This is a genomic window from Mycobacterium sp. 3519A (assembly GCF_900240945.1).
GTDB lineage: Bacteria > Actinomycetota > Actinomycetes > Mycobacteriales > Mycobacteriaceae > Mycobacterium.
The window spans coordinates 1199783-1256357 of sequence record NZ_OESG01000013.1; the positions used below are offsets into that span (position 1 = coordinate 1199783).

57 protein-coding genes and 1 pseudogene (2 of these 58 cut by a window edge) are annotated in these 56575 nt (G+C 66.6%); 16 read left to right on the plus strand and 42 right to left on the minus strand.

From position 1 onward, the window contains the following. The 3 genes in view from C1A30_RS13620 to C1A30_RS13630 are tightly spaced (at most 23 nt apart) and all read right to left on the minus strand, a layout consistent with a single transcriptional unit that may run on beyond the window. On the minus strand, positions 1-504 hold the beginning of the coding sequence (locus C1A30_RS13620; protein ID WP_101950184.1) for an APC family permease. The gene continues 912 nt to the left of window position 1, outside the view; 504 of the gene's 1416 nt are visible here — the first part of the coding sequence; its start codon is at positions 502-504; its stop codon lies beyond the left edge, outside the window. 23 nt (positions 505-527) lie between these two features. Then, entirely contained in the window at positions 528-1325 is a 798-nt protein-coding gene (locus C1A30_RS13625) for an SDR family NAD(P)-dependent oxidoreductase (RefSeq protein ID WP_235009882.1), read from the minus strand. Continuing rightward, positions 1322-2242, minus strand: a complete 921-nt coding sequence (locus tag C1A30_RS13630) for an NAD(P)-dependent oxidoreductase (protein ID WP_101948802.1) — start codon at positions 2240-2242, stop codon at positions 1322-1324. Before C1A30_RS13630 ends, C1A30_RS13625 begins: the two co-directional genes overlap by 4 nt. 90 nt (positions 2243-2332) lie before the next feature. On the opposite strand from C1A30_RS13630, the gene C1A30_RS13635 reads away from it, so the two are divergent. Beyond that, the gene (locus C1A30_RS13635; protein ID WP_101948803.1) at positions 2333-3829 is read left to right on the plus strand and encodes a PucR family transcriptional regulator; all 1497 of its coding nucleotides are present in this window, start codon (positions 2333-2335) and stop codon (positions 3827-3829) included. On the opposite strand, the gene C1A30_RS13640 is transcribed toward C1A30_RS13635, so the two are convergent. Continuing rightward, complete coding sequence (locus tag C1A30_RS13640) at positions 3826-5178, minus strand: flavin monoamine oxidase family protein (RefSeq protein WP_101948804.1); 1353 nt, start codon at positions 5176-5178, stop codon at positions 3826-3828. The two genes, C1A30_RS13635 and C1A30_RS13640, sit on opposite strands and share 4 nt — an antisense overlap. Positions 5179-5206: 28 nt before the next feature. Between C1A30_RS13640 and C1A30_RS13645 the strand changes: the two genes are divergently transcribed. Genes C1A30_RS13645 through C1A30_RS13655 form a run of 3 tightly spaced genes read left to right on the plus strand, consistent with a single transcriptional unit; the run spans position 5207 to position 9225 of the window. After that, entirely contained in the window at positions 5207-6178 is a 972-nt protein-coding gene (locus C1A30_RS13645) for a TIGR03617 family F420-dependent LLM class oxidoreductase (protein WP_200828353.1), read from the plus strand. 40 nt (positions 6179-6218) lie between these two features. After that, positions 6219-7703 carry an NAD(P)/FAD-dependent oxidoreductase gene (locus tag C1A30_RS13650; RefSeq protein WP_101948806.1) on the plus strand — a complete coding sequence of 495 codons (1485 nt, stop codon included), beginning with the start codon at positions 6219-6221 and terminating at the stop codon, positions 7701-7703. A gap of 22 nt (positions 7704-7725) precedes the next feature. After that, positions 7726-9225, plus strand: coding sequence for an NAD(P)/FAD-dependent oxidoreductase (locus C1A30_RS13655; RefSeq protein WP_101948807.1), 1500 nt, complete (start codon positions 7726-7728; stop codon positions 9223-9225). On the opposite strand, the gene C1A30_RS13660 is transcribed toward C1A30_RS13655, so the two are convergent. Then, the gene (locus C1A30_RS13660; RefSeq protein ID WP_101948808.1) at positions 9182-9943 is read right to left on the minus strand and encodes a helix-turn-helix transcriptional regulator; all 762 of its coding nucleotides are present in this window, start codon (positions 9941-9943) and stop codon (positions 9182-9184) included. The genes C1A30_RS13655 and C1A30_RS13660 overlap by 44 nt on opposite strands. Positions 9944-9978: 35 nt before the next feature. Here C1A30_RS13660 and C1A30_RS13665 point away from each other — a divergent pair, with 35 nt between their 5' ends. Beyond that, a complete protein-coding gene (locus C1A30_RS13665) occupies positions 9979-10344 on the plus strand; it encodes a DUF4345 family protein (protein WP_101948809.1) in 366 nt (121 codons plus the stop codon). Positions 10345-10426: 82 nt separating this feature from the next. Here the strand turns inward: C1A30_RS13665 and C1A30_RS13670 are convergent, their stop codons facing one another. Together C1A30_RS13670 and C1A30_RS13675 are read right to left on the minus strand one after the other, a co-directional pair. Further along, entirely contained in the window at positions 10427-11542 is a 1116-nt protein-coding gene (locus C1A30_RS13670; RefSeq protein ID WP_101948810.1) for a hypothetical protein, read from the minus strand. Then, positions 11542-12660: a phosphotransferase family protein gene (locus tag C1A30_RS13675; RefSeq protein WP_101948811.1), complete on the minus strand. Its 1119-nt coding sequence runs from the start codon at positions 12658-12660 to the stop codon at positions 11542-11544. The genes C1A30_RS13670 and C1A30_RS13675 overlap by 1 nt, the downstream gene beginning before the upstream one ends. A 43-nt stretch (positions 12661-12703) precedes the next feature. Here C1A30_RS13675 and C1A30_RS13680 point away from each other — a divergent pair, with 43 nt between their 5' ends. The 3 genes from C1A30_RS13680 to C1A30_RS13690 all read left to right on the plus strand — a co-directional run bounded on the left by C1A30_RS13680 (position 12704) and on the right by C1A30_RS13690 (position 15237). Then, positions 12704-13300, plus strand: a complete 597-nt coding sequence (locus C1A30_RS13680; RefSeq protein WP_101948812.1) for a TetR/AcrR family transcriptional regulator — start codon at positions 12704-12706, stop codon at positions 13298-13300. Between the two features lie 7 nt (positions 13301-13307). Further along, entirely contained in the window at positions 13308-13982 is a 675-nt protein-coding gene (locus tag C1A30_RS13685; RefSeq protein ID WP_101948813.1) for a PIG-L deacetylase family protein, read from the plus strand. 232 nt (positions 13983-14214) lie between these two features. Further along, positions 14215-15237: a GDP-mannose 4,6-dehydratase gene (locus tag C1A30_RS13690; RefSeq protein ID WP_235009884.1), complete on the plus strand. Its 1023-nt coding sequence runs from the start codon at positions 14215-14217 to the stop codon at positions 15235-15237. Here C1A30_RS13690 and C1A30_RS13695 read toward each other — a convergent pair. The 18 genes and pseudogenes from C1A30_RS13695 to C1A30_RS13780 form a co-directional block, all read right to left on the minus strand. Further along, positions 15234-16007 carry an enoyl-CoA hydratase gene (locus tag C1A30_RS13695; RefSeq protein ID WP_101948815.1) on the minus strand — a complete coding sequence of 258 codons (774 nt, stop codon included), beginning with the start codon at positions 16005-16007 and terminating at the stop codon, positions 15234-15236. The genes C1A30_RS13690 and C1A30_RS13695 overlap by 4 nt on opposite strands. A gap of 85 nt (positions 16008-16092) precedes the next feature. Further along, positions 16093-17667 carry an NADH-quinone oxidoreductase subunit NuoN gene (gene nuoN / locus C1A30_RS13700; RefSeq protein ID WP_101948816.1) on the minus strand — a complete coding sequence of 525 codons (1575 nt, stop codon included), beginning with the start codon at positions 17665-17667 and terminating at the stop codon, positions 16093-16095. Then, on the minus strand, positions 17664-19232 hold the full coding sequence (locus C1A30_RS13705; protein ID WP_101948817.1) for an NADH-quinone oxidoreductase subunit M: 1569 nt from the start codon (positions 19230-19232) through the stop codon (positions 17664-17666). The genes nuoN and C1A30_RS13705 overlap by 4 nt, the downstream gene beginning before the upstream one ends. Further along, positions 19226-21106, minus strand: coding sequence for an NADH-quinone oxidoreductase subunit L (gene nuoL / locus C1A30_RS13710; protein WP_101948818.1), 1881 nt, complete (start codon positions 21104-21106; stop codon positions 19226-19228). Before nuoL ends, C1A30_RS13705 begins: the two co-directional genes overlap by 7 nt. Positions 21107-21113: 7 nt before the next feature. Continuing rightward, entirely contained in the window at positions 21114-21413 is a 300-nt protein-coding gene (gene nuoK, locus C1A30_RS13715) for an NADH-quinone oxidoreductase subunit NuoK (RefSeq protein WP_067808262.1), read from the minus strand. Next, positions 21410-22168 (minus strand): NADH-quinone oxidoreductase subunit J, encoded by a 759-nt coding sequence (locus tag C1A30_RS13720; protein ID WP_369974156.1) that lies wholly within the window; start codon positions 22166-22168, stop codon positions 21410-21412. The genes nuoK and C1A30_RS13720 overlap by 4 nt, the downstream gene beginning before the upstream one ends. 8 nt (positions 22169-22176) lie before the next feature. Further along, positions 22177-22710: pseudogene (gene nuoI, locus C1A30_RS13725) on the minus strand (NADH-quinone oxidoreductase subunit NuoI); the annotation flags it as partial. Then, the gene (gene nuoH / locus C1A30_RS13730; RefSeq protein ID WP_101948821.1) at positions 22694-23923 is read right to left on the minus strand and encodes an NADH-quinone oxidoreductase subunit NuoH; all 1230 of its coding nucleotides are present in this window, start codon (positions 23921-23923) and stop codon (positions 22694-22696) included. The gene nuoH and the pseudogene nuoI, both read right to left, overlap by 17 nt. After that, positions 23920-26307: an NADH-quinone oxidoreductase subunit G gene (locus C1A30_RS13735; protein ID WP_101948822.1), complete on the minus strand. Its 2388-nt coding sequence runs from the start codon at positions 26305-26307 to the stop codon at positions 23920-23922. The genes nuoH and C1A30_RS13735 overlap by 4 nt, the downstream gene beginning before the upstream one ends. A 101-nt stretch (positions 26308-26408) precedes the next feature. After that, positions 26409-27725: an NADH-quinone oxidoreductase subunit NuoF gene (nuoF, locus tag C1A30_RS13740; protein ID WP_101948823.1), complete on the minus strand. Its 1317-nt coding sequence runs from the start codon at positions 27723-27725 to the stop codon at positions 26409-26411. Next, complete coding sequence (gene nuoE / locus C1A30_RS13745) at positions 27722-28576, minus strand: NADH-quinone oxidoreductase subunit NuoE (RefSeq protein ID WP_101948824.1); 855 nt, start codon at positions 28574-28576, stop codon at positions 27722-27724. The genes nuoF and nuoE overlap by 4 nt, the downstream gene beginning before the upstream one ends. Beyond that, the gene (nuoD, locus tag C1A30_RS13750; RefSeq protein ID WP_101948825.1) at positions 28573-29892 is read right to left on the minus strand and encodes an NADH dehydrogenase (quinone) subunit D; all 1320 of its coding nucleotides are present in this window, start codon (positions 29890-29892) and stop codon (positions 28573-28575) included. The genes nuoE and nuoD overlap by 4 nt, the downstream gene beginning before the upstream one ends. Continuing rightward, positions 29892-30518: an NADH-quinone oxidoreductase subunit C gene (locus C1A30_RS13755; protein WP_235010064.1), complete on the minus strand. Its 627-nt coding sequence runs from the start codon at positions 30516-30518 to the stop codon at positions 29892-29894. Before C1A30_RS13755 ends, nuoD begins: the two co-directional genes overlap by 1 nt. A gap of 71 nt (positions 30519-30589) precedes the next feature. Then, positions 30590-31144 (minus strand): NADH-quinone oxidoreductase subunit B family protein, encoded by a 555-nt coding sequence (locus C1A30_RS13760; RefSeq protein ID WP_067808240.1) that lies wholly within the window; start codon positions 31142-31144, stop codon positions 30590-30592. Beyond that, positions 31135-31506 carry an NADH-quinone oxidoreductase subunit A gene (locus C1A30_RS13765; protein WP_101948827.1) on the minus strand — a complete coding sequence of 124 codons (372 nt, stop codon included), beginning with the start codon at positions 31504-31506 and terminating at the stop codon, positions 31135-31137. The genes C1A30_RS13760 and C1A30_RS13765 overlap by 10 nt, the downstream gene beginning before the upstream one ends. Before the next feature lie 163 nt (positions 31507-31669). After that, positions 31670-32065, minus strand: coding sequence for a response regulator transcription factor (locus C1A30_RS13770; protein ID WP_101948828.1), 396 nt, complete (start codon positions 32063-32065; stop codon positions 31670-31672). Between the two features lie 160 nt (positions 32066-32225). Further along, the gene (locus tag C1A30_RS13775; protein ID WP_101948829.1) at positions 32226-32759 is read right to left on the minus strand and encodes a YceI family protein; all 534 of its coding nucleotides are present in this window, start codon (positions 32757-32759) and stop codon (positions 32226-32228) included. 10 nt (positions 32760-32769) lie between these two features. Further along, positions 32770-33147 carry a nuclear transport factor 2 family protein gene (locus tag C1A30_RS13780; protein ID WP_101948830.1) on the minus strand — a complete coding sequence of 126 codons (378 nt, stop codon included), beginning with the start codon at positions 33145-33147 and terminating at the stop codon, positions 32770-32772. Positions 33148-33200: 53 nt separating this feature from the next. Here C1A30_RS13780 and C1A30_RS13785 point away from each other — a divergent pair, with 53 nt between their 5' ends. Then, positions 33201-33830 (plus strand): class I SAM-dependent methyltransferase, encoded by a 630-nt coding sequence (locus tag C1A30_RS13785; RefSeq protein ID WP_101948831.1) that lies wholly within the window; start codon positions 33201-33203, stop codon positions 33828-33830. Between the two features lie 59 nt (positions 33831-33889). On the opposite strand, the gene C1A30_RS13790 is transcribed toward C1A30_RS13785, so the two are convergent. After that, the gene (locus C1A30_RS13790; RefSeq protein ID WP_101948832.1) at positions 33890-34495 is read right to left on the minus strand and encodes a TIGR03086 family metal-binding protein; all 606 of its coding nucleotides are present in this window, start codon (positions 34493-34495) and stop codon (positions 33890-33892) included. 51 nt (positions 34496-34546) lie between these two features. On the opposite strand from C1A30_RS13790, the gene C1A30_RS13795 reads away from it, so the two are divergent. After that, the gene (locus C1A30_RS13795) at positions 34547-34978 is read left to right on the plus strand and encodes a MarR family winged helix-turn-helix transcriptional regulator (RefSeq protein WP_101948833.1); all 432 of its coding nucleotides are present in this window, start codon (positions 34547-34549) and stop codon (positions 34976-34978) included. Here C1A30_RS13795 and C1A30_RS36050 read toward each other — a convergent pair. The 11 genes from C1A30_RS36050 to C1A30_RS13850 form a co-directional block, all read right to left on the minus strand. Then, positions 34948-35301, minus strand: a complete 354-nt coding sequence (locus C1A30_RS36050; RefSeq protein WP_101948834.1) for a DUF6285 domain-containing protein — start codon at positions 35299-35301, stop codon at positions 34948-34950. The two genes, C1A30_RS13795 and C1A30_RS36050, sit on opposite strands and share 31 nt — an antisense overlap. Next, positions 35298-36245, minus strand: coding sequence for a phosphotransferase family protein (locus tag C1A30_RS13805; protein ID WP_101948835.1), 948 nt, complete (start codon positions 36243-36245; stop codon positions 35298-35300). The genes C1A30_RS36050 and C1A30_RS13805 overlap by 4 nt, the downstream gene beginning before the upstream one ends. After that, complete coding sequence (locus C1A30_RS13810; protein ID WP_101948836.1) at positions 36242-37480, minus strand: acyl-CoA dehydrogenase family protein; 1239 nt, start codon at positions 37478-37480, stop codon at positions 36242-36244. Before C1A30_RS13810 ends, C1A30_RS13805 begins: the two co-directional genes overlap by 4 nt. 18 nt (positions 37481-37498) lie before the next feature. Then, the gene (locus tag C1A30_RS13815) at positions 37499-38110 is read right to left on the minus strand and encodes a TetR/AcrR family transcriptional regulator (RefSeq protein ID WP_101948837.1); all 612 of its coding nucleotides are present in this window, start codon (positions 38108-38110) and stop codon (positions 37499-37501) included. Between the two features lies 1 nt (position 38111). After that, the gene (locus tag C1A30_RS13820; RefSeq protein WP_101948838.1) at positions 38112-39020 is read right to left on the minus strand and encodes a hydroxymethylglutaryl-CoA lyase; all 909 of its coding nucleotides are present in this window, start codon (positions 39018-39020) and stop codon (positions 38112-38114) included. Continuing rightward, positions 39017-40219 (minus strand): CaiB/BaiF CoA-transferase family protein, encoded by a 1203-nt coding sequence (locus tag C1A30_RS13825; protein ID WP_101948839.1) that lies wholly within the window; start codon positions 40217-40219, stop codon positions 39017-39019. The genes C1A30_RS13820 and C1A30_RS13825 overlap by 4 nt, the downstream gene beginning before the upstream one ends. Next, positions 40216-41400, minus strand: coding sequence for a S9 family peptidase (locus C1A30_RS13830; protein ID WP_101948840.1), 1185 nt, complete (start codon positions 41398-41400; stop codon positions 40216-40218). The genes C1A30_RS13825 and C1A30_RS13830 overlap by 4 nt, the downstream gene beginning before the upstream one ends. Next, positions 41397-42491 (minus strand): homogentisate 1,2-dioxygenase, encoded by a 1095-nt coding sequence (locus C1A30_RS13835; RefSeq protein WP_101950186.1) that lies wholly within the window; start codon positions 42489-42491, stop codon positions 41397-41399. Before C1A30_RS13835 ends, C1A30_RS13830 begins: the two co-directional genes overlap by 4 nt. Before the next feature lie 63 nt (positions 42492-42554). Next, positions 42555-42944 (minus strand): nitroreductase/quinone reductase family protein, encoded by a 390-nt coding sequence (locus C1A30_RS13840; RefSeq protein WP_101948841.1) that lies wholly within the window; start codon positions 42942-42944, stop codon positions 42555-42557. A gap of 11 nt (positions 42945-42955) precedes the next feature. Next, positions 42956-44122 carry an acyl-CoA dehydrogenase gene (locus C1A30_RS13845; RefSeq protein ID WP_101948842.1) on the minus strand — a complete coding sequence of 389 codons (1167 nt, stop codon included), beginning with the start codon at positions 44120-44122 and terminating at the stop codon, positions 42956-42958. Positions 44123-44229: 107 nt separating this feature from the next. After that, the gene (locus tag C1A30_RS13850) at positions 44230-44796 is read right to left on the minus strand and encodes a TetR/AcrR family transcriptional regulator (RefSeq protein ID WP_101948843.1); all 567 of its coding nucleotides are present in this window, start codon (positions 44794-44796) and stop codon (positions 44230-44232) included. Positions 44797-45087: 291 nt separating this feature from the next. Between C1A30_RS13850 and C1A30_RS13855 the strand changes: the two genes are divergently transcribed. Both C1A30_RS13855 and C1A30_RS13860 read left to right on the plus strand, forming a co-directional pair. After that, positions 45088-46062, plus strand: coding sequence for an esterase family protein (locus tag C1A30_RS13855; RefSeq protein ID WP_101948844.1), 975 nt, complete (start codon positions 45088-45090; stop codon positions 46060-46062). Between the two features lie 70 nt (positions 46063-46132). Continuing rightward, complete coding sequence (locus C1A30_RS13860) at positions 46133-47131, plus strand: MDR family oxidoreductase (RefSeq protein ID WP_101948845.1); 999 nt, start codon at positions 46133-46135, stop codon at positions 47129-47131. Between the two features lie 26 nt (positions 47132-47157). Here C1A30_RS13860 and C1A30_RS13865 read toward each other — a convergent pair whose 3' ends face one another. Together C1A30_RS13865 and C1A30_RS13870 are read right to left on the minus strand one after the other, a co-directional pair. Next, positions 47158-48369, minus strand: coding sequence for an acyl-CoA dehydrogenase family protein (locus C1A30_RS13865; protein WP_101948846.1), 1212 nt, complete (start codon positions 48367-48369; stop codon positions 47158-47160). A 20-nt stretch (positions 48370-48389) separates the two neighbouring features. Further along, entirely contained in the window at positions 48390-49766 is a 1377-nt protein-coding gene (locus tag C1A30_RS13870) for an acyl-CoA dehydrogenase family protein (RefSeq protein WP_101948847.1), read from the minus strand. Between the two features lie 150 nt (positions 49767-49916). On the opposite strand from C1A30_RS13870, the gene C1A30_RS13875 reads away from it, so the two are divergent. Further along, positions 49917-51803 carry a CHASE3 domain-containing protein gene (locus tag C1A30_RS13875; RefSeq protein ID WP_101948848.1) on the plus strand — a complete coding sequence of 629 codons (1887 nt, stop codon included), beginning with the start codon at positions 49917-49919 and terminating at the stop codon, positions 51801-51803. A 3-nt stretch (positions 51804-51806) separates the two neighbouring features. Here C1A30_RS13875 and C1A30_RS13880 read toward each other — a convergent pair whose 3' ends face one another. Both C1A30_RS13880 and hisN read right to left on the minus strand, forming a co-directional pair. Next, positions 51807-52088, minus strand: coding sequence for a hypothetical protein (locus tag C1A30_RS13880; protein ID WP_101950187.1), 282 nt, complete (start codon positions 52086-52088; stop codon positions 51807-51809). A 95-nt stretch (positions 52089-52183) separates the two neighbouring features. Next, a complete protein-coding gene (gene hisN / locus C1A30_RS13885) occupies positions 52184-52969 on the minus strand; it encodes a histidinol-phosphatase (RefSeq protein ID WP_101948849.1) in 786 nt (261 codons plus the stop codon). A gap of 23 nt (positions 52970-52992) precedes the next feature. On the opposite strand from hisN, the gene C1A30_RS13890 reads away from it, so the two are divergent. Beyond that, entirely contained in the window at positions 52993-53322 is a 330-nt protein-coding gene (locus C1A30_RS13890; protein WP_101948850.1) for a hypothetical protein, read from the plus strand. Positions 53323-53406: 84 nt separating this feature from the next. Here the strand turns inward: C1A30_RS13890 and C1A30_RS13895 are convergent, their stop codons facing one another. Further along, positions 53407-54771, minus strand: a complete 1365-nt coding sequence (locus C1A30_RS13895) for an FAD-dependent oxidoreductase (protein ID WP_101948851.1) — start codon at positions 54769-54771, stop codon at positions 53407-53409. Between the two features lie 114 nt (positions 54772-54885). On the opposite strand from C1A30_RS13895, the gene prfB reads away from it, so the two are divergent. Together prfB and C1A30_RS13905 are read left to right on the plus strand one after the other, a co-directional pair. Continuing rightward, complete coding sequence (gene prfB / locus C1A30_RS13900) at positions 54886-55992, plus strand: peptide chain release factor 2 (RefSeq protein ID WP_067808170.1); 1107 nt, start codon at positions 54886-54888, stop codon at positions 55990-55992. Then, positions 55982-56575: the 5' portion of a mechanosensitive ion channel family protein gene (locus C1A30_RS13905; protein WP_101948852.1), read on the plus strand. It continues 387 nt past the right edge of the window; only the first 594 of its 981 coding nucleotides appear in the window; its start codon is at positions 55982-55984; its stop codon lies off the right edge, out of view. The genes prfB and C1A30_RS13905 overlap by 11 nt, the downstream gene beginning before the upstream one ends.

Sequence of the window (56575 nt, forward strand, 5' to 3'; positions counted from 1 at the left end):
GACGACGACCATCGCGGCGGTGGCCCACGCACCCACCTCGACCTTGGTCAGGGCCAGGCCGGTGGCCAGCGCCAACAGCACGACGGCGGCGGCGGTGTCGGGAATTCCGAACGACGGGAACAGGTCTCGTAGATAGCCGGGTATTCCCAATGCGATGCTGGCCGGGATCACGATGCCCTGAATGAGGTAGTTGAACATCGTGATCCAGGACAGCGGCCCTGGCAGGACGCGCCGGACAAGCGAGTACATGCCGCCTGCGATCGGGAACATCCCGGCCAGTTCGCCGAGACACAAGGCGATCAACACGACGACGACAGACAGCAGCAGGCCTGCGCCGATGGAGAACGTGCCACCGACGACGAAGACTCCGGCGGACAAGAACAGCACTGCCATGGTGGGGGAGACGTCGGCCATGGCCAGGCCGACGACTTCGGGGATGTTCAGCCTGCGCTCGAGTTGCTGGGAATAGCCGAGCTGCTCGAGCCGAGAACGGGTTTCGGACATGCGGGTCTCCGTGATGAATGGTTTCAGGGGGTTGCGACGCCGATGGAACCGGCCGGCACGCATTCGGTGCGACCGCCGTCGGCGATCAGATGTGTGCCGGTGATGTAGCTCGCGCGCTGCGACAGCAGGAAGACCACCGCTTCGGCGATCTCCTCGGGTTCGGCGATGCGCTTCATTGCGACGCTCGCGGCGTTGTCGGCGAGTTCGGCGGCCGGGTCGACGGCGCCGTCGAACTCGGCCAGGAACATCGGCGTCTTGGTGGTGCCGGGGCAGACCGCGTTGACCCGGATCTGCCATGACGACAGTTCGGCGGCCGCGCTCCTGGTCATCGCCAGGATCGCGCCCTTGGTGGCGGTGTACGCGACATATCCGGTCTGGCCGATGATCGCCAGTTCGGATGCGGTGTTGACGATCGCGCCCACGCGGCGGCCCTGCATGACGCGGGCGGCCTCGCGCAGTACATAGAACGAGCCGGCCAGGTTGACGTCGACGAGTCGTCGAAAGACGTCGTCGGTGGTTTCGGTGAGCGGGCACGCCACCGAGATCCCGGCGTTGTTGTGCACCGCGTCGACGGGACCGAGTTCGGCTTCCACGCGTTCGAATGCGGCGCGCACCGCGGCCGGGTCTGCGACATCGGCGGCGATGGTGAGCACGCGCCCGCCGTGCTGTTTGACCCGCTCCCGCGCGCCGTCGAGGTTGTCCCCGGGACGCGACAGCAACGCGACGTCGGCGCCTTCCCTGGCCAGCGCTTCGGCGGTGGCCAATCCGATCCCGGAGGCCGCGCCGGTGACCAGCGCGATGCGGTCGGCCATCTCGTTCATGCGGCCGCTTCCTGGGCACGCAGCCAGGCGATCTGGCTGTCCAGGCCGCGCTCCAACGACCAGGCGGGGCGGTAGCCGAGGTCGCGCGTGGTTGCGGAGAGATCAAAGGGGCCAAGACGATCCCAGTCGGGTAGGAAGCCGGGACCGATCTCGTAACGGCTGCCCGGGATGCGCCCGGCGAGCAGGCGCGCCGTCTCGGCGACGGTGATGTGCCGGTCACCGGAGACGTGGTACACCGCCTGCGCGGGTGCCGCAGCGGTGGCGGCCAGACCGGCCGCGGTGGCGACGTCGGCCACGTAGACGAATTGGAAGGGGTGATCCCCACCCCGTTCGAGTTCGAAAGTCTCGCCACGGATTCCGGCGCGGATCATGTCGCCGAGCAGACTGGGCATCCACAACCCTGGGCCGTAGACCTCGGTCACCCGCAGGGAGACGATCTCCATGCCGTACAGCGAGTTGTACACGGAGCCGAACAGTTCACCGCTGACCTTGGTGACGCCGTAGGGCGTCGTCGGTTGCGGGGTGACGGTCTCATCGACGGGCACCGCCGGGTCGACAGTGCCGATGGCGCACTCCGAGGAGAAGTTCACGATGCGGCGCACACCGGTGGCGCGGGCCGCTTCGTAGACCGCCAGGGTGCCCTCCGCGTTGGCCTTGAATGTGGTCCACGGCAGCTCGATCGACACGCCGGGGTGGCTTTGGCCCGCGGTGTGGATGATGCGATCGACGCTGTGCCTGCGCAGCGTCTCGGTGAGGCGCGGGATGTCGAACAGCTCGCCCTGCACGACGGTCAGCCCGTCGCGGGGGTCGACGGCGAAATCGCGGTTGTAGCTGACGACCTTGTCGCCGTCGGCCAGAAGTTGATTGACCAGGTGACGCCCGACAAAGCCGAGGCCGCCGGTCACCAGAGTGCTCATGGATGATCAGCATGCGACCCGCTCCGGAGTGCGGCAACGGACGGATTGTCAGAACTTTCGCCGGTTTTGTGGGACATACTGTCGGTTGTGATGCTGCGCCAGGTTCTCGGCCATCCGGTGCTGCAGCCGGCCAGGCCGGTGCTGCTCAGCGGCGCCGATCAGCTGGACCACGCGGTGCGCTGGGTGCACACGGCAGACCTCTATGACATCGCCCCGCTGTTGCGCGGTGACGAAGTGCTGCTCACCAACGGGGTCGGGCTCATCGGGGTCGACGAGGTCGGCCGCCGACTGTATGTGCGACGGTTGGCCGAAAGCGGCGTCGCCGGACTGCTCTTCGAGGTCGGCAGGACGTTCGCCGAGGTGCCTGCCGACATGGTGGCCGAAGGCCGCGACGTCGGGTTGCCGATCGTCGAACTGCAACCGGTGCTGCGCTTCACCGAAGTGGCGGAAGCGGTCAACAGCGAGCTGATCGACCGTTCCGTCGCCCGCCTGCGGCACGCCGACGAGATTTCTCGGACGTTGTCGGAGCGGCTGGCCCGCGGCGCGTCGCTGCGCGAGCTGATCGAGCACATCGGCTTCGCGCTGGGAACCTGGGCGCGGCTCAGTGACTATGCCGGACGAATCGTCGTCACCGCCGATCGCTTCGAGCCGGACGACGGTCCCAGCTCGGAAGCCCCCGTCCTCGTCGAAGGCACCGCGTGGGGCCGCCTGACGGTCGGCGCACATGGCGTGCCCGAGGTGCTCATCGAGGCGGTGATGGAGCGCGCGCCAACGGTTTTGGGCCTGTGTCTGATTCGCGAGCAACAAGACGTCGCAGGCGCCTTGCGCGCCCAGCAGCTGCTGCTCGACCAGCTCGCCACCAATCAGGCCGTCGAGCGGCGTCTGCTGGAGGCGCGCATGCGGGCGGCGGGCGTGGCCACCGCGGATCACGAGTATGCGTGCATCGCAGTGGATCCCCGCCGGGTCGAGTCGGCGGCGAAAATCGTCGACGGGCTCATCCGGCGAGCGGGACACGGGATCTTCGGACTGGTCGAGGGGACGCTGTGCGCGCTGGTGGCCGGCCAGATCGACGATGCGACACCGAACCTCGCGCACGTGGTGCGGTCGGCGGCGCGAGATGCGCTGCCCCGCCAGGCGCGGTTGTGCGCCGCGGTCGGACGAGCGGTGCGTGATCCGTCGGACCTACCGAGAGCCATGTCGGAGACGAGGGAGACGCTGGCCCTTGGCCAGGACTTGCACGTGAAACACCCGGTCGTCAGTGTGCAGACGCTGGCGCTTGAACGCATGCTGACCGCGCACGGAAACCTCGACGCCACAAGGCGCTTCGTCGACGACCAGATCGGCATCCTGGAGCGCACCGATTCCGCGAAGAGCGGTCAGCTGTCACACACGTTGGAGGTGTTGGCCGCGTGCGGGGGCAACAAGGCGGAAGCGGCCAAACGGCTGCACATGCGGCGGCAGTCGCTGTACTACCGGCTCGAGCAGATCGCCAAACTTCTCGACGTCGACCTCGACGACCCCAAGCAGCTGATCACGCTCGCGGTGGCAGTCACCGCACGGCGAATCCTGTCGCCGGACAACGCCTAACCGGTCAACGCCCGGTGCGCCTCGTCGGCCGCCCGTTTACCCGACCGCACCGCGCCGTCGAGGAAACCGGTCCACTCGTCGGCGGTTTCGGTGCCCGCCCAGAAGATGCCGTCGATCGGCTTGCGCAGCCACGGCCCGTACGTCGTCCACGATCCGGGCGGAACCGCGGCGGTCGGCCCACCGGGGGCGAATTCCTCGGCGCCCCAACAGTGGTCGAGGTAGTCGATGGGATTTCTGGCGGCGTCACCGAACAGGGTGGCGAAGCCGTCCAGCGCCTTCGCGCGCCGCTGTTCGGCAGGCAACGGGTCGAACGTGCGAGCATCGGTGAAGCCCAACAGGATGCCGGGTCCGGCGTCGCTCGGGCTGACGTCGAACGTGATGAACACCGGGCCCTCATCGGACAGCGCCTCACCGGAGCAGCCGTTGGCCCGCCAGAACGGCGTTTCGTAGGCCACGTACGCCTTGCTCAGGTTGCCTTGCGGCCAATGCGCGGTGAGCTTTTCGTATTCCGGCGGCAGCGGCGGGTCGAACGCGATGCCCGCGCGGTGCTGCGGCGGCACCGCCACGATGACGGCCTTGGCCGCGACGTCACCGTGGTCGGAACCGACGACCAGCGTGCCGTCGGCGCGTCGGGAGATGCTGCGCACCACCGCATTGAGCGCAACGGCGTCGCCGAGCTGTTCGGCCATCCGTAGCGCGATCTGTTGTGTGCCAGCGGGAAAGCGGTCCTGCTGCGCGCCGCCTTCGACGTCGAGCATGCGGCCAAGCCCGCCCGCCGCCTTGACGTAGCGGATCGCGTGCAGCAGCGACACCTCCTCCGGTTCGCAGCCCCATGTCACCCGGGCCATGATCGCCATCAGATCCCGCGCCGACGCGCCGGCGTGCACATAGCGCAGCCACTCGTCGAGCGTCTTCGAGTCGGCTTTCTCGGCGATCGACGACGTCCACGGCTCGTGCACCGGCACCCGCCGCGAGACGCGATCGAACCGCCACTGAATCCGGGATACGTCGAGCAGTTCGATGATCGACAACTTCGGAATCGTGCTGCGGTAAGACCTGACCTTGCCGCGCCAGCGGATCAGGTTCTTGCCGCGGCTGTGTGTCCGCACCATCTCGCAGCCCAGTTCGTTCGCCAACGCGATGACGGCGTCCTGCGTCGGCCCGACGAATGTGCCGCCGAGATCGACCGGCGCACCCGCGATCGTCGCCGTCGACGAGCGTCCCCCGACCCGATCGCGGCCTTCGAGAACGACGACGTCATACCCGAGCCGGGCCAGGTCGCGGGCGGCTGACAGTCCTGCGAATCCGGCGCCGACCACGACGACGTCGGCATGGGGTGGAATGGTCACACAACTAGGCTCTCACGCCGTGAAGGTGATGACAGCGTTGTTCGGGCCGACCGATGCGATCGCACGCGCACACGCGCTTCGTGAGGCCGGTGCCAGCGGGGTGTTCACCTTCGAGGGGCCGCATGACGTCTTCACCCCGCTCGCCCTGGCGGCGGCGGTGGAAGGTCTCGACCTGATGACCAACGTGGCGATCGCGTTTCCCCGCAACCCGATTCACCTCGCGCACCAAGCCAACGACTTGCAGTTGCTGACGAAAGGGCGGTTCACCCTCGGGCTCGGCACGCAGGTGCGCACGCAGATCGAGAAGCGGTTCGGTGCGGAGTTCGACCGGCCGGTCGCCAGGATGACCGAACTGGTGCGCGCGCTGCGCGCCATCTTCGCCGCATGGCAGTCCGGCGAGCGCCTCGACTTCCGCGGCGAGTACTACCGCCACACATTGATGACGCCGACCTTCAATCCCGGCGCCAACCCGTACGGCCCGCCGCCCATCTATGTCGGCGCGCTCGGCCCGCGGTTGACCCGGGCCACCGCCGAGGTCGCCGACGGCCTGCTGGTGATGCCGTTCTCGTCGAAGCGGTTCCTGCACGAGGCGACCATGCCCGCCGTGCAGAAGGGCCTGGCGGCCGCGCGTCGCGCCGAGGCCGACTTCGCGGTCGTCCCGGAGATCATCGTCTCCGCCGGGGACGACCACACCGCCACCCGCAGGTTGCTGGCGTTCTACGGGTCGACGCCGGCGTACCGGCCGGTGCTCGACGCGCACGGTTGGGGCGATCTGCAACCCGAACTCAACACGTTGTCCAAACAGGGCCGCTGGGAGGACATGGCCAAGCTCATCGACGACGACGTGCTGCACACCATCGCGGCCTGCGGCAGCCCCGCCGAAATCGCCGCGCACATCCGCGACCGGGTGGCGGGCGTCTCCGACCGAATCTGCATCTACCAGCCAGGACCGATCGCGGTGGAATCGCTGGCTGCGATCGTTGACGCGCTCGACAGGTGAGCCCTTAAGGTGGTACTCGGGCGGACCAAAGGAGGTTCTCTTGAGCGCTCCCGAGTACTCGGACGTGCTGATCATCGGCGCCGGGATATCCGGAATCGGTGCCGCCTACCGCATCCACGAGAAGAACCCCGGGCTGTCCTACACGGTGCTGGAACGCCGCGCCCGCATCGGCGGCACATGGGATCTGTTTCGCTATCCGGGCATCCGGTCCGACAGCGACATCTTCACGCTCAGCTTCCCCTTTGAGCCGTGGCGCAGGCCGGAGAACGTCGCCGACGGCCACGACATCAGGGAGTACCTGACCGAGACCGCCCGCAAGCACGGCATCACCGAGCACATCCGGTTCAACACCGAGGTCGTCTCCGCCGACTGGGACTCGGCCACCGACACCTGGACGGTGCAGACCGAACATGACGGCGAGCCGAGAACCTACCGCGGTCGGTTCGTGTTCTTCGGCACCGGCTACTACGACTACGACGAGCCCTACCGGCCCGAGTTCCCTGGCATCGAGAGCTTCACGGGGGACGTCGTGCACCCGCAGTTCTGGCCGGAGTCGCTGGACTATTCGGGTAAGCGGGTCGTGGTGATCGGAAGCGGCGCTACCGCGGTCAGCATGATCCCGTCGCTGACCGAGAAAGCCGCTCACGTGACCATGCTGCAGCGCTCGCCCACCTACATGCTGTCGATGCCGCGCATTCACCCCGTGGTGCAGGCCATCCGGAAGGTGTTGCCGACGCGGGCCGCCAACCACGTCGTCCGGTTGTACAACACGTTCTTCACCGTGATGACGTATGTCGTCGCGCGCAAGGCGCCGAAGTTCAGCAGGTGGCTGATCCGGGCGATGGCGAAAAAGAGTCTGCCGCAAGGCTATCCGGTCGACGTCCACTTCAAGCCCCGCTACGACCCGTGGGATCAGCGCATGTGTCTGATCCTGGACAACGACCTGTACGCAGCGGTGGGCGACGGGCGCGCCGAGGTGGTCACCGACACCATCGACCACATCGACAGCACGGGGATCGTGTTGAATTCGGGGCGTCACATCGAGGCCGACGTGATCGTCACCGCGACGGGTCTGCAGTTGCAGGCGCTGGGCGGGGTGGCCATCAGCATCGACGGCGCCGAGGTCAAACCGCAGGAGCGCTTCGTCTACAAGGAGCACATGCTCGAAGACATCCCGAACCTGGCGTGGTGCGTCGGCTACATCAACGCGTCGTGGACGTTACGCGCCGACCTCACGGCACGTTCGGTGGCGAAGCTGTTGTCCTACATGGACAGTCACGGTTACACGCATGCGTATCCGCATCTCGGCGACGTGCCGATGCCGGAGAAGCCGGCGTGGAACATCAACGCCGGTTACGTGCAGCGCGCGTTGCACGCCCTGCCGAAGTCGGGTACCCGCCGGCCGTGGAACGTGCGGCACAACTACGTGCTCGACGCCATCGACCACCGCTTCGACCGCATCGAGGAGTCGATGGTGTTCGGCCGCGCGGACGCCGGGACGGCCGAGGGGGCCAAGTCGGCCTAGTGGGCGCGAAGGAGGTAAGCCCGTGAGTTCCACCGAACCCACCTACTGCGACGTGTTGATCGTCGGTGCAGGGATTTCCGGGATCGGCGCCGCGTACCGCATCCACGAGAAGAATCCGGCGCTGTCGTACACAATTCTGGAACAGCGACAGCGATTGGGCGGTACCTGGGACCTGTTCCGCTATCCGGGGGTGCGGTCCGACAGCGACATCTTCACGTTGAGCTTCCCGTTCGAACCGTGGCGGCGTGAGGAGACCATCGCCGACGGGTCCGACATCTGGCGGTATCTCGACGAAACGGCGCGTAAACACCACATCGACAAGCACATTGCGCTGAACACCCGTGTCGAATCGGCTGATTGGGACTCGGAGACCGACACCTGGACGGTTCGGGCGCAACAGGACGGCGTCGACAAGACGTATCGCTGCCGCTTCCTGTTCTTCGGCACCGGCTACTACAACTACGACCACCCGCACGATCCGGACCTGCCCGGTATCGAGAACTTCGGTGGCGTCGTGGCCCACCCCCAGCATTGGCCAGAGTCGCTCGACTACACCGGTAAGCGGGTCGTGGTGGTCGGGTCCGGCGCCACCGCGATCAGCATGATTCCCACGGTGGCCGCGGAGGCCGCCCACGTGACCATGCTGCAGCGGTCACCGTCCTACCTGTTCTCGATGCCGCGCATCGAACCGATGGCCAGGGCGATACAGAAGGTGTTGCCGGAGAAGGTCGCACATTCGATCATCCGGTGGCGCAACGCGTTGTTCTTCTGGTCGATGTTCCTGCTCGCCCGCAAGTTGCCACGCGTGATGAAGTGGGTGATCCGGCAGCGCGCCATCCGCAACCTGCCCGAGGGTTACGACGTCGACACGCATTTCAAGCCGCAGTACAACCCGTGGGATCAGCGGATGTGCGTGATATTGAATTCCGATTTGTACAAGTCGATCAGCGACGGTCGGGTCGAGGTCGTCACCGATCACATCGATCACATCGATGCTGCGGGAATCGTGCTGAGGTCCGGTCGCCGCCTCGACGCCGACGTCATCGTCACCGCAACCGGTTTGCGACTGCAGGCGCTCGGCGGCATCACCGTCAGCGTCGACGGCGAGAAGATCGACCCTGCTGACCGGTTCGTGTACAAGGAGCACATGCTCGAGGACCTGCCGAACATGGCGTGGTGCATCGGGTACACGAACAACTCGTGGACGTTGCGGGCGGACATGACGGCGCGCTCGGTGGCCAAACTGCTGTCCTACATGGACTCTCACGGCTACACCCACGCGTACCCGCATCGTGGCGGCAAGCCGCTGGCCGAGAAGCCGCTGTGGGATCTGCAGGCGGGCTACGTCCGGCGGGCCGCCCACGTGCTGCCGAAGTCCAGTACGCACCGGCCGTGGCATGTGCGGCACAACTATGTGCTCGACGCCATCGATCACCGCTTCGACCGCATCGAGGAGTCGGTGGTGTTCGGGCGGGCTGCTATCGGATCCGCAGCTGCAGACCGGTCCCGAGCAGTTGGGTAGCCGATAAGCCGAAGGTCGACTTGAACCTGTCGGCGAGGTGCGACGGGCTGGCGAACCCCGCCTTCATCGCCGCCGCGGTGAGGTTGTCGCCCGCCGCGATGGCCGCGCCCGCATGGGTCAACCGAACCCACAGCCGATAGCGGCGCACACTGGTGCCGAGTTCGTCGCGGAACAGGTGCAGGAAACGCGACTCCGAGAGTTCCGCCTCGGCGGCCAGGTCCTCGACCGAGATTGCGGCAGTGGGTTCGGCGCGGATTCTGGCCGCCGCCTTCGCGATCCGCGGATCCATTCGTCGAGGTGCCGCCGGCGCGGCCAAATCAAGCCAGTGCGAGGCACTTTCGTCGTCGACCGGGGTGAACTGCAGGCGGTCTTCGTCGATGTGGCCGACGCCGACCAGGTGCTGCCAGTCGTTGAACTTCTGCCTGCCCGCGTCGGCACGCTCCGATGTCGGCTCCAGATAGCAGGACACCAAACTGGTGCCGCGGCAGGTCAGTTGGTGCGTCAACCGCGGCGGGATCAGAACGCTGCGGCCGTGGCGCTCGACGCCGTCCGCGGTCGCGACCGTCAGCGGGCCGTCGATGCCGACGGCCAGGCACCACACCGACCCGGAGTGGGGCGAGAGGGGCAGGGAAGGCCCGGCATACAGCGCGTGGCCGGGCCACAGCCACACCGACGGATAGCAGGTTTGTGGAAGCGCGGGCGTGACGTCTGCCGTCATGCTGGCCTCCTACGTCAACTTGTCAGGAGGTTACCGTGACGGTCGCGGTCATCGGCGTGATCGCCGTGTTCTTCGTCGGCATGGGCCTCTATGCGCTTGCCGCCCCGGCCGCGCTGGTGCGTCCGTTCGGGATCACGCTGGCGCAGGCCGCGTCGCGGTCGGAGGTGCGCGCGGTCTACGGCGGTTTCGGCCTGGCGATCGCGGCGGTGCTGGCGTACGCCGTGGTCGCAGACGGTGAGGTGCGGAAAGGCATCCTGCTCGCGGTGGCGGCGGCGTTGGCGGGCATGGCGTTCGGCCGCCTGGCCGCCGCGGTGTTGGGCGACCGGACGGCGTTCTATCCGAACTGGCTCTACTTCCTGGTCGAGGCGATTGCCGCCGCCGCGTTGTTCGGGGTCACCTAACCGGCGAGCAGACGCGAAGTGTTCCATTTCGTCGGCGTGTCGGGACTTTTTGCGTCTGCTCGCGGAGGGGGAGCAGTGGGAGTTACGGCGCGACGGTCAGCCAGTCGGCGAACCCGGACGGGTCGTGCCTGCCGAGTGCGCCGTGCTCGAACAGCCCCCACCCTTCACGCTCGACGCCGTCGGCATCCCGGCACACGGCGCGCCCGACGTGGTCGATCACGCCGAAACCCGCGCGCCCGACGATGGCCGGATCGGTCATGTCGTAGCTCAGGCGCTCGGTGAAGTTGTCGCCCTTCCACATGCCGTGCAGCCAGTCCGAGTCGCCGCCGTATCCGCCGCCGACATGGATCGGCACGGGCAGCTTGGACTCGACGTCGAAATGCACTGGGGTGCCGTCGAATGCGGTGGCATCGATGGTCGCGCCGGTGGGGATGCGGGTGCCGGAGCGGTAGTGGATCTTCACTCTGGGCCAGCCGAGTTGCTCGACGCGGCCGTCCTTCCAGATGCGGGTGCAGTCGTTGAGCGACCGGAAGCCCAGGTGGTCCTCCTGCATGATCACGACGATGCCGAAGTCGTCGAACGCCATCGGCACGTACAACCACCACATGCCCTCGAAGGGCGGATCGTCGGGGCGCCCCGGCGGCTCGGCTTCGCCGATCGGCCGGATACCCCAGGACCGGTCGCGGGTGCCGATCCAGCGGGACGGGTCGACGGCGATCTCCTGGCCGTCGATCACCAGCTGACCGCTCCACGCGCCCACCTGGGCGAAACGCTGCGCATCGAGCGTGACATGGTTGCCGCGCCGCATGATGTGGGGTTGCTCCTGTACGACGTCGAACAGGCCCTCCCACGTCAAATCCGCAGCGATGCCTTCGGTTTCGTCGAGCACGATGCGCAGCTTGTGCAGCGGCTCGACGACCTCCACGCGATAGTTCCCGACGTGCTGGTTCAGCCGGTCCTGGTCGATGGCGCCGCTCAGGTGCACGGCCGTCTGCTCATCGCCGCGGCGGACCAGTACGAACGCGTCCTTCACCCCGAGGTTCGGGTAGTAGCCGATGCCCGAGATCACGAAGATGTCGCCGGTGCGGTCGTGTGCGTTGAAATACGAGCGGTCATAGAAGTTGCGGTCACTGGACTCGGGCCAGGCGATCGGCTGCGGAACCTGGTGCACCGGGAATTCGTCCATGGGGCCGAGCATTACGCCTCTCCGATCAGCCGTTTGAGCACCGAGCCGTGATAGAACAGCGATTCCACGTCGTCCGGTTTCTCGATCTCGCCGAACCGCACCCGTCGCGCGCTGGTCCGCATGAACACACACGCCCAGATCACACCGGAGTACACGTAGAACCAGTGCAGGTCGCCCAACTCGACACCGGCCAGCTCGGCGTACGTCGCCTTGACGTCCTCCTCGCGCATGAAGTCCGGCAGCCCGGGCAATCCGGCCAAGCCGGCCAGCTCTTGAAAGACCATGTGGGCGAAGATGATCCACGCGATGTCCATCTCCCGGGGACCGAGTACGGCCATCTCCCAGTCCAGCACGGCAACCGGCCGGAAGTCCTGGTAGAGCACGTTGCCGACGCGGGAGTCGCCCCACACCAGCACCGGGTCCTTGGCGGCGACGTCGGCGGGCCAGTTCGTCTCCAACCAGTCCAGCGCACGTTCGAGTAGTTCCGAGCGGCCGATGTCGGGAACGGCGAACTGATACCAGGACTGCAGCCAATTGAGATTGCGCCGCAACGCATTCGGCTCACTGCCGTCGTCGAGGAAGCCGAACGTCTTCTCGGGTTCGGGAATCGAATGGAGCTTGGCGATCACCTCGACGGTGCTGTCCTGCAGTTCCCGCTGACGCTCGGCGGGGGCGTCGGCGAACCAGTTGTTGCCGAACGTGTACGGCATGACGTCCGGCGGCACCTCACCCTCGACGTAGTCCATCAGGAAGAACGGTGTGCCGAGCACTGCACCTGTCGGTTCGAGCCAGCGCACGCGCGGGACCGGCACGTCGGTCTTCTCGCCGACGAGCCGGATAACGTCGAACTGGTGGTCCATCCGGTATGACGAGAACACCGGCACGTCTCCGGCGGTAGGCGCCACTCGCGCCACCCACTTCTGTTCATTGCCGTCCCAGCGGCCGGTCAGGATGATCGTCTCCGACGACATGCCGTTGGAGTCGACGCCGCTTTCGACGGTGATCTCGGGCCTGACACCGCCCGGCATCACGGTCGCCAACCAGTCCGACATCACCTCGGGCAGGGTGCTCAGGTCACGACTCGAGTGTTCGAGGCGGCTGACATCTTCGACAGCCGGTTCAGTAGCCACAGTTCTTCCTTCGGCCGGTAATTACGATACGGTGGGTAGCGTTATGAAAGCAGACCCGCCTTTGGTTGACAAGAGCCGCGGGCGGCCACGGGATGCGCGCATCGACGCTGCCATTCTGCGGGCCGCGGCGGATCTGCTTGTGGAAATCGGATATTCGAACCTGACCATGGCTGCGGTGGCCGAGCGCGCAGGGACCACCAAGACCGCGCTGTATCGGCGCTGGTCGAGTAAGGCCGAATTGGTGCACGAGGCCGCGTTTCCGGCCGCGCCGACCGCGATCGAGACGCCGCCGGGCAACATCGCCGCCGATATCCACGCCATGATCGCCGCCGCCCGCGACGTGTTCACCAGCGCCCTGGTGCGTGCCGCGCTGCCCGGGCTGATCGCCGACATGGCCGCCGATGCCGACCTCAACGCGCGGGTGATGAGCCGCTTCACCGACGTGTTCGTCGCCGTGCGGACCCGATTGGCCGACGCCGTCCGGCGGGGCGAGGTGCACGCCGACGTCGACCCGGACCGCCTGGTCGAGGTGATCGGCGGCGCTACGCTGTTGCGCGTGCTGCTGATGCCCGACGAACCGCTCGGTGAGGAATGGGTAGCGCAGACGACCGCCATCGTGGTGCACGGGGTGGTGGCCTAGAAAAACGATGCTGGAGCCCTTCCCGACGAACTGGCGGACTGCACTGCTCCTCGTCCCGCATCCCGACGACCCCGAATACGGCTGCGCGGCGGCGGTTGCGAAGTGGACAGCGCAGGGCAAAGCCGTGCACTACGCACTGGCGTGCCGGGGCGAAATGGGCATCGAGGGCATGCCGCCCGAGCAGGCGGGGCCGCTGAGGGAGATCGAGCAGCGCCGGTCAGCCGCCGTCGTCGGGGTCGGCGACGTGCAGTTCTGGGACTTCCCCGACAGCCAGATCCGCAATACGCCCGAACTACGCGAGAAGATCGCCGAGACGATCAGCAGGCTGCGGCCCGACGTGGTGCTAACGATCTACAGCGGTCCGGAGTGGGCGCCGGGGCAGCCGAACCAGCGCGACCACATCGAGTTCTCGAATGCCGTTGCGGCAGCTTACGATTCGCTGCACGACCCGCCTCGGTGGTTGTTCGAGAATGGCCCCGCGGTGACCCATGCCGAGGTGATCGACGACGACTGTTTCGAGCGCGCCGTCACGTCGCTCGCGGCCCACGACGTGTACCTGTCGGTGCTCGACCCCTCGACGCCGGTTGTGGAGCAGGCCCGTGCGCAGGTGGACATGACGACAACGCCGCGGCCCGAGTTCGACGGCAGGCGGACCGTCGAGTTCAGGTTGCTCCGGGACTGAAGCCGTACCCCGTAGCTAATGGTCGCGGCTTTCGCTGGCCGGATATCTGTTCGCTTCGCACGGACCGCAAACGGCCATTGGAGGTCGAATTCCCACGTCGGAAATTTACGTTCGGGTCCACAGCATTTCTTGAACAATCACACAGCATTTGCAAAGCCACGCACTAGCGAACTTCATGTGCGTACTATTACCAACAATCTGCATCAATGTACGGGGCGAGGGGGCATGCAGGGTGGGTGGACGGTACCAGGGGAACGCTGCCTCCGGCAGAAGAGCGCTGATCACCGGTATCACCGGGCAGGACGGCGGTTACCTGACCGAGTTGCTGTTGAGCAAGGGTTACGAGGTGTACGGCCTGGTCCGCGGCCAGAACAACCCGAAAGAACCCGCCCTTCGCGCCGAATTTCCCGAAGTCCACATTCTGCACGGTGATCTGCTCGACATGTCCAGCCTGGTGTCGGCCATGCATGTGGCGCAGCCCGACGAGGTGTACAACCTCGCAGCCGTGACCTTCGTGGCGTACTCGTGGCAAAACCCGCGGTTGACGTTCGACGTCACCGGCGGCGGTGTGCTCAACATGCTCGAGGCGGTGCGGCTGTACCAGCAGGTGTCCGGCCACGACGTGCGCTACTACCAGGCGTCGAGCGCTGAGATGTTCGGCAACGCGCAAGAGATCCCGTTGCGGGAATCGAGTCCGTTCTATCCCCGGTCCCCGTACGGCGCGGCCAAGGCGTACGGGCACTACATGACGGTGAACTACCGCGAGTCCTATGGCATGCATGCCAGCTCGGCGATGTTGTTCAACCATGAATCACCGCGCCGCGGAACGGAGTTCGTGACGCGGCGGATCAGCCAGGCGGTGGCGCGAATTTCGCTCGGGCTGCAGGACACCATCTCGCTGGGCAATCTGCAGGCGCAACGCGACTGGGGCTTCGCGGGCGACTACGTCGAGGCCATGCACCTGATGCTGCAGCAGGACAAGCCCGACGATTACGTGTTGGCCACCGGCGAAGCCCATTCCGTCGCCGAATTCCTCGACGTCGCGTTCGCGGTCATCGGTATCGACGACTGGTCGCCGCACGTCAGGGTCGACGCGGCCCAACTACGACCCGCCGACGTCAACGTGCTGATCGGAGACGCGGCCAAGGCGCGGTCGGTGTTGGGCTGGAAGCCACGCATGTCGTTCGTCGAACTCGTGGCATTGATGGTCGAGAGCGACATCGAGGCCCAGTCGATGGCCGCGTTGCGGCGCTAGCCGTCGATCTGGCGCTTGTTGCGCTCACTCACGGCGCGGAACGTATCACCAAGACCGTCGAAATCCCGGTGCTGTGCGAACGCGATCGCCGCTTCGGCGGCGAGCGCGGGGTCGACCACCGCGGCCGCCCCGGTCGTGTAGATCTCCTTGAGCCCCAACATGGTTGGTCTTGGCACCTCGGTGATCTGGGTCGCCAACTGCAACGCCCGCTCGAGCAGTTGACCGTGCGGCACCACCTCGGTCACCAGGCCGATGCGCTCAGCGCGGGCGGCGTCGACCACCTCGCCTGTCATGGACAGTCGCCGTGCCATCGCCATTCCGACCACCTGGGGTAGCCGCGCGGTCATTCCGCCCCCAGGCAGGATGCCGACGCGGGCATGCGTATCGGCGAACACCGCGCGGTCCGACGCCACCAGGAAGTCGCAGCCGAGCGCCATCTCGAGCCCGCCAGTGAACGTCGCCCCGTTGATCGCTCCGATGATCGGAGTGCGCATGTTGGCCACCGCGGCGATGCAGCTCTGTGACCGGAACTCCTCGAAGTACTTCAGCCCGTCGCGCTGCGCCTCCTTGAGGTCGACGCCCGCGCAGAACGCCGGATCCGACCCCGTCAGCACCACGGCGCGCACCGCCTCGTCGGCATCGGCGTCGGTCAGCGCGGTGTACGTGGCCTTGATCAGATCGCGGCTCAGCGCGTTCCTGGCGCCGGGCCGGTTGAGCGTCAGCAGTCTGACCGCGCCGTGGTCAGCGGTCAGGACAAGCGGTTCGGACATGGCTCCCCTTCCGCCGAGATCGACGTATTGGCGGAATCCTCTCGCACTTTCCCGCCCAAACGTCCGTTTGGGCGCAGCAGAGGGGTTACGGCAGGAACTGGTTGGCGGTATTGGCCAGGTCCAACAGCGGCTGAGGCAAGGCACCGAGGGCGAAGGTGACGGCCGCGGTGACGGTGACGACCGCCGTGCTCAACATGCTGGGCACCACCACTATTGGCGCGTCGTCGGGCGGGTCGGTGAAGAACATCAGCACGATGACCCGAACGTAGAAGTACGCGGCCACGGCGCTGGCGATGACGCCGATCACGACGAGCGGGATCGCACCGCCTTCGCCTGCGGCCTTGAACACCGCGAACTTGCTGACGAAGCCGCTTGTCAGCGGGATGCCGGCGAACGCCAGCAGGAACAGCGAAAACACTATGCCGACAACGGGATACCGGCGGCCGAGGCCGGCCCACCGCGCCAACGCGGTGTCCTCCTCGCCGTCGGGGGTGCGCACCAAACCGACCACCGCGAACGCGCCGACGGTGCTGAACCCGTAGGCGAACAGATAGAACAGCGTCGACGACACGCCTGCCTCGTTCTGGGCGATGACACCGGTCAGGATGAAACCGGTATGCGCCACAGCCGAATACGCCAACATGCGCTTGACGTCGTTCTGCGTCACCGCTGTCACCGTGCCGACCACCATCGTGAGAATGGCGATCGCCCACATCACCGGTCGCCAGTCCTGGTGCAGACCGGGCACCGCGATGTAGAAGATGCGCAGCATCGCGCCGAACGCCGCGATCTTCGTCGCCGCCGCCATGAACGCGGTCACCGGCGTCGGAGCACCCTGGTACACATCCGGAATCCACGAATGGAACGGCACGGCGCCGACCTTGAACAGCACACCGACGAGCAGCAACCCGGTGCCGAGCAGCGCCAGCGACGTCTTACCCGTGCCCGCCGTCACCGCATCGGCGATGCCACCGAGGTTCAGTGTGCCTGCGTAGCCGTACAACATCGCGGCGCCATACAGGAAGAACGCCGATGAAAACGCGCCAAGCAGAAAGTATTTCACCGAGGCTTCCTGCGAGAGCAGTCGCCGCCTGCGGGCCAGGCCGCAGAGCAGATACAGCGGCAGCGAGAGCACCTCGAGCGAGATGAACATGGTGAGCAGATCGTCGGAGGCGGGGAACAACAGCATGCCGCCGATGGCGAACATGGTCAGCGGGAACACCTCGGTCTGGATGACACCTGCCTTGGTGGCCAGTTTCTCCACGACGCTGCCCGCCACCGCCGACGCCTGCGGGGTGAACGCATCAAGGCCGGGGCCGATCTCGTCGTCCGCGGATGCGGGGCGTCGCCGTTCGGCGATCAGCAGGATGCCCAGCACACCGACGAGCAGGATGGTGGCCTGAAGGAACAGGGTCGGCGCGTCGACCGCGATGGCACCCATCACGGCCGTGCGTCCGACGCCGCCGCCCAGATCGCGCGCGAGCCCGACGACCGCGACGAACGCGGCGGCCAGTCCGCCGAGGCTGAGCACCAACTGCGCGGCGTAGCGCCGCTGGCGGGGCAGGAACGCCTCGACAAGAACTCCGAGCACGGCCACCCCGAGCACGATCAGCATGGGTGACAGCAGGCCGTATTCGACGGTGGGGGTGGGGACGTTCATCGGACCGGCCCTTCTGCCATCCGTGGCGCCGGGTCAGGCTGGTTGACGGTGGTCAGTGTGTGGCTGACGGCGGGATTGATCACGTCGAGCGCGGGTTTGGGATACACCCCAAGCAACAGCAACAACGCGATGAGTGGTGCGACGACGGCGAGTTCGCGTGGCACCAGGTCGCGCAGGCCGTGGTTGTCCTCCTTGACCGGGCCGGTCATCATTCGCTGGTACATCCACAGGATGTAGATCGCAGACAACACCAGCGCCAACGACGCGAACACCGCGAACGCCGGGTACCGCGTGAATGTTCCGATCAACACCAGGAATTCACTGATGAACGGCGCAAGGCCCGGCAGGGACAACGTAGCAAGGCCGGCGACCAGGAAGGTGCCCGCCAGGATCGGTGCCACTTTCTGCACCCCGCCATAGGCGGCGATGAGGCGAGTACCCCTGCGCGACACCAGGAATCCGGCGATCAGGAAGAGCGCAGCGGTGGAGATGCCGTGGTTGACCATGTACAGCGTCGATCCGGATTGGCCCTGGGTGGTCATCACGAAGATGCCGAGGATGATGAAGCCGAAGTGGGAGATCGACGTGTAGGCGATCAGCCGCATCACGTCGACCTGGCCGATCGCGACGATCGCACCGTAGACGATTCCGATCACGGCCAGCGTGATGATCAGCGGCCGGAAATACATTGAGGCGTCTGGGAACAACTGCAGGCAGTAGCGCAGCATGCCGAATGTGCCGACCTTGTCCATCACGGCCATCATCAGCACCGCGCTGGCCGGGGTGGCTTCCACCGCGGCGTCGGGCAGCCAGCGGTGGAACGGCCACAGCGGCGCCTTGACCGCGAAGGCGAACATGAACCCGCCGAACAACAGGTTCATCACCGCCGGGCTCATCACGAACTGACCGCTGGACACCGCCGCGACGATCGCGCGGAAGTCGAAGGTGCCTGCGGCGAACGCGTCGCTTTGCGCGGTCACCACGTACAGGCCGATCACCGCGGCGAGCATGATCAGGCCGCCGAAGAGGTTGTACAGCAGGAACTTCACCGCCGCCTTGGACCGGTTCTCGCCGCCGAATCCGCCGATCAGGAAGTACATCGGGATCAGCATGGCTTCGAAGAACACGTAGAACAGCAGAATGTCGAGCGACACCAGGGAGATGAGCACCATGCCCTCGACGGCCAGCGTCAGCGCCAGATAGGTGTGCACCGACCGACCGCGCAGGCCTATCTGGTGGTCAGCGTCGTTCCAGCCCGCGATGATCAGCAGCGGCACCAGCACGGCCGTCAGCACCACCAGCGCCAGGGCGATGCCATCGACGCCCAGGATGTAACCGGTGCCGAATGACGGGATCCACCTGTGGGATTCGACGAACTGATACTGCTCACCGCCCGGCTGGAAGCCGACCGCGATCACCAACGTGACCGCGAGCACCGCCAGCGAGATCAGCAGCGCCAGCCACTTGACAGTGGTGCGTTGCGCCGCCGGCAGCAGCATCAGCAGCGCCGCGCCGAGCGTCGGAATCGCCCACAGGATCGTGAGCCAGGGGAGCGAGGTCACCACAGCTGCACCGCCAGGATGGCGGCGACCACCAGGGCCGCACCGGCCAACATCGACAACGCATACGACCGGGCGAAGCCGGTCTGCAGTTTCCGGAATGCGTCCGAGACCCGGCCGACGAGCGCGGCCAGACCGTTCGCCGCACCGTCCACCGCGTCGTCGTCGATCTCGACGAGCCCCTCGGTGAGCAGCGCGCCCGGTCGCATGAACACCCGCTCGTTGAACGCATCGCCGTAAAGGTCGTGTCGCGCAGCGACAGTGAGCGCCGATCCGGCGGGCACCTCTTCAGGGACGGCCTGCTTGGCGTACATCCGGTACGCGATCACGATGCCCGCGGCCACCACAACCAGGATCACGGTGGTGGCCACCCACACCGGAACGGCGTGCGCCTCCTCGTGCGCGCCGACGACCGGTTCGAGCCACTTCTGCAAAGTGCCGCCGATCGCGAAAACACCACCGGAGAACACCGATCCGACGGCGAGCAGGATCATCGGCCACGTCATGACCGCGGGCGCCTCATGCGGATGAACGCCTTCCGCCCAACGCTTTTCGCCGAAGAACGTCATCAGCATCACCCGGGTCATGTAGAACGCGGTGATGCCCGCGCCGAGGATCGCGGCGCCGCCGAGGATCGGGCCCTTGATCCCGCCGGCACCCAACGCGGCCTCGATGATGCCGTCCTTGGAGAAGAAGCCGGCCAGCGGCGGCACGCCGATGATCGCCAGGTAGCCGAGGCCGAACGTGGCGAAGGTGATCGGCAGCGCCTTGCGCAATCCGCCGTAGCGGCGCATGTTCACTTCGTCGTTCATGGCGTGCATGACCGAACCGGCGCCGAGGAACAGTCCGGCCTTGAAGAAGCCGTGGGTGAGCAGATGCATGATCGCGAAGGCGTAACCGGCAGGGCCGAGACCCGCGGCCAGCACCATGTAGCCGATCTGCGACATGGTCGACGCCGCAAGGGCTTTCTTGATGTCGTCTTTGGCGCAACCGACGATCGCGCCGAACAGCAGCGTGACCGTGCCCACGATGACGACACCTACTTGGGCGCCGGGCGCCAGGTCGAACACGGGGCCGGACCGCACGATCAGGTACACACCCGCGGTGACCATGGTGGCGGCGTGGATGAGCGCCGACACCGGCGTGGGACCTTCCATCGCATCGCCCAGCCAGGATTGCAGCGGCACCTGCGCCGACTTGCCGCACGCCGCGAGTAACAGCAGCAGCCCGATTGCGTTGAGCGTGCCTTCGCTGAGTTGCGGCGCGGCGGCGAACACGCCCGCGTACGAGATCGACCCGATGTAGGCGAACATCACCATCAACGCGATGGCCAGCCCCATGTCACCCACGCGGTTGACGACGAACGCCTTCTTGGCCGCGGTGGCCGCTGACGGCTTGTGCTGCCAGAACCCGATCAGCAGGTAGGACGCCAGGCCGACGCCTTCCCATCCGACGTAGAGGCCGAGGTAGTTGTCGGCCAACACCAACAGCAGCATCGCAGACAGGAACAGGTTGAGATAGGCGAAAAACCGTCTGCGCTCAGGGTCTTCGGCCATGTAGCCGATCGAATAGATGTGGATCAGCGACCCCACGCCGGTGATCAGCAGCACGAAGCACATGGACAGCGCATCCAGTTGCAGGCCGAAGTCCACATGCAGACCGCCGACCGGCACCCAGGAGAACAGGTTTTGGTGCACCACACGGTCTTCGGCATGGCGGCCGAGCATGTCGACGAACAACACCACACCGGCAGCGAAGGAGCCCAGCGCCGCCAGGCATCCCAGCAGGTGCCCCCAGCCGTTGGATCGCCTGCCCGCGAGCAGAAGGATGGCCGCCCCCGCCAGTGGGAGGGCGATCACCAGCCACACCAGAGTTATCATCGCAGCCTTAGTTTTTCAGCAGACTGGCTTCGTCGACGGAAGCCGACCTGCGGGTGCGGAAGACGGTCATGATGATCGCGAGCCCGACCACCACCTCGCATGCGGCGACCACCATGGTGAAGAAGGCCACCACCTGGCCGTCCAGATGGCCGTGCATGCGGGAGAACGCGACGAAGGCCAGGTTCGCTGCGTTGAGCATCAACTCCACGCACATGAACATGACAATTGCGTTGCGCCGCAACAACACTCCTGACGCGCCGATGGTGAACAGCAGCGCCGACAAGTAGAGGTAATTATCCGGGTTCACGAGTCACCGTTCCTGCCGCTGGCCTGACCGACGGTTCGTTTCTGCAAGATGGCGCTGACCGACAGCTCGGCGGGCGAGCCGTCCGGCAGTCGGGCGGCGATGTCGACGGCGTTGTTGCGCGCGTACACCCCGGGATTGGGCAGGGTGGTCGGATGTCCACCGGGCTGGAAACGCTCCTGCGCCAGTTCCCGTTGCGACTTACGCCGCTCGAAGCGTTCGCGGTGCGCCAACACCATCGCCCCAAGGGCGGCGGTGATCAACAGGGCGCCGGTCGACTCGAACGCCCACAGGTACTTCGTGAAGATGAGCACCGCGAGGCCGTCGACGTTGCCGCCGGCGTTGGCTTCGGCCAGCCCGGTGAATCCGCTCACCGAGACGCTGCCGATGCCCGCGATGACCAGAACACCGAATCCGAGGCCGACGATGATGGCCGCAACCCGTTGCCCCCGAATCGTTTCGACCAACGATTCGGACGAGTCGACACCGATCAGCATCAGCACGAACAGGAACAGCATCATCACGGCGCCGGTGTAGACCACGACTTGCACCACACCGAGGAACAGCGCGCCCTGGGCGATGTAGAAGATGGCCAGCACGATCATCGTGGTGGCCAGGAACATCGCCGAATACACCGCTTTCGGCGCGGCCACCACGCCGACGGCGCCAAGCACCGCGACCGTGCCGAGCACCCAGAACAGCGCCGCCTCCGTCGTCGACGTGTGTCCGACGGTGTCCGCCGAGAGCGCAGCGAGGATCTCGACGCTCACTTCACGTCCTCTGTGACGGGCTTGATATTGCCCCGGTAGTAGTCCTCGTCGGTGCTGCCCGGCGCCATGTCGTGGGGCGGCGGAATCATGCCGGGCTGCAGCGGGGCAAGCAGCTTGTCCTTGCCCCAGATCAGGTCGGCGCGGTTGTCGTCGGCCATCTCGTAGTTGTTGGTCATCGTCAGCGCCCTGGTGGGGCACGCCTCGATGCACAGGCCGCACCCGATGCACCGCAGATAGTTGATCTGGTAGACGCGGCCGTAACGCTCACCGGGCGAATAACGTTCGTCCTCGGTGTTGTCGGCGCCCTCGACGTAGATGGCGTCGGCCGGGCAGGCCCACGCGCACAACTCACAGCCGATGCATTTCTCCAGTCCGTCCGGATAGCGATTCAGCTGATGACGGCCGTGGTAGCGCTTGGCCACCGGGCCCGGCTTCTCCGGATACTGCTCGGTGAGCCGCTTCTTGAACATGGTGCTGAACGTGACGCCGAAGCCGGCGATGGCATCCAGGAATTTAGGCATTCGTCTTCTCCTTTGAAGCCGTCGGCAGCGGCGGCACCGGGAAAGCCCCTGTGTCGACGGCTTGTTCGGGAACCTCTCGAACCGTTCTCGACCGCAGCGATCTCCACAGCACGAACAGCAGGATCAGGGCCGCCACGGCGCCGACCGTGATCAGGCCGGTGGTCAACTGGTCCCAGCCTTCGTTGCGCAGCGCCCGGGCGGTGGAGACGATCATGATCCACGCCAGCGAGACCGGGATCAGCACCTTCCAGCCCAGCCCCATGAACTGGTCGTAGCGCATCCGCGGCAGCGTGGCGCGCAGCCAGAAGAAGAAGAACATGAAGGTCCACACCTTGGCGACGAACCAAAGCAGCGGCCACCACCCGGAATTCGCGCCGTCCCACATGTTGATCGGCCACGGGGCATGCCACCCGCCGAGGAACAACGTGGTCGCCAGCGCCGACACCGTCGTCATGTTCACGTACTCAGCGAGCATGAACATCGCGAACTTGATCGAGGAGTACTCGGTGTGGAACCCGCCGACCAACTCGCCTTCGGCCTCCGGCAGATCGAACGGCGCCCGGTTCGTCTCGCCGACCATCGAGGTGAGGTAGACCAGAAACGACGGCAGCAGCGGGAAGATGTACCAGAGGCCCTGCTGCGACGCGACGATGCCCGACGTCGACATCGTGCCCGCGTAGATGAAGACCGCCGCGAACGACAACGCCATCGCGATTTCGTACGAGATCACCTGCGCGCTGGACCTCAGCCCGCCCAGCAGGGGATATGTCGAGCCGGATGCCCAGCCCGCCAACACGATTCCGTACACACCGATCGACGTGGCGGCGAGGATGTAGAGCACCGCGACCGGCATATCGGTCAGCTGCAAGGCGGTCCGGTGTCCGAAAATCGACACCTCGCCGCCCATCGGGATCACGGCGAACGCGATGAATGCGGGCACCACCGAGATGACCGGCGCGGCAAGGTAGATGAACTTGTCCACCCCGGCGGGAATCAGGCCCTCTTTGAGTGCCAGCTTGACGCCGTCCACCAGAGACTGCAGCAGCCCCCACGGTCCGACGCGGTTGGGGCCTGGCCGGTTCTGCATCCACCCGAGGAGTTTGCGTTCGATCAGGATCGCGATCAGGACGGACAGCATCAGGTACACGAAGATGGCGAGCGCCTTGATGATGACCAGCCACCAGGGATCGTGGCCGAACAGTGTGGGGTCGGGATATGTCATGAGGTGGACCGTCCGATCGATACCACGGCACCTGCCGTCACGCCGAGTTGCGGATACACCGCCGAACCGGGGGAGTTGACCGGCACCCACACGGTGCCGTCGACCATGTCGGTGATGGCCAGCGGCAGAGTGATGGCGCCGCGCTCGGTGCTCACCGTCACCGGATCGCCCTCGGCTGCACCGATTCCGGCCGCAGTCGCCGCCGACAACCGCACGACCGGCGGCCGCGCGGTGCCCGCGAGATACGGTTCCCCGTCCTGCAGTCGACCCGCGTCGAGCAGCATGCGCCACCCGGCCAGCAGGGCCTGACCCTGACCCGGTGTCGGCGGTTTGACCGCCGCCTGCTGCGGGGAGGCGGGACGCTGTCCTGCCCACAGACCCAGGCGCGCCATCTCGTCGCCGGCGACGGCGGCGGACTGCATGTTCAGGTCGATGCCGAGTTCGTCGGCGAGGAAGGCCAGCACACGCAGATCGGGCAGCGCGTTGGTCTGCAGCGACGGCGCGAAGGGCCGAATCCGGCCCTCCCAGTTCATGAACGAGCCAGCCTTCTCCACGACCGGCGCGATGGGGAACACGACGTCGGCGAGGGCGGTGACGGCACTTTCCCGCAACTCCAGGCTCACGACGAATGGCGCCGCGTCGATCGCGGCCAGTGCGGCGTCCGGGTCGGGCAGATCGGCGAGTTCGACACCGCCGACGAGCAGCGCACCCAGTTCGCCGGTTCGCGCCGCATCGAGGATGCCCGCGGTGTCCCGGCCCGGAGTCGACGGCAGCTCACCGAAATTCCAACCGGCGGCGGTCTGTTCGCGGGCCGAGGCGTCATCCACGGGGCGGCCGCCGGGCAACAGTCCTGGCAGCGCGCCCGCCTCCAGCGCACCGCGCTCACCGGCCCGTCGCGGTATCCACGCCAGCCGGGCGCCGGTCGCTGCGGCCAATCTCGCCGCCGCAGAGAGCGCTCCGGGGGAGCCGGCCAGCCGCTCGCCGACGATGATCACGGCGCCAGGCATCTTCAGGTGCGCGTCGTCGGAGAGGCCGTCGAGCGCGGCGGCCTCGTCGCCGGGAGCCGTCGCGATCAACTCGCCCCGCAGCTTGGCCAGCGCGCGGGTGCCCAACGGCGCAATCGACTTGACCTGCAAGCCGTTCTTGCGGACCGCCTTCCGCAGCCGGAGGAAGACAATGGGCGATTCCTCTTCTGGTTCGAACCCGGCGAGCAGCACCGACGGTGCGGTCTCCAGGTCGGCGTAGGTGACCGCCATCGGCTGGCCCGCAACGTGGGCGGCCAGGAAGTCGGCTTCCTCCACGCTGTGCGGACGGGCGCGGAAGTCGATGTCGTTGGTGCCCAACACCATGCGAGCGAACTTCGAATATGCGTAGGCATCTTCGACGGTGACCCGGCCGCCGACCAGCACCCCGGCGCTGCCGTAGGCCGCGGCCAGGCCTGCGCTGGCCACACCGAGCGCTTCCGACCACGACGCGGGGCGCAGCTTGCCGTCTTCGCGGACCAGTGGGGTGGTGATGCGGTCGCCCTGGGTGGTGTAGGTGAACGCCCACCGACCCTTGTCGCAGTTCCACTCCTCGTTGACCTGCGGATCGTCACCGGCCAACCGGCGCAGCACTTTCCCGCGGCGATGGTCGGTGCGCTGGGCGCAGCCTGACGAGCAGTGCTCGCATACGCTCGGGCTCGACACCAGGTCGAACGGCCTGGCGCGGAATCGGTATGCGGCACCGGTCAGCGCGCCGACCGGACAGATCTGCACGGTATTGCCGGAGTAGTACGACTGGAACGGTTCGCCTGGCGCGATGCCTACCTGTTGCAGCGCGCCGCGTTCGAGCAGTTCGATGAAGGGGTCGCCGGCGATCTGTTCGGAGAACCGGGTGCAGCGCGCGCACAACACGCAGCGCTCGCGGTCCAGCAGGACTTCCGAGGAGATGTTGATCGGCTTGGGGTAGGTGCGTTTGACGTCTTCGAACCGGGTCTCGGGCCTGCCGTTGGACATCGCCTGGTTCTGCAGCGGACACTCGCCGCCCTTGTCGCACACCGGGCAGTCCAACGGGTGGTTGATGAGCAGGAGTTCCATCACCCCCTGCTGGGCCTTATCCGCGGCCTCCGAGGTGAACTGGGTGTGCACCACCATGTCCGGTGTGCAGGTCGTGGTGCACGACGCCATCGGCTTGCGCTGGCCTTCGACCTCGACCAGGCACTGCCTGCAGGCGCCGACAGGGTCGAGCAGCGGATGGTCGCAGAACCGCGGGATCTGAACGCCGATCAACTCGGCGGCCCGAATCACCAAGGTGCCCTTGGGCACACTGACCTCGACACCGTCGATGGTGAGGTTCACCATCTCAACGGCGGAGGTGGTCCCCGTGTCGGCGGTCTGCGTCATCTAGCCTGCCACCCCATTTCTTCTGCCGAGCAGACGCAAACTCGCACATTTCTCGCGAGTTTCATGCGACTTTGCGTCTGCTCGCGCCCAGAAACGTGCCATCACACACCCACCCCTTCCGTGGCCATCAGCGTCGAGGCATGCGGATCGAACGGACAACCGCCCGACAGATGCTCGAGGTATTCGTCGCGGAAGAACTTGATCGACGACATGATCGGCGCGGCCGCGCCGTCGCCCAAGGCGCAGAACGACTTTCCGAAGATGTTGTCGGAGATGTCCAGCAGCTTCTGGATGTCCTCTTCGGTGCCTCTACCCGTTTCGAGGCGTTCGTAGATCTGCGCCAGCCAGTAGGTGCCCTCGCGGCACGGCGTGCACTTACCGCAGGATTCGTGTGCGTAGAACTGGGTCCACCGGCGCACCGCCCGCACGACACAGGTGGTTTCGTCGAAGATCTGCAGCGCCTTGGTGCCCAGCATGGTGCCGACGCCCGCCATGCCTTCGTAATCCAGCGGCACGTCGAGATGCTCTTCGGTCAGCAGCGGGGTGGACGATCCGCCGGGCGTCCAGAACTTCAGCGAGTGCCCGGCCCGGATCCCGCCCGCGTACTCGAGTAGCTCGCGCAGCGTGATGCCAAGCGGCGCTTCGTATTGTCCGGGATTGGTGACGTGACCGGACAGCGAGTACAGCGTGAACCCCGGTGACTTCTCGGTGCCCATCGAGCGGAACCAGTCCACCCCGTTGAGCAGAACCGGCGGCACACTGGCGATGGATTCCACGTTGTTGACGACGGTCGGGGAGGCGTACAGGCCGGCCACGGCCGGGAACGGCGGTCGCAGTCTGGGCTGACCGCGCCTGCCCTCCAGCGAGTCGAGCAGCGCGGTCTCCTCACCGCAGATGTAGGCGCCCGCGCCTGCGTGCACGATCAACTCCAGGTCGAAGCCGGACCCGAGAATGTTCGTGCCCAGGTAACCGGCCTCGTAGGCCTCGGCGACGGCGGCCTGCAGTCGGCGCAGCACCGGCACCACCTCGCCGCGCACGTAGATGAACGCGTGGTGCGCCCGGATCGCGTAGGACGCGATGATGATGCCCTCGACGAGGAAGTGCGGCGTGGTCAGCATCAACGGAATGTCTTTGCACGTACCGGGTTCCGACTCGTCGGCATTCACCACCAGGTAGTGCGGCTTGGCGCCGGCACCGGTGTCGTCCTGCGGGATGAACGACCATTTGGTGCCGGTCGGGAACCCGGCCCCGCCGCGTCCGCGCAGGCCGGAATCCTTCATGGTGGTGATCACGTCGTCGGGTGCCATGCCCAGCGCGCGCTCGAGGGCCTGGTAGCCGTCGTGGCGGCGGTAGGTGTCCATCGACCACGATTCGGGTTCATCCCAGAACCGGCTCAACACAGGAGTCAGTTGCGTCATGTCCTCGGATCCGTTTCGGGCTTCTCGGGTTTCGGTGGCACGGTGGCGGACGGACCAGGCGCGGCCTGGTCCTTGGTGGCCTCGGTCGCCACTTCGGCATCGTTGGGCCCGCCGTGTGAATCTGTCACGGCCTCGACGTCGGGCGCCGTCATGCCCCGCTCCCTGGCGACGCGCAACCCGGCGAGGGTCGCGTCGCCAGGCCCGCCTTGCGCGGCGGCCCGTTCGGGATCCGGCAGCCCGGCAAGGACTCTCGCGGTCTCTTTGAAGGTGCACAGCGGCGCACCGCGCGTCGGCGACGGCGGCTGGCCCGCCCGCAGTCCGTCGACGAGGTCGCGGGCCGAGGACGGCGTCTGGTTGTCGAAGAACTCCCAGTTGACCATCACGACGGGCGCGTAATCGCAGGCGGCGTTGCACTCGACATGTTCGAGGGTCACGCGGCCGTCGGCGGTGGTCTCACCGGCGTGGATGCCCAGATGTTCTTGCAGCGCATCGAGAATCGCGTCGCCACCCATGATCGCGCACAGGGTGTTCGTGCAGACGCCCACCAGGTAGTCGCCGGTCGGTGTGCGCCGGTACATCGAGTAGAAGGTGGCGACGGCGGTCACCTCGGCGTCGGTCAATCCCAGCTGGGCTGCGCAAAACGCGATGCCCGCCGAGGTGAGACAGCCGTCCTCGGACTGCACGAGATGCAGCAGCGGCAGCAGCGCCGAGCGCCCCTGCGGGTACTTCGCGATCACTTTCGCGGCGTCGGCGGCCAACCGTGCTTCGACGTCGGCCGGGTAGGTCTTGGCGCCGTGGATCGGTGGGCCTGGCTCGTCTGGCCGCTGGCCCAGTTCGAGGAAGACACTCACCTGTCCACGCCTCCCATCACCGGGTCGATGGACGCCACCGCGGTGATCGCATCGGCCACCATGCCGCCTTCGCACATGGCGGCCACCGCCTGCAGGTTGTTGAACGACGGGTCCCTGTAGTGCACCCGGTACGGCCGGGTGCCGCCGTCGGAGACCATGTGCACGCCGAGTTCACCGCGTGGCGACTCGATCGCGACGTACACCTGGCCTGCCGGCACGCGAATGCCTTCGGTGACGAGTTTGAAGTGGTGAATGAGTCCCTCCATCGAGTGGCCCATGATCTTGGCGATGTGCTCCGGCGAGTTGCCGAGACCGTCGGGCCCGAGCTTGAGATCGGCGGGCCATGCCAGCTTCTTGTCCTGGATCATCACCGGGCCGGGCTGCAGTTTGTCCAGACACTGCTCGATGATCTTCAGGGATTCGTGCATCTCCTTGACCCGAATCAGGTAGCGGCCGTAGGAGTCACAGGCGTCGTCGGTGATGACGTCGAATTCGTAATTCTCGTAGCCGCAATAGGGTTGGGCTCTGCGCAGATCGTGGGGCAGCCCGGTGGACCGCAGGCAGGGGCCGGTGATGCCAAGCGCCATGCAGCCGGTCAGGTCCAGGTAACCGATGCCCTGTGTGCGGGCCTTCCAGATGTAGTTCTCGCTGAGTAGATCCTCGAGATCCTTGAGCCGCTTCGGCATCAGCTTGAGCATGTCGCGGATCTGCGGGATTGCTTCGTCGGGCAGATCCATTGCCACCCCGCCCGGCCGGATGTAGGCATTGTTCATCCGCAGCCCGGTGATGGTCTCGAAGATCAACAGGATCTGCTCGCGTTCTCGGAACCCGTAGAACATCGCACCCATCGAGCCCAGTTCCATGCCGCCGGTGGCCAGCGCCACCAGATGGGAGGAGATCCGGTTGAGTTCCATCATCATCACCCGGATGACGCTGGCCCGCTCGGGAATGTCGTCGGTGACGCCGAGCAGTTTCTCGACGCCGAGGCAGTACACCGTCTCGTTGAAAAGCGGTGAGAGATAGTCCATTCGGGTGACGAACGTGACGCCCTGGGTCCAGTTTCGGAATTCGAGGTTCTTCTCGATGCCGGTGTGCAGATACCCGATACCGGCACGGGCTTCGACGATGGTCTCGCCCTCGATCTCCAGGATCAACCGCAGCACTCCGTGGGTGGAGGGGTGCTGCGGTCCCATGTTCACCACGATCCGCTCGCCGGCGTGCGAAGCGGCGTTTTCCCTTGCGGCAGCGACGACTTGGTCCCAGTCCTGGCCGCCGACGACGACCACCCGTTCGGGCGGGTTGGTGGATGCGCTCATCAGTTGTAGGCCCTCCGCTGATCGGGCGGTGGTATCTCCGCGCCGTGGTACTCCACCGGGATGCCGCCCAACGGATAGTCCTTGCGCTGCGGGTGCCCGACCCAGTCGTCGGGCATTTCGATGCGGGTCAGGGCGGGATGGCCGTCGAAGATGATGCCGAAGAAGTCGTAGGTCTCCCGCTCGTGCCAGTCGACCGTCGGATACACCGAATAGAGCGAGGGGATGTGCGGGTCGGCGTCCGGGGCGGTGACCTCGAGTTGCATTCGACGGTTGTGGGTGATCGACATCAACGGGTAGACCGCGTGCAGTTCGCGTCCGCTGTCGTCGGGGTAGTGCACCCCGCTGACTCCGAGGGACAGTTCGAACCGCAGCCCGGGGTCGTCGCGCAGCGCGCGGGCCACCAGCGGCAGCTGGCCGCGGTCGATCTCGAGGGTCAGCTGGTCCCGATACACAACGACGCGTTCGACCGACTCGGCGAAGTCGGCCGCCCCGAGGGCGGCCTCCAGCTTGTCGACGACGTCGTCGAAGTACCCGCCGTAGGGGCGCGGTGAGCTGCCCGGCAGGGTGACCGGACGCACCAGACGCCCGTAACCCGAGGTGTCGCCGGTGTCGGTGTTGCCGAACATGCCGCGTCGGATCTTGATGACCTCCGGTGGCGCGACGTAGGCCCGCGGCCCGGATCCGTTGCCGTTCTCGCTCACCTGAGCAAACCCTTGAGCTCGATGGTCGGTGTGACAGCCAATGCGGCCTTCTCGGCTTCCCGGATCGCCTCCTCGCGGTGTACGCCGAGCGGCATCTCCTGAATCTTGTCGTGCAGCTTGAGGATTGCGTGCAACAACATCTCGGGTCGCGGTGGGCACCCGGGCAGATAGATGTCGACGGGCACGACGTGGTCGACGCCCTGCACGATCGCATAGTTATTGAACATCCCGCCCGAGGACGCGCACACGCCCATCGCCAGCACCCACTTGGGTTCGACCATCTGGTCGTAGATCTGGCGTAGCACCGGCGCCATCTTCTGGCTGACCCTGCCCGCGACGATCATCAGGTCGGCCTGCCGGGGCGTCGCCGAGAACCGTTCCATGCCGAACCGGGAGATGTCGAAGCGCGGCCCCGCTGTCGCCATCATCTCGATGGCACAGCAGGCCAGCCCGAACGTCGCAGGCCACAGCGATCCCTTGCGGATGTAGCCGGCCACCTTTTCGACGGTGGACAGCAGGATGCCGCCGGGCAGCTTTTCCTCTAGTCCCATGTCAAGCCTCCCCGTCGCCAGACGTACGCATAGGCCACGAACACCACGACCATGAACAGCAGCATCTCTATCAGCGCAAACAGGCCGAGGTTGTCGAACGCGACCGCCCATGGGTACAGGAACACGATCTCGATGTCGAAGATGATGAACAACATCGCGGTCAGGTAGTACTTGATCGGAAATCGCTGGCCTGATGCGTGGGCCGATGCCAGTTCCGGCACCGGTTCGATGCCGCACTCGTAGGCCTCTAGTTTCGACTGGTTGTAGCGCCTCGGTCCGACCAGCAGCGCAATGCCGACCGAACCGATTGCGAACGCAGCCGCAATGGCACCGAGAACCAGTATTGGCGTGTACAAATCCATACCGCGCAAACGCTCCCTCGTGGGCTGTCGATGTGAGCTTACCCACACCCTAGCGAGCTTTGAGACGGGTGCCACGCATTTTGGTTAGAGTCGCTACTAGCTGCCTGCGGCCATGTTGTCGTGCCTCGAAAAGGCAAGGGCAACAGAGCGATTGGTGCGTTGTCTACTGCACCGGCGCGCGCAGCAGAGACACCACGGCGTCGCTCAGCCGGATCGGGTCGATCGGGTGGGGGACGGCTGCCTCGGCGCGCGACCAGTTGGCCAGCCAGGCGTCATCCGGGCGGCCGGTCAGCACCAGGATCGGTGGGCAGTCGGCGATCTCGTCCTTCAACTGCTTGGCGATCCCCATCCCGCCGGTGGGCGTGGCCTCGCCGTCCAGGATCACCAGATCGAAGCCGCCCTCGTCCATCTGGCGGATGACCATCGGACCGGTGGCGACCTCGACGTAGGTCAACTCGGGCAGGTCGGGGTGCACCCGCTTGCCGAGCGCCAACTGCACCTGCTCACGGGTTCTGGGGTTGTCGCTGTAGACCAGGATCCGCAGTGCACGTTCCGCCATGCGGAAGATCGTACGGCTAGACCTGATTGCCGTACTCCTCAACGCGGCTTTCCGCCGCTTGATCGTCGTACGGCTAGTGCCGATTGCCGCACTCTCCCCCTTCGCTTCGCGTGGGAGGTGCCCCCACAACGCGGCTTTCCGCCGCTTGATCGGCGTACGGCTAGTACTGGCGGCGGAGCACGACCTCTCCGGAAATCGTCACCTCGTCGGAGAGCATGCCCATCAGGTTGCCGTCGACACCGAAGTCATTGCGGTCAACGGTCGCCTGCGTGCTCAGCCGCACCGCATGCTCGTCGATGACTTCGACCGTGGCGCGCAGCGGCAGCAGCGCGGCGGTGCCCTTTATGGTGAGTTCGGCCTTCAGGTCGACGGTGTCGGCGTCGACGGGCTCGGCGCCGGTGACGGCAACGCTGATCGTGGGAAACCTCTGCACGTCGAAGTATTCGGCCGAGCGCAGATGCCTGTCGCGGATGCGCAACCTGGTGTCCAGCGACGCCGCCTGAATCTCGATGCGGCCGAGTATCTTTCGCTGGTCTGTGATTTGGCCGTCGCCGATGAACCCGGTGAATCGGCCCGCGACGGTGGCGAGGCCCCACATCGACTTGGTCGAGAAACCGATCGTCGAGTGGCCCGGGTCAACTTCCCAGACTCCGACAGTCGCCGGGTTGCTGAGAAGTCGTTGTGTGCTTGACATGTCACCTCCGCTACTCCAGCAGCGGGGCGATCTCTGCTGGGTCGAAGTACTCGTCGATCCGACTGATCAAACCGTCGTCGCCCACCTTGATCACGATGCAGACCCGCATCGAGATCAATCCGCCGGTGTGGCCGCGGGCGTGCAGGATGTGCTGCTGGACGAAACCGCCCTCGAAGAACTTGCGCTCGAGAATTTCGTAGCGGCGCTCGGTCGTCGCGCCGACGAACCAGTCGATGACCCGCAGCGCCCGAGCTTTGTCGCGCTCGCGGTCAGCCACCTTCCACACGACGACGTCGGGCGCCCAAAGCTGCTCCACCGCGGCGATGTCACCGTTCTGGATGGCGCCGAACAACCGGTCGGCGACGTCGGCAATCGTTTCGGCAATCATCTTTCGTTCGTCTCCTTGACCTCAAGTTGGGTTGAGGGAGAACCCTTGTCTTCATGGATTCAACACCAACCTTGTCCCGCTTTGACGACGCCTATCGGACCAAGACCGCGCCATGGGTCATCGGCGAGCCGCAGCCGGCCGTCGTCGAGCTGCAACGTGCCGGCTGGATCCGCAGCAAGGTGCTCGATATCGGCTGTGGCACAGGTGAACACACCATCCTGCTCACCCGGCTGGGCTACGACGTGGTTGGTATCGACTTCTCGTCGAACGCGATCGAGCAAGCCAGAGCCAACGCCGCGGACAACGGCGTGGATGCTCGTTTCCAGGTTGCCGACGCGATGAACCTCGCCCCCGATGCCACCTACCAGACCATTCTCGACAGCGCGCTTTTCCACATCTTCGACCAGGCCGACCGGGTGCGATACGTGCACAGCCTGCACGGTGCGCTCCGCCGCGATGGGCTGGTCCACGTGCTCGCCCTGTCCGACGCGGGTCGCGGCTTCGGCCCGCAGGTCAGCGAGGCCGATATCCGCGGGGCGTTCGCAGAGGGCTGGGCGCTGGAGGCGCTGCACACCACCACCTACCGCGGCGTGGTGAACGAGGCGCAGGCCGACGCCATCCGACTGCCCGCCGGAACGCGCGTCGACGAGCCGGCCTGGCTGGCCCGCGCTCGTCGCCTCTGAGTGGTTTCTGCACGTTCTAGCGCGCTGAGCGCTCGGGAACGCACACAAATCGTTATTTCCTAAGCCGGTGACCGGCCGAGGTGCGCCAGTGCCCGGTCGAGGTCGCTGAGCCCGTCGGCGACCTCGACGGCCGGAGCGAACGGCGAGCCCGGCGTGGTACGGAAGTCGCCGTCGGGAACTGCGAAAACCATCGGCAGAACAGCCGCGATCACGTCATCGGGCAGCGTGAACGGCACCCCGATCGTGCGCGCCACATCCCAACCGTGCGCGACGTAGTCGACGAAGTGGAAGCCGATCGCTTGAGCGCCGGGGAACACGGCGCCCGGCCCGAACTCAGGAAGAGCGAACGAGCCCGTCAGTACACCGTCGTCGGCGAAGGCGTCGAGGACGGCGGCCGCGGCGGTGGCGTAGGTGGCTGCCGGATCGGCAGCCACGGCGTCGGCCACCGTACCGGCGTCCCACTGAGCGAGGTCAGCGCCGTCACCGCGGGCGGCCGCTGCGAATCCGCGGTGCTGCACGGTCATGTGTGCCAACAACTGGCCCAGGTCCCAGCCGGCACACGGTGTGGGGCGCTGCAAATCCGTGGAGGCGACGTTGTTTACGACGTCGACAGAGGCCAGGACCGCAGTTCGGTGCAACGCGCGAATATCGCTATCAATAAGCATGTGCAGATCGTATGCGCATGCTTATTATTGGTCAATGTTTAGTATCCCGGTGTGACCCCCAGGCGCAAGCGACCCGACCTCGCCGCCATGCTCGCGCCGCTGGTCCGGGACATGATGGCTGCCGAACTGCCGGTGCTCGCGGAAAACGGCCTGTCGATGTGGGGTTACAGCGTGCTGGTCGCACTCGACCGGTCGTCGATACGCACCCAGGCGGCGCTCGCGGAGGCGATCGGCGCGGACAAGACTCGCATCATCGCCGTCCTCGACGAACTCCAGGAGAAGGGACTGATCGAGCGTGTCCCTGATCCGGACGATCGGCGGGTGCGCTTACTGGCCATCACCGAAGCCGGGCGCAGAGTGAAAAACCGTACGCAGACGGCGATTCAACGCGGGGAGGAGCGGTGGCTCGGCACGCTGTCGCCAAGCGATCGCACCACGTTCCTGCGCGTGCTTCAGGAGCTGTCGGGCGTCGACTGGTCGTAACCCGGATGGGCGACGGCCAACCGGTGACGGATCAGGCTGCGCAGGACGGGCAGCACCTCGCCGGTCCGGTCGTCCAATGACCCGGCGCGGATGGCCGCCGCCAGAGCGGGCTCGTCGGCGAAGCCGAGGGCGGCCAGCGCCTTGGTGACCTCGGCGGCAGAGTCGTCGGTCAGTTCGCGCTCGACGATGCGCAGCACGTTGGCGGCGACGCGGGCGTGGAAGTTGACCTGTCCGTCGATGTTGGACCGGACGTCGTTGTCGAGGAAGTCGGCGACCGCGGCGACCAGTTCGGCCGCGGTGGGCCGTCCGTAGAGCCAGTTCACTTCGCCTCCAACAGGTCGAGCACATCCCACTCGGTTTCGGCGACGCGGCGGCCGATCGCCGCCAGTTCCACCGACGGCGTCTGCCCCGACAGGTGCCGCTCTGCCTGGAACCGGCAGATGACGCCCCAGCTCAGCGTGGCGGCGACCAGCCACCAGCGGAAGGCGTCGCGATCAAGCGCGACACCGGCCGCCGCCTCGTACGCGGACAGGAACGCCTCGACGCTGCCCAGCCCGCCCGCGCCGAGCGACTCGGGCGCGCCGAACCGCCATGCCCGGATGCAGAACCACGCGAGATCCTCGTACACCTCGCCGGTGTGCACCAGTTCCCAATCCAGCACGGCGGCGAGCCCATCGCCGTCGACGATCAGGTTGCCCATCCGGAAGTCCCCGTGCACGAGAACTCTCTGCGACGGCGGCCGCCGGTGGCGGTCCAGCCAGCGGAACGCCCATTCGAATGTCGCTGTGGTATCGCCCATTTCGTCGAGGCGCTGCCGCCACCCGGCCAGCTGGTCGGCCTCGGCCAGCCCAATGCCGTCGGGGTCGGCGCGGTGAATCGCGGCGAGGGCCTCGGCGCACTGCCGCAGCAGTCGCGCCCGGCCCGCGTCGTCGAGGCTGCGGTGGATTTTCCTGACGATCGTCTCGCCTGCGATCGCGTCGCAGATGAGATACGGATTACCCAGTGCGGCAACCGAATTGTCGGCGGCCAGGATGTGGGGGACGGGTGCGCCGGCCGCGGCCGCGCGCTGTTGCACCGCGGCCTCCAACTCCATGCCGGCGTGCACGTCATCGGGTGGCCCGGTCCGCAGGATCAACGGGCGGCGTTGATCGCCGACGGCGTCGAACGCCCATGTGGTGCGGCTGGCACCGCCGGTCAGCGCGCGCAGGTTCTCGACGCTGACATCGCCGAGCACCGGTCGCAGCACCGCCGCCAGCTGATCTCTCACTTGCGCCCGAACCCGAAGAGCCGCTGGGCCACCCGACGGATCTGGATCTCCTCGGCGCCTTCGGTGATGCGGTAGCGCCGGTGGTGCCGGTAGATGTGTTCGAACGGTTCGTGTCTGCTGTAGCCGACGCCCCCGAACACCTGCATGGCCCGGTCGGCGGCCTCACAGACCAGCCGGTTGGCCCGGTAGTTGGCCATCGACACCTTGTCGGAGACCTCCATGTGGTGATTGGCGTCGAGTTGGGTTGCCGCGTAATACACCAACAGCCGCACCATCTGGGCTTCGGTCTGCAGTTCGACGAGCGGCCATTGCACGGCCTGGTTGACCGAGAGCGGCTTGCCGAACACCGATCGGTCGTTGGCGTAGCCGACGGCGCGGTCGATGCAGTACTGCGCGGCGCCGAGGCTGCTGGCGGCCTGCCGGATCCGGTTCTCGTGCAGGAAGGTCTGGCCGACCTCCAGGCCGCGGTCGACTTCGCCGAGTACCGCGTCGCCTGCCACGCGGACGTCGGTCAGTTCCACTTCGCCGTGGTCGGTCGGCATGTTGAACGTCCACCAGTAGTACGGCACCGTGAAGCCGGGGCTGTCGGTGGGCACGAGGAACGCGGTGATGCCACGGGCCTGACCTGGCTCACCGGAGGTGCGCGCGAACACCAGATCGTGCGTCGCCCGGTGGACACCGGTGTTGAACCGCTTGGCGCCGTTGATCACCCACTCGTCGCCGTCGAGGACGGCGTGGGTTTCCAGCCAGGTCGCGTCCGATCCGTGGTTCGGTTCGGTCAGCCCGAACGCCATCGACCGCTCACCGGTGATCAGCGCCTCGGTCCATTCCGCCTTCTGCGCCTCGGTACCGAACCGGTCCATCATGATCACCTGCGGGAAGTTCCCGACGATCGAGGACTCGTCCTGCAGGTCGTTGTGCAGTCCGAGGCCCTTGTGCGCCAGGTGTTCCCGGATCACCGCCATGTCGATGTTGGTGCCGTCGCGGCCGCCGAACCGCGACGGCAGCCCGTAGCGCAACCAACCCGCCTTGTCTGCCCGCTTGCGCATCTCGCCGAGCAGGTCCTCCCATTCCCGTCGCGGGATGCCGCCGTTGTCCCAGTCGGTGCGGGCATGCTCGCGGCGCTGGTCGAAGTACTGGATGTGCTCACGCTCCAGCGGTTTGATCTCGGCCTCGATGAACGCGTCCATCTCGGCAAGCAACCCCGGAAGGTGCTCTGGTAGGGCGAAATCCACGGTGATTCTCCTCTGTTGTCAGAACCCGTACAACGTCTTCTTCCAAATCCTCGCCAGTGTGGCGACGGCGTCCTCGTCGGTGATCTCCAACCCAAGGCCAGGGGTGCCGACGAAGACGGTGGTGAAGTTCTCGAACAGCAGCGCGATCGCGGCGGCGGTGTGTTCGGGGACGAGTTCGGCCCCGTAGCCCTGCTCCTGAGCGCGCCGCACCGACGCGGCCACGATGTCGATCCCGAAGCGGCGAAATTCATTCTGCACAGCGGCGAATCGCGGCTGAGTGGCGGCAAGTTGAGCGACGGCGATCATTACGCCGATGTTCTGCTTGAAGATGGTCCAGTAGCCGGTCACGACGGAGGTGAAGAACGCGTCGTCGTCGGGGGAGTCGGGCAGATCGAGATCCACCCCCAGTGGCGCGACGGTGTCGTGCAGGAACGACTCGGCCAGCGCGGCGAGCAGATCCTCCTTGTCGCCGAAGTAGCGGTAGAACACGGCGGGCGACTTGCCCGCCGCCGACGTGATGTCGGCCAGCGTTGTGCCGTGAAACCCACGCTCGGCAAACAGCTTCCGCGCCGCCTGCTCGATGGCGTCCCGGGTTTGGCGACCCTTGGCGCTCAGGGCTTCGACGGGCACGCTAGCCGCCGAGGATGCGGTCGCCCGCGCGCAGCAGCGAACTCGGCAGGTCGTGGCCGACCACGCGTTGTGCCACCTCGGCGGCGGCGATCGCGGCCTGCAGGTCGACGTCGACGTGAATGCCGCTGTCCCGCAACAGGTACACCAGGTCTTCGGTGGCGATGTTGCCGCTGGCGCCGGGGGCGAACGGGCAACCGCCGAGGCCGCCGACCGAGGCGTCCAGTCGGGTGACGCCCGCGCTGACCGCCGCGTAGGCGCTGGCAAGTCCAGCGCCGCGGGTGTTGTGGAAGTGTGCGCCGAGCGGAATATGGCCGATTCGCGGTCGGATTCGCTCGATCAGGTCGACGACCCGCCGCGGGGTGGTGGTGCCGATGGTGTCGGCGATCGCGAGCCTGTCGGCACCGGCGTCGCACGCCGCGCTGATCACGTCGACCACGCGCTCGGCCGGGGTGGGCCCGTCGAACGGGCAGTCCCACGCCGTGGCGATGATGACCTCGACCGACGCCCCGCTGTCGTGGGCGATCGCGAGGATCTCCGGAATCTGTGCGGTGGCTTCGGCCGTGGACCGGCCGACGTTGGCGCGGCTGTGGCCGTCGGCGGCCGACACCACGTATTCGATCGAGCCCAGGCCCGCCGCGATCGCACGCTTGGCGCCGTTGGGGCTGGCGACCAGCGCCGAGAACTCGATGCCGGGAAACGACGGTAGTTCCGCTGCCAGTTCCGCGGCGTCGGCCAGCGCGGGCACCTTCGACGGTGACACGAACGCCGTCGCCTCCATCTCCCGAACTCCCGTGGCGGCGACCGCCGCGAGCAGTTCGAGCTTCGCGGACAACGGAATCGGCGCCTCGATCTGCAGGCCGTCGCGCATCGACACGTCGCGGATGTCGACGGCCTCAGGTAATCCCGTCACAGCACACCCTTTCCTCGCAGCGTCTCCAGTTCCTCCGCGGTCTTGCCGAGCAGGCCCTGATAGATCTCGTCGTTGTGCTGTCCCGGGCTGGCCGGGCCAGCGTTGCGGATGGTTCCCGGGGTCTGCGACAGCACCGGCACGACGCCGGGGCCCTTGACGTTTCGCCCGATCCGGTCGTCCCAGTGGTCGGCGATCATGCCGCGGGCATTCAGCTGCGGATCGTTGACCACCTCGGCGACGGTGTTGATCGGGCCGCTGATCACACCGGCGTCGCTGAGCGTGGCGATGATGTCGGCCGGCTGGCGCTGCGCGGCCCACGCGCCGATGATCTTGTCCAGCTCGTCCTGATTGCGGCCCCTGGCAACGTGATTGGCGAACCGCTCGTCGGTCGCCAGCTCCGGTTGGTCCATCGCGGCGCACAGCCTGCGGAACACCGTGTCCTGGTTGGCGGCGATCACCACCCAACTGCCGTCGGCCGTCGGGTAGATGTTCGACGGTGCGATGCCCTCCAACCGGGTGCCCGACGGGCCGCGCACCACACCGCCGACGTCATAGTCGGGAATCGTGGATTCCTGTACCGCCAAACATGATTCGGTCAGCGCCGCGTCGACGATCTGACCTTCACCGGACACCGTGCGGCGATACAGCGCCGCCAGCGCACCCTGCGCGGCGAACATCCCGGCCAGGCTGTCGCCCAGTGACAGGGCCAACCGGGGGGGAGGGCCGCCGGGGAAACCGTTCATGTGCCTCAGCCCGCTCGCCGCCTCGGCGACGGACGCATAGCCGGCCTTGTGCGCCTCGGGTCCGGTCTGACCGTAGCCGGACACGCGGACCAGGATGATGCCCCGATTGCGTTCGCGCAGCACGTCGTAACCGAGGTTCCACTTCTCCAGCGTGCCGGGCCGGAAGTTCTCCACGATGATGTCGGAGCGTTCGACGAGGTCGAGGAACAGCGCGCGACCCGCCTCCTCGCGGAGGTTCAGCGTGACGGCTTTCTTGTTGCGGGCGTGCACGGTCCAGAAGAAGTGATGACCGTCCAGTTCGGCCTGACCCCAGGTGCGCAGCGGGTCGGGCGCCCCCGGCGGTTCGATCTTGATGACTTCGGCACCCATGTCGCCGAGCAGCCGGCCCGCGAAGGGCCCGGAGATCAGCGTGCCGACCTCGATGACCCGAATGCCGTCCAGCGGGCCGACTGTCATAGCGAGAATCCGTGCCGGTGCAGCCAGTCCGTGCAGATGCCGACCGCCTCGCGCAGCGTGTCGCGCTGGCCCGGGCCGGAGTAGTAGTGGTTGGCGCGGTGTATTTCGTGCATTTCCTTATCAGGATGCCCGATGGCGTCGAAGATGCGGCGGGTGTGGCTGGGTGTGCACGCGTTGTCGGCCAGGTTGCCGATCACCAGCGTGGGCACGTCGATGCCCGGGCCGGCCTTGACGGCGTCGCCGTTGGCGTCGTCGTAACTCCACTGCGACAGCCAGCTGCGCAGCGTGCAGAACCGGGCGAGGCCGAACGGTCCCATGTTGACCACCTGCGGGTCGCCCAGGTAGGTGCTGCGCGGTTCGCGCTCGTTCGGGTCGACGGTGGGATCCAGCCAGCGGGGGTCTGCCATCGTGCCGTGCACGACGAAGGCGAACTCGTCATCGGGGCGCCCAGCGGCCTTCAGCTCAGCGAGCTTGTCCTTGACCCACTTGGTGATTCGCCGGTTGCGCGCCACCTGAGCGGCCCGGTAGCGCTGCAGGAATTCCTCGGTATAGGGCGGCTGATTGGGGTTGTCCGGGTTGTACAGGTCGAGTTCCGGATCCCGCTTGGACGGGTCCGACTCGTCGAGGATGGACGCGTCCAGCCATTCGGTCAGTGTGCCGTGGCGGCTGATGTGCGCGGCCAGCATCATGATGCCGTCGGCGGGGATCAGGCCCAGTTTGGTCAGGTCGGGACCGTCGCCGGACGGGCTTGCGGTCACCGTCGGATAGGTGGCCTGCTGTTGGTAGAACGCCGACAGCGAACCGCCGCCACTCCAGCCGGCCAGCACCACCTTCTGATAGCCCAGCCGGTTCTTGGCGTCCTTGATGCATTCGCCGAGATCCTCGACGACCTTCTCCATCAGCAGCGCGGAGTCCGTGCCCCGGAACCGGCTGTTGCAGTAGATGACGTGATGGCCCGCGCGGGCCAGCGCGTTGATCATCGGCAGGTACGCCCCGCCCCCGATGGGGTGCATGAACACCAGCACCGTGTCCGACGGCTTGATCTTCGGCTTGAGCAGATAGCTCTCGAGGACGATCAGCTCGGAGACGCCGCCGTAGACATCCCGGACACCCGAAAGATTCTGGTACGCAATCAAATACGGGATACGGTCATATTCGTACTTCACGACCGTGGACGTCATGAGTGCTGCCCAAGGTCGTTGGCGAGGATGTCGGCCGACGGCACCAGCCTGCGCCGGGTGTCCACCGCGATCACCGACCAGTCCACCGAGTCGTACTCGTCGAATTTGCGGCGTGCACGCTCGCGAGCCTTCTCCGGCGCGCCGTGGTGAACCCCTTGCGGGGCATGGGAAATGAGTCCGGGCGGCATCGGTATTCCGTACAGCGAACCGCCGTGGAAGAACGCGATCTCGTCATAGTCGACGTTGCGGTGATACCAGGGTGTGCGCTCGGTTCCCGGCACGCCCTCGGCCGGTTTGGGCAGGAAGTTCATCACATACACGCCGGTCGCCTGCATGAACAGATGCACGGTGGGCGGTAGGTGCACGCTGTCGGACGTCACCACGTTGTAGTCGTCGATGTTGAACGTGAACGCGAAGTTGTCGCCGCGCCACCCTTCGACGTCGAGCGGATGATGTTGGTAGAACAGCGAAGTCGGCCCGCCGTCATGGATCAGCCGCACCTCGTACTGGTCGCGGCCGTCGTCGTCTATGGGCGCGGGCTCGGGGATGGTCGCCTGCGACGGGTCGAACGGGAAGTGTCGTCCCAGATAGCCCGGCGGCGGCACCCGGAACTCGTCGGTGGCCTGGATCATCAACAGCGTGGACTCTTCGTCGGGGACTTGCCGGAACGTGCACGCCTTGGGGATGTAGACCCAATCGCCTTGGCGATAGCGCAGCGGACCGAACTCGGTCTCCAGAAGACCGGAGCCGCGGTGGACGAAGCTGAGCAGATCGCCGTCGACGTAGCGGACGAAGAACGGCATCGCCTCGCTGCGCCGCGACAGCAGCACCTGGCAGTCGGCGTTGGAGAACATCAGCAGCGGCCCGCCGGCCGCGTCGGTGGCGTCGCCCGGCTTCAGTTGGTCGGCGAGCACGTCGACGGGACGCAGCGGACCGGACGCGCGGTAGGCGGTGGGGTCGTGGCGCCGGTAGATGTTGGCGGTCCGACCGGTGAAGCCCCCGCGGCCCAGCTCGTCGTCCTTGAGGCCGTCGAGATCGGCGTGTAATCGCTTCGGGGTGCGGCCTTTTCGCAGGTGCACGAACGATTCCATGGCGGCCTCCATCAACGTCGACGAAAAAACTAAAAGTGATGTTAGTTTTACTTCTAAGTCGGGTCAATCCACCACGTCGACGCGGATGGTCAGCAGATTGGTGCCGAAGGTGCGTACACCCATGCTGTTGAACGCGGGCAGCGACTTCAGTCGCTCGTGCGGATCGTCGTCGGGCAGAAGATGCGCGACGCCCTTGTGCCACCGCCCGTTCAAGCGCACCCGGACGTTGGGGTCGGCCTTGATGTTCTTGACGTACTGCGACTTCTCGCCGAACTCGGAGACGAACCAGAACTGGTCGCCGACCCGACCGCCGCCCAGCGGGGTGCGTCGGGGTGCACCCGATTTGCGGCCCGTCGTCTCCAGCAGTGTCTGAAACGGCAGCAGTCGCATCAGCGGGTTGGCCACCCGCTTCTGGAACGTGCTGGTGATGCGGTCTCGCAGTTCGTTGGCCATGGGGTCCCCTCTCACACCATCGCGGTTCGCGGCACCTTCATCCCCAGTGTGAGGGCTCCGGCGAGTTCGCGGCTGGTGTCGTAGTCGAAAACCACGTGCCCGCAGATCACGTCGACGTCGCGCTTGATCCGCTGCAGTGGGTTGTCGAGGAAGTGGGCGCTGGCGCCGGACGCCTCGAGCAGGTTGCCGATCACCGCGCGCGACTCGTGCACGATGTGGGCTGCCGCGAGCCTGGCCTCCCCGCGCACCTGCCGTGGCACGGGATCGCCTGTGGCAAGGCGGTTTTCGATGTCTGCGACGGTGTCGGCGAGCAGGCCGTGTAACGCGCGCAGCCGGACGCGGGCTTCGGCCAGATGCGCCTGGGCGATCGGCTTGTCCTGCTGCACCACGCCTTCGTATGCCAGCACCCGCTGCGACAGTCGCTCGGCGTAGATTTCGGCGGCGCGTTCGGCGCTGCCCAGTGCCGGCATGGCCGCCAGCAGCGCCAACGCGGGCACCATCGGCCAGCGATAGGTGTCGGCGTCGTGCAGACCCGCCCCCGGCGCCGTCCCGGTGTAGATGTCGGCCACCCGCACCAACCGGTGCGCAGGGACGAAGACATCGGTGGCGACGACGTCGTTGGACCCGGTGGCGCGCATGCCGTCGGTGTGCCAGACGTCGTCGATCTCGACCTGGTCGATCGGCAGCAGGGCCAGCGCGGGGTAGATCTCCTGCTCGGGGCCGCACAACGCGCCGACGATGACCCAGTTGCCGTGCATCACGCCGGTGGCCCACGACCAGCGGCCGGTGAGCCGGATGCCGTCGGCGCACGGGAGGCCGCGGCCCGTCGGAGCCAGCGGTGCGGGTGCGAGGAACGGCCGGGTGGCGAACGCCTCCTGCTGCGCGCGTTCGTCGAACAGCGCGAGCATCCAGTTGTGCAGCGCGTAGAACCCGATCGTCCACGCGCTCGACGCGCAGCCATGCGCCATCCGGCGGACGGGATCCAGGATGGCCGGGAAATCGGCCTGCGCGCCGCCGTAGCGGGCGGGCACCAGCAGGTCGGTGAAACCGGACGCGAGGAGGTCGTCGACGGTGGCCTGCGGCAGCCTGCGCAGTCGTTCGGCGTCCAGCGCCCGTTCGCCGAGTCGCGCGACGAATTCTGGGCTGATCGTCGGCCGAGCGGCCGTTTTGGCGGGCATGGCGGGACGCTACCATACCTTTTGGTATGGACGACGCGCCGAAACTGCGACCAGATCGTGATCTGGCAAAGTTTCGAGATCTGGCCGCAGTCTCGGCGCGGTGAGCGTCAGCGCTTGAGCATGATGTCGAGGAAGCCCTCGCGCCCGGCGGCGGCGCGGGCGTTCGGGTGCGGGCCGGCCAGGTGCAGGAAGCCGACGCCGGCGGCGAACGTGGCGTTGGCCCGCAGTTCGGCGTCGTCGGCGTCGAAGCCGTGATCGAGGAAGGCCTGGCGTACCGCGGCGAGTACGCGCAGATCGGCGGCGCGCACGCTCGCCGCCACGTCGGTATCGGTGCGGGCCCACTCCCGCATGGCGCGCTCCAAGGTCCAGTGACGGGGGCTGACCAGCGACGACATCATCCGGGACAGGCGTTCCCGCGGCGGAAGCGTGGCCAACTCGCCGAGGTCGCTGCGGTCATCGCCGCGCAATTCGCCCCAGGCCTGCACCAGCGCGGTGCGGTAACCGGCGATGTCGGTGAAGTGCCAGTAAAAGCTGCCCTTGGTCACTTCGAGGCGGCGACACAGCCGATCGACCTTGAGCGCCTTGATGCCCTCCTCGGCCAGAATCGCAAAGCCCGCCTGGATCCAGTCGTCGACCGACAACCGGTTGCCCGTCGGCGCATCGGCCCTCCCCATAAGCCGCAGCCTACGGACCCGCGAGGCAAGGAACTAACGCGGGAGAAACCGCCGATAATTCACAGGAATGTGGCAGTCAACGCCAGTCGGGGTTTCAGCTGCGCTGGTCACATGTTTTACTGCACACGCACAACTGAAATTTTCTCGGTCCGCTCTTCCGCCGAACCGGGCTCAGTAGAGCGGGCGCGACAGCGCAGTAGAGACAGTGCTGCGGTGGCGAATGACGATCTGTGGTCGTCGGGGAACTAGTTACAGCTGTAGCGGTAACCGGAAGATGGATGGAATTGCTCTATGAGGTTCGTTGACAAGATTCGTGGCCATTGGGCGCGCCGGTTCGCGGTGGCAGCCATCGCGGCGGCCGTCCTGCCTGGCGTGGTTGGCCTAGCTGGAGGGTCCGCGACCGCGGGTGCCTTCTCCCGGCCAGGCCTGCCGGTCGAGTACCTGATGGTGCCGTCGCCGTCGATGGGCCGGGACATCAAGATCCAGTTCCAGAAGGGCACCGGCACGAAGGCGGTGTACCTGCTCGACGGCCTGCGCGCTCAGGACGACTACAACGGCTGGGACATCAACACCCAGGCGTTCGAGTGGTTCCTCGATACGCCGCTGTCGATCGTCATGCCGGTCGGTGGCCAGTCGAGCTTCTATTCCGACTGGTATTCGCCCGCGTGCGGTAAGAGCGGCTGCCAGACGTACAAGTGGGAGACCTTCCTGACCAGCGAGCTGCCGCAGTGGCTGTCCGCCAACAAGGGCGTGTCCACTACCGGCAACGCCGCGGTCGGCCTGTCGATGGCGGGCAACTCCGCGATGATCCTGGCGGTCTATCACCCCGAGATGTACATCTACGCAGGTTCGTTGTCCGCGTTCCTCAACCCGTCCGAGGGCAGTTGGCCGTTCCTGATCAACATGGCGATGGGCGATGCAGGCGGATACAAGGCCAACGACATGTGGGGCCCGACCGAGGATCCGAACAGCGCATGGAAGCGCAACGACCCGATGGTGCAGATTCCGGCGTTGGTGGCCAACAACACTCGGTTGTGGGTGTACTGCGGCAACGGCACGCCGAATGAGTTGGGCGGCGCCGACCTGCCTGCGACGTTCCTCGAGGGTCTGACGATCCGCACCAACGAGACGTTCCGCGACAACTACATCGCCGCGGGCGGTCACAACGCGGTGTTCAACTTCCCGCCGAACGGCACTCACAGCTGGGGCTACTGGGGTGCGCAGCTTCAGCAGATGAAGCCGGACCTGATTTCCTACCTCGGCTGATCACCGGAACACGCGAAAGCCCCCGACACCGGCCGAGTCGGGGGCTTTTGCGTTGGTGAATACTGAGCCCATGGTCGCAGTCAATGCTTTGGTCGCACACCAGGATGCCGAGGGCACGATCACGCTTGCGCACGAGGTTGTCGACGACAGCTTCTTGCCCGAGGGTGACGTCACCATCTCCGTCGAATACTCCGGCGTCAACTACAAAGACGCACTGGCCATCACCCCGAAGGGCGGTGTGGCACGGTCGTATCCGCTCATCCCGGGTATCGATGTCGCAGGCACGGTGACCGCAAGCGCGGTCGACGACTTCGCGGTGGGGGACCGGGTGGTCGCTCACGGATACGACATCGGCACCGGACGCCACGGCGGATACGCCGACACCGCCCGGTTTCCGGCCGACTATCTGGTCAAGCTGGATACCCTGACCACCGCGCAGGCGGCCGCCATCGGCACTGCCGGCTTCACAGCGGCTATGAGCGTCAACGCAATTCGCGCACACGGGGTGCGGCCTCAGGACGGGCCGGTGCTGGTGACCGGTGCGACGGGCGGCGTCGGCAGCGTCAGCGTCGACTTGTTGGCCGGCCTCGGCTACGAGGTGATCGCATCCACCGGAAAGGCGGAGGCACACGATTACCTGATGGGGCTCGGCGCGTACCAGGTGGTCGGCCGGTTGCCCGCGGAGGGCGAGAAGGTTCGCCCGCTCGGCAAGTCGAGCTACGCCGCGGTGGTCGACAGCGTCGGCGGCGACACTCTTGCGTACGCGTTGAGCACGCTCAATTACGCTGGCGTGGCGGCGATTTCAGGTCTGGCCCGGTCGGCTGATCTGCCGACGACGGTGATGCCGTTCATCCTGCGCGGTGTCACGCTGGTAGGCATCGACTCGGTGCTGCTGCCGATCGACAAGCGTCGCGAACTGTGGCAGTCGATCGCCACCGAGTTACTGCCCGACCACCTCGACGACATCACCCACGACGTCTCGATCCTCGACGCACCGCAGACCTTGCGCAGCATCGTCGGGGGCGGCGTCACGGGCCGCACCCGCGTGGTGGTCAAGGGCGGCTTCTAACCGGGCTGCTCGCCGGGAGGAAGGGGCTACTTCAGCTCGGACGATGACAGGCCCAGCAGGCGGCGAGCCACCACCAGTTGCTGGATCTGCTGCGTGCCCTCGAAGATGTCGAGGATCTTGCTGTCGCGGGCCCACTTCTCCAACAGCGCCTGCTCCGAATAGCCGACGGTGCCTGCCAACTCGACCGCCTTGAGCGTGATGTCGCTGGCGACGCGGCCGGCCTTGGCCTTACCCATCGACGCTTCCTTGGAGTTCGGGATGTTGTTGTCGGCCTGCCATGCGGAGCGGACCATCAGCAGATAGGCCGCCTCCCAATCGGATTCCATGCGCAGGAACTCGGCTGCGGGCGCGCTCTGTGCGTGTGACGGCTTGTCGTAGGAGATCTCGACACCGGCCTCGGTGAGGATCTTGCGCAGTTCCTCGAGCGCGGCGCGGGCGATGCCGACCGCCATCGCGGCGACCACCGGACGCGTGTTGTCGAAGGTCTCCATCACCCCGGCGAAGCCCTTCTCCACCTGGATCTCCGGGCTGCCCAGCAGGTTGTCCTTCGGGATGCGGACGTTGTCGAACCGGATCACCGCGGTGTCGGAGGCCTTGATGCCGAGCTTGTCCTCGAGACGCTCGACGGTGACGCCGGGGTAATCGCGCGGCACGATGAACGACTTGATCGCCGCGCGGCCCAACGACTTGTCCAGCGTCGCCCACACGACGATGTGGGAGGCCCGAGATCCGGCGGTGACGAAGATCTTCTCGCCGTTGATGACGTACTCGTCGCCGTCCAGCTTCGCGGTGGTCGACACCGCCGCGGAGTCCGAGCCGAAGCCGGGCTCGGTGATGGCCATGGCCGCCCACACGCCCTTGCCGAGCCGCTCCAGCTGTTCGGGGGTGGCCACGCTGGAGATCGCGGCGTTGCCGAGGCCTTGGCGCGGCACGGACAGCATCAAAGCGACGTCGCCCCAACTGATTTCCATCACGTTGAGGACGGCCGACATGTTGCCGCCGTTGTGGTTCGTTTCCTTGGTCTCGGTGCCCGCGAAGGCCTCGGCGCCGGCGAACGCGAAAGCCTTTGCGTCCGAGATGCCTTCGAACAATGTCGCCAGCGTGTCCAACTCGACCGGGTATTCGTGCTCGCGCAGGTCCCACTTGCGGGCGATCGGCCGCAGCATTTCAGCGGCGCCCTGATGCGCCTTCTCGATGACCGCTTCCAGCTTGCGCGGCAGTTCCAGATTGATTGCCATGGTTCGACTTTCGCTCGAAGTTAGACGACGACGACACCCTCGGCGACGCCGATGGCCCGCAGATCGCGGTACCAGCGTTCGACCGGGTGCTCCTTGGTGTAACCGTGGCCGCCGAGCAGTTGCACGCCGTCGAGTCCGATCTGCATGCCCTTGTCGGTGCCCAGTCGCTTGGCCAGCGCGGCCTCACGGGCGAACGGCAGGCCCTGGTCGGCGCGAGAGGCTCCGCGCCAGGTGATGAGCCGCAACCCGTCGAACTCGATCGCGATGTTGGCGCACATGAACGCCACCGCCTGCCGGTGCGCGATCGGTTCGCCGAAGGCGTGCCGCTCCTTGACGTAGGGCACCACGTAGTCGAGCACCGCATGCGCGGTCCCGACCGCCAACGCCGCCCACCCCAGCCGCGACAGCGCGACGGCTTCGGAATAGTCGGCGTCGGTCGCACCGTCCTCGCCGAGGCGCGCGCTCAACGGCACGGTGACGCGGTCGAGTTCGACCTTGCCGAGCGCCGCCGCGCGGATACCCATGCTCGGGTCGGCAGTGACGGTGAGGCCCTTGGCCGACGACTCGACGATGAACAGCGCCGGCTTGCCGTTGAGTTGTGCTGCCACGATGAACAATTCGGCGTTCGCGGCCGCGGGTACCAACGACTTCACGCCGTCGAGGCGGTAGCCGCTGGGGGTGCGCACCGCGGTGGTCTTCAACGCGGTCGGATCGAAAAGCGGATATGGCTCGGCGATCGCCACACATGCCTGCGGCACGTTCTCACCCGCGAACTCCTTGAGATACGTCGCCTGCTGATCGGCGCTGCCCCAGTGCGTCAACGCGGAGGCGACGCCGGCAGGCGCCAGGATCGGCAGCGCCAGACCCATGTCGCCGTACGCCAGCGCCTCGGCCACCAGCACGTTGGTCACCGCGGCGCGGTGGGCGGCGATGCCGTCGAAATCCTCGGGCACGTTGATGGCCGTGATGCCCAGTTCGGTCGCCTTGGCGACGAGGTCCGGGGGATAGGCGGTGGCCTCGTCGGCGTCGTGCGCGGCGGGACGGATCACCTCCTCGGCGAACTCGGTGACGGTGTCGACGATCATCTGCTGTTCGTCGTCGGGGGTCAGGTCGAAGTAGTCCGCCCCGCTCTTCTTCAGCCGGGTCGGCCCGCCCGGCGCACCCGAGACCCGCTTGAACTGCCGATTGGCCGCGCCCGCAGCGGTGAACACCTGCTTGACGCCGTACTTCAGGCCGCGGTTCAGCGGATCCCGCAGGTTGTAGCGGTCCAGGAACTCCTGCCCGACGATGGGCGTGATCAGCGCCAACCCGATGTCGGTCGCTGTCCTGCGGTGCTTGTGCATGCCGACGGCGCTCTCTTTGCCCGAGCGCTTCTTGGACGGCAGTGTGTTGGTCATGTCAGCTGCCTCACTTGCTGGTGGACGTGCGCGAACACGCAACTGACTCAAGAGTAAGGTATGCGAACTGACTCTTGAGTAAGGTACGTCGATTTGTTGTGAAGCTCACACGCTCATGCTCTACCTTTAGGCGAACTGAAAGGTGCCTGAATGCGAGTCGGGCTGACGACGCGACTGCTCGTGGCGACGGGCGTGGTCGCGGTGATCGTCACGACCGCATTCGTTCTGCTGTTTGTCGCGCTGGCCTCCGTGCACCGCGCCAGGGATCTGGCCACCCATTCGGCGGACGAGTCGTTCGTCGCCCGCGACGTGCGCCGCACGCTCGGCGACATGGAGACCAACCAGCGCGGTTACATCATCACCGGCGAACCGAACTTCCTCGCCCCGTGGGAATCGGCTCGCCAGAAGCTTCCGGAAAGGTTGACAACGCTGCGCGCCATGGTCGACCACCCGGGTCAGGCCGAGCGGGCCGCGGATCTGCAGACCAGCGCGCTGGCCTACGTCCACGACTACGCGGAGCCTCTCGTCGCCGCCGCGCGCCGCGGTGAACCGTGGGTACGGGGTCTTCCCGCCAGCGAGGAAGGCAAGCAGCGGATGGACGCGCTGCGCAGGCAGCTGGACGAATTCCTGATGACGGAGTTCGCGTTGAGCAACGCGGAGCAGGTGAACGCCGACCGCGACTATCAGCAGGCCACGATCATCGCGGGCGTCGGACTCGGGGCCTCGCTGGTGGTCACCGCGCTGAGCACCCTGTATCTGGCCCGCGGGGTCGTCGGTCCGGTGCGGCGGACCGCCCGAATGGCGGAGCGGCTGTCGGCCGGTGATCTGACGGCGCGGGTGCCCGAGACCAGCAAGGCCGAAATCGGGGTGCTGGAGCGCAATTTCAATGCGATGGGCGAATCGCTGCAGCGCGGTCGTGACGCGCTGGCCCGCGTCACCGACGAACAGGCCGCGCTGCGCCGCGTCGCGACATGCGTGGCGGAGGGGCGGCCGGCGCGGGAGATCTTCACCTCGGTCACCGAGGAAGTCGGATTGCTGCTCGACGCCGAAATCACCCGCCTGTTGCGGTTCGAGTCGGACGGCAGCGCGACGGTGGCCGCCGCGTGGACCCGCACCGGGCACCCGGTGACCACCGGGTCGCGTATCGAGATCGACGTGACCGTGGCGGCGCGCGTGCGCCAGAGCGGAACGTCGGCGCGGATCACCGAAGAGTCGCCGCCCGGCCTGTCGGCGGGCTCCTACTCGGCGGTGGGCGCGCCGATCATGGTCGGCGGTTCACTGTGGGGCGCGATGACTGCGCTGTCGCCGCTGGACCGTCCGCTTCGCGACGACACCGAAGCCCACATGGTCGAATTCACCGACCTGGTCGGCACCGCCATCGCGAACGCGCAAGCCCACGCCGACCTGATGGCATCGCGCGCCCGCATCGTGACAGCGGCCGACGAAGCGCGACGACGCATCGAACGGGATCTGCACGACGGCATCCAGCAACGCCTCGTCGCGCTCGCGCTGAAGCTTCGGTTGGTCGAACCGGACGTGCCCGCGGACCCGCCCACGCTGCGAAATGACTTGGCGGCGTTGGACACCGGGCTGCTAGAGGCGGTCGAGGAGTTGCGGGAGTTGTCCCGAGGCATTCACCCGGCGATCCTGTCCAAGGGTGGACTGGGCCCCGCGCTGCGCTCGCTGTCACGGCGCTGTGCCGTGCCGATCGAACAGGATGTCCACGTCGACGGGCGGCTTCCGGAGAACATCGAGGGCGCGGCCTACTACGTCGCCGCGGAGGCGCTGACCAACGCGGCCAAACACTCGAACGCGTCGGTCGTGACGCTCCGAGCCGTCGTCGAAGATGACCGCCTGGTCCTGACGATCCACGACGACGGGGCCGGCGGGGCCGATCCGTCCGGTGGTTCAGGACTGGTCGGCCTCACCGACCGCGTCGAGGCGGTCGGAGGCACGCTGACCGTCGTCAGTCCACGAGGTGACGGAACGACGTTACGGGCCGAACTGCCACTGCAATTCACCGTCGGGGTGGACTAGCGGTCACCTGTGCCCGCCGCCATGAAAACCGCCGAAGCCGCCGCCGTGAAAGCCGCCGAAGCCGTCGCCGAGCAGGAACGCTTCGTCACCGTACGGGTTGTACGACAAAGGCGCTGGGGTGGCATCGATTTGAACGTTGCCCGGTGATTGGCACACGGTACCGCCGCCGGTGTCGGCACAGTCGTCGCTGACCGTGGCAGCCGACGCGATCGGTGCGGCGAAGATCGCCGCGGCCACCGCGGCGGCACCCAATACCGGTGTGACGTAAGTGAGTTTGGTGCGCATCGCGTTCTCCTTCATCGGCTGTCTTTGATGCACTTCCAGACTGCTCGAGCCAGGAGTCGATGTCGTCCCCGCTGTCGGGTGTCAAGGCCCCCCAGCTAACCGGTAAGCCTGTGCAGAACCGCTTCGTGCAGAAGCTTGTTGGTGGCCACCGCGCTGCCGCCGTGCGGCCCCGGCGATCCGGACAGGTCGGTGAACGCGCCACCGGCTTCGCGCACGACGATGTCGAGTGCGGCGAGGTCCCACAGCGACACCTCGGGTTCGGCGGCGATGTCGACGGCGCCCTCTGCGAGCAGGCAGTAGGAAAAGAAGTCGCCGTAGGCGCGGACCCGCCACACCGCGTCGGTGAGGTCGATGAAGCGGTCCCGCAAGCCCAACTCGGCCCACCCCGACAGGCTCGAGAACGACAGGCTTGCCGATTCGAGGTCGGCCACTGACGACACCGCGATCGGTCGGGGCGCCGCACCGGCGAATGAGGTGAACGCGCCGTCGCCGGCGCCCGCCCACCAACGACGTTGCAGCGCAGGCGCACTCACCACGCCGGCGACGGGGACACCATCCTGCAGCAGGGCGATCAACGTCGCCCACACCGGTACGCCGCGCACGAAGTTCTTGGTGCCGTCGATCGGGTCGATCACCCATTGCCGACCCGTGAACGTCGCGGTGCCGCCGAATTCCTCGCCGAGCACCAGGTCGTCGGGCCGCTCCTGCGACAGGGTGGCGCGCAGGCTCTGCTCGACGCCGCGGTCCGCATCGGTGACCGGCGTCAGGTCCGGTTTTGTGTCGACGTGGAGGTCCAACGCGCCGAAGCGCTCCATCGTCAGCACATCGGCCCGGTCGGCCAATCGGCACGCCAGGACCACGTCATCTCGGACCGCATACATGGCAGCAGTCCTACCATGGCGGTGTGCTGGAGTTCGTGATCATCATCGTGCTCATCGGGGCCCTGGTCGCGCTCGCGGCGCCCTGGATCATGCGACGGCGCGGTGCCGGTGCCGACTGGGTACAGGGCAACCTGCTGGTCACCGGCGTCAGCCCGAAACCAGAAGCCACCGGAGAGCAATTCGTCACGATCACCGGCGTGATCAACGGCCCGACGGTCGACGAACACGTCGTGTATCAGCAGTTGGCCATCGACGTCGCCGACTGGCCGACCATGGGCCAGCTGTTCCCGGTGGTGTACTCGCCGACCAACCCGGACCGCTGGGCGTTCGCCCCGACGGACGCGACGCCCTAACGCGCCGAATGTGGGGTTGACGCACGCTTTCGCCGCCGACGGCGTGCGGGTAACCCACGTTCGCCGCCGGCAAGGTAGAAATCCCTAGCCGTGCGCGATGCGCAGTAGCTCCGCCACACTGGTCAGCTTCACCCGCGGCCTACCGTGCGGCTCGCCGGCTGACCGTTCGTAATCGTTGATCAGCTTCCAGTGGTCGTCGGTGATCAGCTTCGGCTGCCGCGACAGCAGCCACTCCACCAGCGTCTCCGCATAGTCGTCGCCGACATCGGCCAACTCGGCCCCCGACAGGTCGGCGAGCAGCGTGTTGACGGTGTCCTGCGAGTCCTTCTTGTTGCTGCCGATCACGCCGGTGGGGCCACGCTTGATCCAGCCCACCACGTACTCGTTGCGGCTGCCCGCGATCCTGCCGTCGGTGTGCGGGATGGTGCCGCTGCGTTCGTCGAACGGCAGCCCCGGCGTCGGGACCCCTTTGTAGCCGACGGCGCGTACCACGAGTTGCGCGGGGATTTCCTCGCGCTCGCCGGTGTCCTTGGCGACGATGCGGCCGTTGTCGTCGACGAGTTCGTTGCGGCCCAACACAATTGACTGCACGCGACCGTCGCCCTTGATCTCGATGGGGGAGGTGCGGAAGCGGAACACGATGCGCCGCTTGGCGCCCTTCGGCGTGCGTTCGGCGTAGCCGCGCAGCACCTTGATGTTGTTGCGCACCGTCTTGGGCGCGGCTTCCAGGTCCGCCTCGGAGATGTCGGCGAAGTCGGCAGGGTCGACGATCACGTCGACGTCGCCGAGGCCTTCCAGGTCACCGAGTTCGCGTAGCTCCAGCGTCGTGAACGGCGCCTGCAGCGGCCCGCGCCTGCCGACGATCAGCACCTCTTCCACGCCGCGGTCGTGCAGCGACTTCAACGCGTGATCGGCGATGTCGGTGGTGGCCAGCACGTCGGGATCGGTGACCAGGATGCGCGCCACGTCGAGCGCGACGTTGCCGTTGCCGACCACGACCGCACGCCCGCTGGAGACGTCGGGCGCCATCTCCTCGTAGTGGGGGTGGGCGTTGTACCAGCCGACGAAGTCGACGGCGGCCACGCTGCCCGGCAGGTCCTCGCCGGGGATGCCCAGCGCCCGGTCGGCCTGCGCGCCGACGGCGTAGACCACCGCGTCGTAGCGCTCGGCCAGCTCAGCGGCCTGCACATGGTCGCCGACGACGATGTTGCCGAAGAACCGGAACCGCGGATCCAGCGCGGTCTTCTCGAACTGGGCGCTGATCGATTTGATCTTCGGATGGTCCGGTGCCACGCCCGAGCGCACCAGGCCCCACGGGGTCGGCAGCATCTCCAGCATGTCGACCAGGACGTCGGCTTCTTCGGTGGTGTCGGCGAACTTCAGAAGCGAGGCCGCGGCAAAGTAACCCGAGGGTCCTGAGCCGACGATCGCCACATGGTATGGGCGCATGGATCCCTTTTGTCGAGGTTTCTGTCGCTGCCCGGTCACCCGCAGGGGGGCTGTCGCGTGGTGGCCCAGGCTGGTTGCCAGTCCGATGGTAAACCGCCGGTACCCTGAACTCCCGTGGATCCTGACCGCCAAGCCGACATCGCCGCCCTCGACTCCACCCTGACCACGGTGGAGAGGGTGCTCGACGTCGACGGGCTTCGTGGTCGCATCGAAAAGCTCGAGCACGAGGCCTCCGACCCGAATCTGTGGGACGACCAAGCGCGCGCCCAGAAGGTCACCAGCGAGTTGTCGCACGCCCAGGGTGAGCTGCGCCGCGTCGAGGAACTGCGGCAGCGGCTCGACGACCTGCCGGTGATGTACGAGTTGGCCGCCGAGGAAGGTGGCAGCGACGACGTCGCCGAGGCCGACGCCGAACTGCGCAAGCTGCGCGAGGACATCGAGGCGATGGAGGTGCGCACGCTGCTCTCGGGCGAGTACGACGCCCGCGAGGCGCTGGTCAACATCCGCTCCGGCGCAGGGGGCGTGGACGCCGCCGACTGGGCCGAGATGTTGATGCGGATGTACATCCGCTGGGCGGAGGCGCACAAGTACCCCGTCGAGGTGTTCGACACGTCCTATGCCGAAGAGGCCGGCATCAAGAGCGCGACGTTCGCGGTGCACGCCCCGTACGCGTACGGCACGTTGTCCGTGGAGCAGGGCACTCACCGGCTGGTGCGGATCAGCCCGTTCGACAACCAGGGCCGGCGTCAGACGTCGTTCGCCGAGGTCGAGGTGCTCCCGGTGACCGAGACCACCGACCACATCGACATCCCCGAATCCGACGTCCGCGTCGACGTGTACCGCTCCAGCGGGCCCGGCGGGCAATCGGTCAACACCACCGACTCCGCCGTTCGACTCACCCACATCCCGACCGGTATCGTGGTGACTTGCCAGAACGAGAAGTCGCAATTGCAGAACAAAGTGTCCGCGATGCGCGTGCTTCAGGCAAAGTTGTTGGAACGCAAGCGTTTAGAAGAACGTGCCGAGCTCGATGCGTTGAAGGGCGACGGCGGCAGTTCGTGGGGAAACCAGATGCGCTCCTACGTGTTGCATCCGTACCAGATGGTGAAAGACCTGCGCACCGAGTACGAGGTCGGCAATCCCGCGGCGGTATTGGACGGAGACATCGACGGATTCCTGGAAGCGGGAATTCGTTGGCGCAACAGACGAGATGACGAATAGCACCGTAGTAGCAGCGAGTTACGCCGACCGGTGGCATGGCTTCTGGACCGGCAACATCGGCGTCTGGATCCTCGAACGCGGTGTGCCCATTGCGCTGTATCTGATCGGCGGCCTGCTGGCGGCCCGCTTCATCAACTGGATGGCCAACAGGATCGTGCGTCGCATCGATGCCGAGTACCGCGAAAGCGACCAACTGGTGCGCTCGGAGAGCGCCAAGCACCGCCAGGCCGTCGCGTCCGTCATCTCCTGGGTGTCGGTCGCGCTGCTGTTCGTGATGGTGATCGTGCAGGTCACCCAGATCCTGGCGATCCCGATCGGATCGCTGGTCGCGCCGGCCGCCGTGCTGGGCGCGGCGCTCGGTTTCGGTGCGCAGCGCCTGGTGCAGGACCTGTTGTCCGGATTCTTCATCATCACCGAGAAGCAGTACGGCTTCGGTGACCTGGTGGCGCTGACGGTCTCCGGCATCGCCGCCCCGGCGGAGGGCACCGTGGAGGATGTCACGTTGCGCGTCACCAAACTGCGCTCCACCGAGGGCGAGGTGTACACCATCCCGAACGGGCAGATCGTCAAGACCGTGAACCTG

Coding starts and splice junctions, on each gene's coding strand:
- C1A30_RS13625 (WP_235009882.1), bottom strand. CDS start 1,325: ATGAACGAGATGGCCGACCGCATCGCGCTGGTCACCGGCGCGGCCTCC.
- C1A30_RS13630 (WP_101948802.1), bottom strand. CDS start 2,242: ATGAGCACTCTGGTGACCGGCGGCCTCGGCTTTGTCGGGCGTCACCTG.
- C1A30_RS13635 (WP_101948803.1), top strand. CDS start 2,333: ATGCTGCGCCAGGTTCTCGGCCATCCGGTGCTGCAGCCGGCCAGGCCG.
- C1A30_RS13645 (WP_200828353.1), top strand. CDS start 5,207: ATGACAGCGTTGTTCGGGCCGACCGATGCGATCGCACGCGCACACGCG.
- C1A30_RS13660 (WP_101948808.1), bottom strand. CDS start 9,943: ATGACGGCAGACGTCACGCCCGCGCTTCCACAAACCTGCTATCCGTCG.
- C1A30_RS13670 (WP_101948810.1), bottom strand. CDS start 11,542: ATGCTCGGCCCCATGGACGAATTCCCGGTGCACCAGGTTCCGCAGCCG.
- C1A30_RS13680 (WP_101948812.1), top strand. CDS start 12,704: ATGAAAGCAGACCCGCCTTTGGTTGACAAGAGCCGCGGGCGGCCACGG.
- C1A30_RS13685 (WP_101948813.1), top strand. CDS start 13,308: ATGCTGGAGCCCTTCCCGACGAACTGGCGGACTGCACTGCTCCTCGTC.
- C1A30_RS13695 (WP_101948815.1), bottom strand. CDS start 16,007: ATGTCCGAACCGCTTGTCCTGACCGCTGACCACGGCGCGGTCAGACTG.
- nuoN (WP_101948816.1), bottom strand. CDS start 17,667: ATGAACGTCCCCACCCCCACCGTCGAATACGGCCTGCTGTCACCCATG.
- nuoL (WP_101948818.1), bottom strand. CDS start 21,106: ATGATAACTCTGGTGTGGCTGGTGATCGCCCTCCCACTGGCGGGGGCG.
- nuoH (WP_101948821.1), bottom strand. CDS start 23,923: ATGACATATCCCGACCCCACACTGTTCGGCCACGATCCCTGGTGGCTG.
- C1A30_RS13735 (WP_101948822.1), bottom strand. CDS start 26,307: ATGACGCAGACCGCCGACACGGGGACCACCTCCGCCGTTGAGATGGTG.
- nuoF (WP_101948823.1), bottom strand. CDS start 27,725: ATGACGCAACTGACTCCTGTGTTGAGCCGGTTCTGGGATGAACCCGAA.
- nuoD (WP_101948825.1), bottom strand. CDS start 29,892: ATGAGCGCATCCACCAACCCGCCCGAACGGGTGGTCGTCGTCGGCGGC.
- C1A30_RS13755 (WP_235010064.1), bottom strand. CDS start 30,518: ATGTTCGGCAACACCGACACCGGCGACACCTCGGGTTACGGGCGTCTG.
- C1A30_RS13760 (WP_067808240.1), bottom strand. CDS start 31,144: ATGGGACTAGAGGAAAAGCTGCCCGGCGGCATCCTGCTGTCCACCGTC.
- C1A30_RS13765 (WP_101948827.1), bottom strand. CDS start 31,506: ATGGATTTGTACACGCCAATACTGGTTCTCGGTGCCATTGCGGCTGCG.
- C1A30_RS13770 (WP_101948828.1), bottom strand. CDS start 32,065: ATGGCGGAACGTGCACTGCGGATCCTGGTCTACAGCGACAACCCCAGA.
- C1A30_RS13775 (WP_101948829.1), bottom strand. CDS start 32,759: ATGTCAAGCACACAACGACTTCTCAGCAACCCGGCGACTGTCGGAGTC.
- C1A30_RS13780 (WP_101948830.1), bottom strand. CDS start 33,147: ATGATTGCCGAAACGATTGCCGACGTCGCCGACCGGTTGTTCGGCGCC.
- C1A30_RS13785 (WP_101948831.1), top strand. CDS start 33,201: ATGGATTCAACACCAACCTTGTCCCGCTTTGACGACGCCTATCGGACC.
- C1A30_RS13790 (WP_101948832.1), bottom strand. CDS start 34,495: ATGCTTATTGATAGCGATATTCGCGCGTTGCACCGAACTGCGGTCCTG.
- C1A30_RS13825 (WP_101948839.1), bottom strand. CDS start 40,219: ATGACAGTCGGCCCGCTGGACGGCATTCGGGTCATCGAGGTCGGCACG.
- C1A30_RS13830 (WP_101948840.1), bottom strand. CDS start 41,400: ATGACGTCCACGGTCGTGAAGTACGAATATGACCGTATCCCGTATTTG.
- C1A30_RS13835 (WP_101950186.1), bottom strand. CDS start 42,491: ATGGAATCGTTCGTGCACCTGCGAAAAGGCCGCACCCCGAAGCGATTA.
- C1A30_RS13840 (WP_101948841.1), bottom strand. CDS start 42,944: ATGGCCAACGAACTGCGAGACCGCATCACCAGCACGTTCCAGAAGCGG.
- C1A30_RS13845 (WP_101948842.1), bottom strand. CDS start 44,122: ATGCCCGCCAAAACGGCCGCTCGGCCGACGATCAGCCCAGAATTCGTC.
- C1A30_RS13850 (WP_101948843.1), bottom strand. CDS start 44,796: ATGGGGAGGGCCGATGCGCCGACGGGCAACCGGTTGTCGGTCGACGAC.
- C1A30_RS13855 (WP_101948844.1), top strand. CDS start 45,088: ATGAGGTTCGTTGACAAGATTCGTGGCCATTGGGCGCGCCGGTTCGCG.
- C1A30_RS13860 (WP_101948845.1), top strand. CDS start 46,133: ATGGTCGCAGTCAATGCTTTGGTCGCACACCAGGATGCCGAGGGCACG.
- C1A30_RS13865 (WP_101948846.1), bottom strand. CDS start 48,369: ATGGCAATCAATCTGGAACTGCCGCGCAAGCTGGAAGCGGTCATCGAG.
- C1A30_RS13870 (WP_101948847.1), bottom strand. CDS start 49,766: ATGACCAACACACTGCCGTCCAAGAAGCGCTCGGGCAAAGAGAGCGCC.
- C1A30_RS13875 (WP_101948848.1), top strand. CDS start 49,917: ATGCGAGTCGGGCTGACGACGCGACTGCTCGTGGCGACGGGCGTGGTC.
- C1A30_RS13880 (WP_101950187.1), bottom strand. CDS start 52,088: ATGCGCACCAAACTCACTTACGTCACACCGGTATTGGGTGCCGCCGCG.
- hisN (WP_101948849.1), bottom strand. CDS start 52,969: ATGTATGCGGTCCGAGATGACGTGGTCCTGGCGTGCCGATTGGCCGAC.
- C1A30_RS13895 (WP_101948851.1), bottom strand. CDS start 54,771: ATGCGCCCATACCATGTGGCGATCGTCGGCTCAGGACCCTCGGGTTAC.